Raw genomic sequence first — 57,671 nt, 5'->3', positions numbered from 1 at the left:
GCCGGCCTGAGTTGAAAGATTATAGCGCTTGCGTCCGGAAAGCGACCTGGCCGCAACAGATGAAGGTCCGTTGCCGTTGCTAATTTCAGCTGTTTTGTCACGAGATAAGTAGTATTGCTGCGTCAGTCCGAATTCAGGAATCAACGACCATGACAGTGTCTTCGCCCCTTGTTCAAACAGGTTTGATCGCCCATCGCGGCGCGTCGAAATACTGGCCGGAAAATTCTCTTGAATCCGTGAAAGCGGCTGCAGAGATGGGGGTGTTCTGGATCGAAACCGATGTGCAGGCCACCGCCGACAACCATCTGGTGATGTTCCATGATATGGAGCTGGACCGGACGAGCAACGGCAGCGGTTTTGTGGCGCTCAATGACCTGGCCACCATCCGCAAGCTCGACTACGGCTCCTGGATGGCGCCGGAATTTTCCGGGCTGCAGGTGCCGACACTGCGGGAATTCATCGGCACGATTTGCGACCTTGGGCTCAATCTTCAGCTGGAGCTGAAAGAAACCAAAGGCCATGAGCACGAGTTGGTGGATCTGGTCTGTGATGAACTGGAAGCCCATTGGCCGGCAGACACGGCCTCCAAAATTTTTATCTCCGGCTTTTCTGAACGCTGTCTGCGCCGGGTGCGGGAAAGAATGCCCAAAATGCCGCTGGCGCTGGCGCTGGCCTGTGTGCCGCGCAATCCCGATCAACTGGCCGCAGAAGCCGGGGTACAGATTATTCATGTGAATGACGCCTTCGTTGATGCAGAGGCGTTGGAGACCATCGCGACCTCCTCGGTAGAATTCGGGGTGGCGACGGTGAATGATCCGCTGCGGGCGCGTCAGTTGCTGGAGGCGGGGGTGCAGCAGGTGCTGACCGATGACCCGCTTCTGTTTGCCAACAGCCCGACAATGGCCACGGCCGGCAGGCCACGCCCTGGTTGACTTTACATCTGGGCAGGCATGGCTTCCGCCGCGCCTTTTTTAGCGTTGGTCTTGTTCTTCACCAGACGGGGCGGCAGAAGGGCCGTGCGACAACAGGGCGGGCAGGGTAAACGGGGCGGGCTGCACAATGGCACCCGGGCCGTCACATATAAGCGCCGCTGTCGCGCCGGATCCGTTCTCTCTGTTTGATCCGGTCCAGCGTATCTGACGCCGCTACCGCAGCGGACAGTAATATTTCAATCATCAGGGTCACCGAGACCACCGACGGAAAATAATGCGGGCTGTCTGTGGGGGCAATGAAGACCTTCTCGGCATGTTCCGCCAGCGGTGAGCTGGCTTTGTCCGTGATGGCAAACACCTTTGCCCCACGTGATTTGGCATAGGATGCAGAATGCACCGTTTCTTTGGCGTAGGGCGCGAAGGCCAGCACCAGGATGGTGTCGTTTTCCGTAATTGAGGAAATGGTTTCAACCAGGGTGGCACTGCCGGAATGATCCGTGCGCAGGCCGCGGATGGCCATCTGGCCGGTTGATTCCATCAAAGCCGCCATCCAGTGCATCGAACCTGAGCCGAGAATGAAAGTGCGCTCGGCATTTTTGACGCTCTGGGCAAAATACTCCACCGCCGTCGCGTCAAGACTTTGCATGGTCAGGGCGATATTATCCTCAGCGGCCTGGGCAATGCGTTCAGAAACCGTGCTTTTTCCCTTGGTGCTGGAGACATCCCGCAAGGCGGCGGCGCGGTCGGCAAAGCCCCGGGAGGCGACGCTTTGCTGAAATTCACCCCGAAAATCCTCGTAGCTTTCAAAGTCCAGAGCCCGAGCCAGCCGCAGCATGGTAGGCGAGGCCACACCACAGGCGGTCGCGACCGTGCGCATGGAATCAAAGGCAATGCATTGTGGATTATCAAGCGCATAGCGCGCGGCATGCGCCAGCTTTTTGGGCAAGTCCGGCAGTGCCATAGTCAGCCGTTGTTTGATGTCCGACATTCAATTCCCCATCTCAATGGCGTGAGTGATAACAAACCGGGTGATAAATTCCAGCTCGGAATAAAGTAGCACATGAAATATCTTTTGACAAAAAATAGCATATGATACATTTTGCCTCGAAAGAATCTCTTGGAGGACGTCCAGTCAGATGTCACATTATTCGGCCTTATCGGTTTTTCTGAATGCACTGAAAGGCAATCAGAACTGGCAGCGCGCCTGGCGCGATCCGGCGCCAAAACCGAAATACGACGTGGTTATAGTTGGCGGCGGCGGGCACGGGTTGGCGACGGCCTATTACCTCGCCAAAGAACACGGCATCCGCAATATCGCGGTGATCGAAAAAGGCTGGCTCGGTGGCGGCAACACCGGGCGCAATACCACTATCGTGCGCTCAAACTACATGATGCCCGGCAATACGATGTTCTATGAGCGCTCGATGAAGCTGTGGGAAAATCTCAGCCAGGATCTCAACTACAATGTGATGATTTCCCAGCGCGGCCAGTATAACCTGTGCCATTCCCCGGCCCAGATGGATGCGGCGCGGCGCCGTGGCAACATCATGCGCGCCAATGGCATTGACGCGGATTTGTTTGACCGTGCCGAAGTCAAACGCCGTTTGCCCTATCTGGACTATTCGGCAACTGCGCGCTTCCCGATCCATGGCGCCATTTTTCAGTCCCGTGCCGGCACCGCCCGCCATGACGCGGTGGCCTGGGGTTATGCGCGGGGCGCTGACCGGCTTGGCGTCGATATCATCCAACAATGCGAAGTCACTGGCTACATCTGGGACAAGGGTAAAATCACCGGTGTCCAGACCACCAAAGGCGAGATCCGGGCTGGCAAAGTGGGCCTCGCGGTGGCGGGGCACACCGGCCATCTGGCCGATATGGCCGGGCTGCGGCTGCCAATCGAAACCCACGCGCTGCAGGCCTATGTTACCGAGCCGCTGAAACCGATGGTCGATCCGGTGATCTCCTTTGGCGCGGCGCATTTCTATATCAGCCAGTCAGACAAGGGCGGCCTCGTGCTGGGCGGCGATCTGGACGGCTATAATTCCTATGCGCAGCGCGGTGGCCTGCCGATCGTCGAACATACGCTGGCCAGCGCCAAGGCGCTGATGCCGTCGCTGTCCCGCCTTAAGCTGCTGCGCCACTGGGCGGGCGTTATGGACATGTCTATGGACGGCTCGCCCTTCATCACCAAGACCTCGGTCGACGGGCTCTATCTCAACGGCGGCTGGTGTTACGGCGGCTTCAAAGCCACTCCAGCGGCGGGCTGGTGTTTCGCCTGGACCATCGCCAAAGATGAGCCCCATCCGGACAATGCCGAATTCACGCTGAACCGCTTTGAGCGGGGTTATCAGATTGACGAAAAGGGTGTCGGCCCGAAACCGAACGCGCATTGAGGAAATGACATGCTGAGGATCAACTGTCCCGTCTGCGGGACCCGCGATGAAACCGAATTCACCTATGGCGGCGACGCCACCGTGGTGCGCCCAGCGATGGATGAGACCCGGGCGCAGCTCTGGCTTGATTATGTGTTCAACCGGGACAATCCGCGCGGCCCGCACACCGAATACTGGCACCACGTGCAGGGGTGCCGCCAATGGCTGGTGATGGAACGCAATACGCTGACCCATGAGGTCGGCGAGTGCCATCTGGCAAAGGAGGCCTGCTGATGGCTGGTCAACGGTTGAAACAGGGGGGGCGGATCGACCGCCGCAAGACCCTGAATGTGCGTTTTGACGGGCGCAAACTGCAGGCGCATCCGGGCGATACACTTGCCTCGGCGCTGATTGCGTCTGGCGAAATGATCGTGGCACGTGGTTTCAAATATCATCGCGCCCGCGGCGTTTATGCGGCAGGCTCTGAGGATCCCAATGCGCTGGTGCATCTGCGCACCGGCGCCCGGCATGAACCCAATGCCCGCGCCACCACCACCCAGGTGTTTGACGGGCTGGAATCGTTCGCCCAGAATTCCTGGCCGGACGTGCGTTTTGATGCCAGCGCCGGCATTGGTTTGCTGTCACCGTTCCTGAGCGCAGGATTCTACTACAAAACCTTCATCGGCCCGTTCAAAGGCACCCGTTACTGGATGTTCTGCGAAAGCTTCATCCGCAAAGCTGCTGGCATGGGGCGTGCGGTGAAAATCAACGACCCCGATAATTACGACAAGCTCAACGCGTTTTGCGATCTGCTGGTGGTCGGGGGTGGCGCCTCCGGGCTGAGCGCGGCGCTGACCGCAGGACGGGCCGGGGCCGACGTAATACTGGTAGATCAGGATTTTGAACCGGGTGGTTCGCTGCTGTCCCAGCCGGTGGGCGAAGCCTCTGATGACTGGCTCGAAGACGTGCTCCTGGAGTTGAAAAGCCTGACCAATGTCCGCATTCTGACCCGCACAACGGCCTTTGGCGCCTATGACGAAGATGTCTACGGTCTGATTGAGAATGTCAGCGATCACCTTCTGGCGCCTGAAAACGATCAGCCGCGCCAGCGCTACTGGCTGGTGCGCAGCAAACAAGCGGTGCTGGCCACCGGTGCCATTGAGCGCCCGCTGGTCTTTGCTAACAACGACTTGCCAGGCGTGATGTTGGCCGGGGCGGTGCAGACATATGTGAACCGCTTTGGCGTCTTGCCCGGGCAGCGCATCGTGCTGAGCAGCAACAACAACAGCGCGGCCCAGGTGGCGCTTCATCTGGCGCGCGCCGGCGCGGATGTCACGCTTTGTGATGCAAGGCCAACACTGCCCGCCGAACTTTCAGACCCACTGCTTGCGGCCGGGGTCACGCTGTTGACGGGCAAACTGGTGATCAAAGCCATTGGCCGGCGCAAAGTGAACGCGGCGCTGATCGTGCCCGTGGATGCAGCTGGACGGGCAACTGGCGCTGCGCAGAAGGTGACTTGTGATGTCATCGGCCTGTCCGGTGGCTGGTCGCCGGTGGTGCATCTCTGGAGCCAGCGCTTCAAAAAGCCGGTCTTTGACGATAATTCGGGTTCATTCATCCCTGCGGAGCTCGGGCGCGAAACAGTGAAATGTGCCGGTCGCATGGTGGCGGCGCAAACTCTGGCGGACCGCATCGCGTCGGGTGTCACCGCCGCGCAGGCGGCACTGGCGGACCTGTCGCTGGACGCCGTGGACACATCGGTTCCTGCCGCGCCGGCACTGCCGTTTGATACCGGCTGGGCGGACGACATTCTGCCGGTCTGGTCCGTTACAGACGCCAAAGGCAAGACGCTTGGCAAAGCCTTTGTCGATATCCAGCATGACGTGAAACTGACCGACATCGATCAGGCCCATCGCGAAGGCTATGTCTCGGTCGAGCATCTGAAACGCTATACCACCTCCGGCATGGCGACCGACCAGGGCAAGACCTCCAACATTATCGCCTTGGCGCGTATGGCGGAACTTAGCGGCAAAACCATTCCCCAGACCGGGACCACCACCTTCAGACCACCCTATACTCCGGTAGCAATCGGTGCCCTGGTGGGCCACGAACACGGCCTTCATTTCACCGCAACACGCTATTCGCCAATCCATGACTGGCACCTGGCGCAGGGTGCCAAAATGACCGAGGCCGGCGCCTGGATGCGGCCCTGGTATTACCCGGACGGCAGCGAAACCCTGTCAGAGGCTTACCGGCGCGAAGCGGCGCATGTGCGCCAGCATGTTGGCATCGTTGACGTTTCCACGCTGGGAAAAATCGCAGTGCAGGGACCGGACGCGGCTGAATTCCTGAACCGTGTCTATATCAACGGCTGGAAGAGCCTGAAAAGCGGGCGGTTGCGCTATGGCGTGATGCTGCGCGAAGACGGCTATGTGATGGATGACGGCGCCACCGCCTGTCTTGGTGAAAACGACTATTTCATGTCCACCACCACCGCCAATGCCGCCCGGGTTCTGGCCTTTGCCGAACATCTGCTGCAGACGGCGTGGAAAGACATGAAAGTGCATGTCACCACCGTCACTGACCAATGGGCCGCTTTTGCCGTCGCCGGTCCCAAAGCGCGCGATCTGCTACAATCGGTTGTCAGCGGCGCCGATCTCAGCCGCGAAGCGATGCCCAACAACCACTTTGTGAACGCGGTGATCAACGGCATCCCTGTGCGCATCCACCGGATGAGCTATTCCGGCGAACTTGCCTATGAGGTCTATGTGGCCTCGGGTTATGCCCAGCAGGTCTGGAACGCGCTGCATGCCGCCGGCACCCCGTTCAATCTGAAACCCTATGGCACCGAGGCGATGGGCGCATTGCGCATCGAAAAAGGCCACGTGGCCGGGCCGGAAATCGAAGGACGCACCACCTTGAATGACCTCGGTCTGAACGGGTTTGCCTCCTCCAAAAAACCGTTTGTCGGATCGGTCCTGCGCGGGCGTGAAGTGCTGACAGAAGCGTCGCGCCCCACCCTGGTCGGGCTGGAACTTGGCAGTGCCCAGGGCGCCAAATCGGGATCTCTGATCTATGCCAAAGGCGTGGCTGCCAAAGGCCACGGCGAAGGCTGGGTGTCTTCCACCACCTGGTCACCGGCGCTGGGCAAGTATATCGCGCTGGCTCTGGTTCAGAGTGGCAAATCCCGCACCGGCGAGGAGGTCCAGGTGGTCAATCATCTGGAAAACCAGACCCTGAGCGCAAAAATCGTGTCGTCCCATTTCTATGACCCTGCCGGGGAGCGCCAAAATGCCTGATATCCAATCCCCCCTTGCTGCCGTGCGTACTCCTGGCCGCTTTGGCGCGTCTTTTGATGCCGGGCCTGGCATCACCCTTTCAGACGCGCCGCTGTCAGGCCTGGTTCAGATTGCCGGCTGGGACGGGTTTGAAACTGCCGTTAAGCCGGCGCTGAAAACGCTCGGTTTCAGTGATGCCGGTGATTTCTGCTGCAGCCGTCAGAGCGGCGACGCAACCCTGTTCCGCACTGCACCGGACCGGGTGCTGATCACCGGGGCCTCCGCTGGTGACGTCTTGGAAATTGCGGGCGCCAATGCGGAACTCGCGGTGCTGGACCTGAGCCATGCACGCTTGCAGATCAATGTGGAAGGTCGCAACGCTGAAGGGCTGATGGCGCAGCTCGCCCCGATCGATTTCCGCCTCAACGCCATGCCAATCGGATCATTCGTGCAAACCGGTATCCATCACATCGGCGTTCTGATCCACCGCACATCCGCAACGCGGTTTGAACTCATGGTGCCGGTCACTTTTGCCCGGGGACTCTGGCAGTTTATCGGTCTGAATGCGGCGCCGTTTGGCTATGACGTGCTGGAGGCCGCGTGATGGACCCGCGCGGTATCGCCTTCCATTTTGCCCGCTGGGCCTGCGGGCTCCGTAGCGCCGACATACCGGCGCCGGTCCAGGCCACCGCGCGCCGGGCGATGCTGGACACGCTGGCGGTCACTGTCGCCGGTGGCGCTCATGGCGACATTCGCAAACTGGCGGCCGGCTGGCCACTGGGCACGGGCGTCTGCAGCCTGGTGACGGGCGGCACATCCACAGCAGAAACCGCAGCGCTGATCAACGGCAGCGCCGCGCATGTCTGGGATTTTGATGATACCAGCTACACCGGTATCATGCATGGATCGGCGGTGGTTTTCCCGGCGGTCGCCGCCATGGCGCAAGAGCTTGGCTCCAGCGACGAGGACGTGCGCACCGCGTTTATCATCGGCTCGGAAATTGCCTATGTGCTGGCCGATATCTGTACCCATCAACATTATTTCGAAGGCTGGTGGAGCACCTCTACCTTTGGTCTGATCGGCGCCACCGCGGCGACCGCCTTTCTGCAAGGCTGCGATGAGGACGAGACCGCCCAGGCGATCGGTCTGGCCGCAAGCGCGGCAGGTGGCGCCAAATCGGTTTTTGGCACCTGCGCGAAACCGTTTCTCTGCGGGGAGACGGCGCAGCGCGCAATCACATTTGCCCGTTTTGCCAAAAGCGGCCTGTCGGCCCCGACCAACAGTTTCCACGGCGCCACCGGCTTTCTTAAACTGTTGAACAACGGCGTGGAACAGATCAGCGAAATCGAAACATTGGGGCAGCGCTGGCGGCTGGTGGATCCCGGCCTGCTGGTCAAACGTTATCCGGTCTGCTCCGCTGCACAAGCGGCGATTGACCTGATTGCGGAGCTGACATTTGAGGCGGGCATCAAACCGGAAGACATCAATGCCATCCGGTTTGAAATCCCGGAGCTTGTGCGTATCAGCCTGGTGCATGACAATCCTCAGACACCCTCAGAAGCCCAGTTCAGCCTGCCATTTGCCGCTGCCTGCGCAGTCAGATATGGCGCCGTACGCCTGGCGGATCTGACGGCAGAGACATTAAATTCCGCACTGCATCAATCTGTGGTACAAAAAATACAGATTTCTGTGGCTGACGATCTGTCTGCCGAGGATATGCGCGCGCGCTTTCCTGAGAGCGCCCGGGCGATAATTATTCTTCAAGACGGCTCCCGGCGAAGCGGATTTTGTGGCGAAGCTTATGGTATGCCCCATCGAAAATTGACTGATGTGGACTTCTCAGCGAAGTTTCGGAACTGTCTGAAATTTGCGGAAATTCATGGTCAAGCCTTTGATTTAGACCAGGATAACATTTTACAACTGGCAGGCAATTTGTTTGCAATCAACGGGGAGGGTAAATAAAACTTACCAATGCTCTACTCGGTTTGTAACAGGCTTGTGACACTCGAACAAACTGCTTAATGAACCCAAAAAAAATTTCCGCCATCAACCCAACAACAGGCGGTTTCAACAAGGAGAAACTAAATGATCAACAAATTTCTGAAAGGTCTGACGACCGCTGTCGCCCTGGGTGCATTTGCATTCGCCGCGGTTCCGGCCCAGGCCGATGTTCTTGACGACATCAAAGAGCGCGGCGTGCTGCGGGTTGGCGTTAAAGCCGATTATAAACCTTACGGTTTCCGCGATACCTCCGGTGCGATCATTGGTATCGAGCCCGATCTGGCGCAGGACGTGGCTGACAAGCTTGGTGTTGCGGTCGAATTCATCCCCGTGGTCAGCTCCAACCGGATGCAGTTCCTTGAGCAGGGCAAAGTTGACCTGATGATCGCAACCATGACCGACAAACCTGACCGTCGCAAAGTGGTTTCGATTGTGGACCCTAACTACTATTCCTCTGGCACCAATATCCTGGCGGCGAAATCGTTCGGCTTTACAGCCTGGGAAGACCTGCGCGGCAAGCCTGTTTGTGGCATCCAGGGCGCGTTCTACAACAAGAAAACCGGCCGGGATTTTGGCGCGAATATCGTAGCATTCAAAGGCACCGCCGAAGCGTATGCGGCTTTGCAGGCCGGCAACTGTGTGGGGTTTGTGTATGATGACTCCTCCATCATCGCCAGCCTCGCTCAGCCACAGTGGTCAGACTACGAAATGCCGCTGCCGACCATTGATGACGCACCATGGGGTCTGGCTGTGAAACTTGGGGAAGAAGGTTTCAACACGCTGATGTCTGAAATGATCGTTGAGTGGCACAAATCTGGCCGCATTCTGGAGCTGGAAACCAAATGGGGTGTCGAGAACACACCGTTTGCGACCGCAATGAATGCCAAATACCAGTAACCTGAAGTAACTTTGGAGCGGCGGGAACATATACTGTGCCCGCCGCTTTATAGTCCGACTGACCAAAAACGATCGCAAGGGGAAGCAAAATGGAAGCAATCTACGAGTGGTTTCGTCTGCTCTACGACAATACCGGGATTAATCTTCCATTTATTTACGACAGTTACGACCGGGGCCGGATGATTTCCGGCTTTTTCATGACAGTGAAATTGTCGGTTCTGTGTCTGGTCCTCTCGGTGATCATCGGTATGGCTGGGGCCTGGCTGCAAAACTCGCCGCTGAAATGGACCCGCCGCATCGTCAACGGCTACATCCAGCTGTTTCGCAATACGCCACCCCTGGTGCAGCTGTATTTCTTCTATTTTGCCATTGGCACCATGCTGCCAAAGGTCACCAATGACTGGGGCGGGCAGGAACCCATCCTCGGCGGCTTTGCCTGGGCGGTGATTTCACTGTCATTCTTTGCCGGTGCTTACAATGTGGAGATTTTCCGCTCCGGTCTGGAAGCGGTTCCCGATTCCACTGTAGAGGCCGCCGAAGCGCTCGGCTTTTCCCGGTTTCACATTTACAAGGACATCACCCTGCCTCTGGCAATCCGGGTGGCGTTGCCTGCGCTCAACAACAACCTTGTGAATCTCGTGAAAACCACCACCCTGGCCTACGCAATTGCGGTGCCGGAAATGCTTTATGAGGCCAATCAGATCTGGTCCGACAACGTGAATGTGACCGAGATGATGGTGTTCATGCTGCTGGTCTATTTTGTTCTTGTCGGTGTGCTCGTCTGGGGCATGAACCGTTGGGAGCGGGCTTTGAAAATTCCTGGTTTCGGGGCTTGAGGGGATATGAATATGAACAAAACCAATCCTAAAATCATGCCGGTGATGATGGCGCCACGTGCGCGCGCCACTGACCCGATCCGACTCAAAGCCTGGCACGGGGCTGCGCTGGCGGCCTTTGTTGTCCTGGTTTCAATCCCGGCCTTCGCTCAGGCGGACGGTGCCAGAGATTCGGTATTTACCGCGCTGGCACGATGGATGCCGCTGCTGCTGAAAGGCTTCATCTTTAATGTGGTCATTTCGATCAGCGCCATGGCGATCGGAACCCTGGCCGGGGCGGCGCTTGGTCTCGGGCAGATCTCGCTGAGCAGCTGGGTGCGCAAGACCTCCTGGTTTGTGACCCAGTTTTTCCGCAACGCCCCCTGGCTGGTGCTGTTGTTCTTTGCCATGTTCCTGCTGCCGTTTGAGCTGCGCATCGGCGGCATAATCATCCCGCTGCCCGACTATCTGAAAGCGATTATCGGCCTGTCTTTGCCGGTGATGGCCAATGTGTCTGAGATCGTGCGCGGCGCGGTTGTATCGCTGCCCAGCGGCCAGTGGGAAGCGGCGGAAAGCCTTGCGTTTACACGCACTCAGGTGCTGTGGCGCATCATCCTGCCGCAATGTGTGAAACGCATGCTGCCGCCATGGATGAACCTGTATTCCATCCTGACCATGGCAACTGTTCTGGCCTCGATCGTGGGGGTCTCCGAAGTGATGACCCTGACCGGTCAGGTGCTGGCGGCCGAAGGCGGGCGCACCGATCTGCTGCTGCCGATCTACTCGACCGTGCTGCTTATGTTCTTCATCTATTGTTACCCCATTGCGCGACTGACTCTCCGTCTGGAGAAGAAGTTTGCAGTTAAAACCTAAAGGATACCCGCTATGACCTGGACTGATGATCAACCGATGGTTTCGGTGAAGGACGTGCGTAAGTCCTTCGGTGCCCTGGAAGTATTGAAAGGCGTTTCACTGGATGTGATGAAGGGCGAGGTGATCTGTATCATCGGCCCGTCAGGCTCTGGAAAATCGACGCTGATCCGCTGTATCAATGCGCTGAACGACATTCAGGGCGGCTCTATCCTGGTCGAAGGCCAGGAGGTGAACGACCCGGATCTGGACAAGCTGGAGCTGCGCAAAAAAGTGGGCATGGTGTTCCAGCAGTACAACCTGTTCCCGCATAAAACTGCGCTTGAAAACATCATGATGGCCCCGCTTCTGGTGTTGAAGGATGACAAGGCCGCTGTTGAAAAACTGGCCCGCCGGCTGATTAAGAAAGTGCGTCTGGAAGGCAAAGAAGACAGCTATCCCGGTGAATTGTCCGGGGGGCAGCAACAACGTGTTGCTATCGCCCGCTCATTGGCAATGAACCCGGATGTGATGCTGTTTGACGAGGTGACCGCGGCGCTGGATCCGGAAACCGTCAACGAGGTTCTGACCACGATCAAGGATCTGGCCAAGGACGGTATGACCTGCATTCTGGTGACCCACGAGATGGGGTTTGCCCGTGAAGTGGCCGACCATATCTACTTTACCGACCGGGGCGTGATCGTCGAACATGGCGCGCCGGACGTCTTCTTTGACGCCGCCAAAGACCCGAGAACCGTCGAGTTCCTCGGTCAAATTCTGTAAATTAATCCGTTGGCGATCTGACCGGCTGAGGTAACACAATGCGTAAAGACAAAGACAGCCTTGGCACGGTCAGCATCCCCGATGGAGCACTTTACAGCTCAAACACGGTTCGGGGGGCGGAGAATTTCCGTCTGATCGGGCGCGCCACCAGCGCCTACCCGAACTTCGTGATCGCGATGGCCAAAGTGAAGAAAGCAGCGGCGCAGGCAAATAAACGTGCCGGCGCGCTGCCGCCTGATCTGGCCGACGCGATCAACTCCGCCTGCGACGAGATCATCGCAGGCCAGCACCACGACAACTTTATCGTGGCACTGGCCGAGGGCTCCGGCGGCACCTCAATCAACATGAATTTTAACGAGGTGATCGCCAACCGGGCCGGTCAGATCCTCGGCGATCCTCTAGGCTCGTTCAAACGGATCAATCCCAACGATCATATCAACCTGAGCCAGTCCACCAATGATGTGATTCCAACGGCGGTCAAACTGGCCTGCGTCACCGGCGCGGTGCCTCTGATTGATGCGGCCGGCGATCTGGTGCAGGCCTTCCGCGCCAAGGCAGATGAATACCGCGATGTCCTGCGCCTGGGACGGACCTGTATGCAGGCGGCGCAACCGATGAGCTATGGTCAGCTGTTTAACGGTTATGCCGCCACGCTGGAGCGCGCCATCTCCCATCTGAACGAAGCGAGATGCGGGCTGCAGGCCGTGCCCATGGGCGGCACTGCCATTGGCACCGGGCTGGGGGCCGCCGCCGGGTATCACGACCATATCGCCGCCACTCTGTCGGAAGAATTCGCCACCGGGATCACCCTGCCGGATGATTATTTCGACGCGATGCAGGCGGCCGACGGGTTTTCGCGCTTCTCTGGTGAATTGAAAATCCTCTCCGAAACCATCGGCAAGATCGCCGCTGATCTGGTCATCCTTGGCAGCGGCGGCAATTCCGGCATTGGCGAGATTATCCTGCCCTCGGTTCAGCCCGGCTCTTCCATCATGGCCGGCAAGGTCAACCCGGTGATCTGCATGATGGTGCAGCAGGTGGCGTTTATGGTGCAGGGCCATGACGCAACGGTTTCGATCGCGGCGCTGAGCGGCCAGATGGAGATCAACCACTTCGAGCCGGTCATGGCGCATTCTCTGTTCAACGCGATGGATCTGCTGATCAACGGCTGCACGATTTTCCGATCCAAATGCATCGAAGGCCTGCGGGTTGACGAAAACCGCTCCTATGCCAACCTTGCCTCCTCTTTCGCGATTTCAACGGTTCTGTTGCACAAGCTTGGCTATGTGCGGGTTTCTGAACTGGCAAAATCTTCCGTGGTCAAAGGCATTTCGCTGGCCGATAATATCGTGCTGGAAGGTCTGATGACCGAAGACGACGTGCGCCAGGCGCTGGCGGATGCAACCACGGGCGCGGCGTCTTAGACCAGTCCCGGATGGCAATGACGCTGTGGCCACCCCCGGCCGCTGACGCGGTTTCAGCAGCGTTGTCGCCAAAGGCGCCCTGATCGCGGCCACCACAGATTTTCTCAAGCTGTCGCAGCTCTACTCCGGCATGCGCAGCTCAAATTCCGCGCGGCCAAAATCCGTGCCATTGATCCGCAGCGACACCGCCTGTTGCCCGGCATAATACTTCCGCGTGGTGATCGCCCGGATCGGATGTTTGCGCGACAGCTTCAGCGATTGTCCGGCCTCAAGCGTCAGCTTTTTCCATTTGAACACTTTGCCTGCCTGCGTGCCGTTCGCCTTTTTGAAATGCACGATATAGTCGATGATCAGCGCCTGAGGCAGTGCAACTGTCGAGGCAATGGACGCGCTGAATTCCACCGCGCCACCAAATTCCACCACCGGGCTCAGCACCGTCAGCGGCCCGAATTCCAGCTGCGGCGGCGCAATGCCAAACGCCGCAAGCGCATGGCTGTGCCCCTGTTTGATCAGGGTGCGACAGGCGTGACGCAACAGGCGTTCACGCGGCTTAGAGGCGTCTTTCATCCAGTCATGCGTCAGGTCTGCCACAAGGTCGGGATGGTCTTTGGCGATATCGTTCAGACTATTGGCAACTGAACGGCGCACATATTCTTCCGGGTCGTCCCGCAGGGCGCGCAACAGCGGCAACAGCGGCGCGGGATCCGCCACCAGACCGCTTAATTGCATGCCCCATGGCAGTCTTGGCCTGGTGCCTTCCGAGGCGCAGCGACGCACATGCTGGTTCGCGTCAACCGTCCAGTCTGTGATGATCGCCAGGGCGCGCGCCTGATCCGCCATCAGAAAGGGGCGCACGTCAAATTCAGAGGTGCCGCGTTTGGTCATCTCTTTGAGCAGCTCCAGCGAGGCGTCAAAATCCGCCAGCCCATGTTGTCCCACCACTATGGTGAGCGGATAAATACCCCAGCCGCGCAGCCCGGCGCCATCACTGCCGCCTTCAAAGCCGTTTTCCGCGTCCGGGTGCAGCATCGCCCGCAGGATCTTGTTGCGGCTGGCAAAATCAGCCGGAAGCGCCGCGTGGATATGATCGGCGATACATTGCGCTCGCTGTTTCAGTTCTAGCGCCGGCAGCGCCGCCAGCACCGGTTGCTCGAACGACGGCCGGTCAAACTCGTCGACATGCGTTTGCAGATGATCGGCAATACAAACCACCAATTCCGGTGAAAGCCAGTTCTTAAAAGGTTCCATAACTGTATGCGCTCCGCTCATCTGGCCGTCTGACTATGGGCCTTGCCGGAAAGCCGGTCAGGCCCGTAACAGATAGGGGCAGGGCGGGGCGGAGTTAAAGCAGTTTTTTCTGCCGCCGGGGCCGGGGCCGCCTGCTTGCCAGCCGCTGTTGCCGGCAAACAGGGGGGGCTTGGAGATCGCCGGAGATCAGCCTGGAGGCCGCCGGTGGCCGCCGGTGGCCGCGCGGAATTGTGCTGGCTGCGACCATCACGCGGCTCCGGATCGGCGCCCCTTTTGAGGCGTGTGTTCAGGCCTCCGTTCAGGCGTCAACAGTGCCGACGATGTCCGCGAATTTTTTGAAAAACTTCGCCGCCAGCCGTTTGGCGGTGCCTGCAATCAGCCGGCTGCCCAGCTGCGCCAGCTTGCCGCCGATTTCCGCCTTGGCGGTGTATCTGAGCACGGTGACATCGCCCTTGTTTTCCAGCGTGACATCGGCGCCGCCTTTGGCATGGCCCGCTTTGCCGCCATTGCCCTGGCCGCTAAGGGAAAACCCATCCGGTGCACCGGCGGTATCGAGCGTGACATTGCCGCTGAACCGGGCTTTCACCGGACCGATTTTGAGCACCACGATGGCTTCCAGTTCGGTATCTGAATGTTTGATCAGTTCTTCGCAGCCGGGAATGCACTGGCGCAGGATCTCCGGGTCATTCAGGGCCTGATATACCAGTTCCTGTGGTGCGTTGATTTCGATTTCGTCGCTCAGTTCCATGTCTGTAGCCTTTCAGATGCAGGGTGTTTGATGTGGCCGGCCAGGCAAAAGCTCTGGCGGCGGCAATGATGTGGGGCAGGGGGGCGGGAGCGCGGATTCAGCCCTCAGAATGCGGGTTTTGTTGCGTATCCGGACGGTGGCCCTGCCGGTGCCCCTGGCGGTGGCGCTGCACCACCTGGGCCAGAATGGACAAAGCAATTTCTTTCGGGGTGACCGCCTGGATATCGAGCCCGGCGGGCGCCACAATCTGTTGCAGAGGCTCCCGGTCGGCCCCCTGGCCCACCAACTTGTCCACCAGGGTGGAAAATTTGCGTTTGCTGCCCACAAAAGCAATGTAGTCAGCACGCAGGTCCAGCGCCCGTTTCAGATGGGCCTGGTCGCCCTTGCCTTGGGAGGCGACAACAATAAAACGCCGCGGTAAACCCGGTGTGTCGGGAGAGCCAGCCGTGTCCGGCGTCTCTGCACCGTCCTCAGGCGTGCCCGGATCCGCCTCCACTGTGACCTGAAACTCAAACGCCGCCGCCAGCTCCGCCAGCGCCAGCGCCACCGGGCTGTTGCCGAGCACCATCAGCACGGGTTTTGGCAGGACCGGCTCAATGAAAATATCCATCGAGCCTTTACTGGGGCAGCCGTTGCGGGCGTATTCAACCCCGTCCACCCGGTCGCCCGCGCGCAGCCCCTCGCGTTCCAATACCTCCTCCGGGCGCAGCGAAATCAGCCGCGGCGTGCCCTCGCGCAGCGCTTCAACTGCCGCGCGTGCAATCGCACCGCGCACACAGCCGCCACCGATCCAGCCTTCTAAAACCTCGCCGTCCTGCAGCAACAGCGCTTTCGCACCGGGCTTCACCGAGGTCGCATCCACGGTGCGCACCACTGTCGCAATGGCAAAAGCAGTGCCTTTTTTACGCAGATCATGGGCGCAGCCAGTGATCTCGTCTTCCAGCATGTCGGATGTATTCATAGCCGTGCCACCTTTGTCTCCAGTGCTGACAGATCCGCCAGCGTATTGGCCGCCGCAAACAGGTCCAGAAACGGCAGCGCCGCCGCCATGCCAGCCGCAACCGGGGCATAGTCTTTCCAGCCTTTCAGCGGGTTCAGCCAGATCACTTTGCAGCCGCGTTTTTTGATCCGCTGCAAGGCGCTGGCCATCAGCGCTGGCGGATCGGTGTCGTATCCATCGGACAGGATGACCACCACCGTGCGCCCGTTTACGTATTTTTTGGCGGCGGATTTTGAGAACTGATCCAGCGCCGCACCGATTTTTGAACCACCGCCAAACCCGTCCGCCAGCAGCGTCAGCCGGTTCAGCGCCCGCAGCGGATCGGGATCACGCAGCGCATCGCTGATCCGCACCAGCCGGGTGTGAAACAGCCAGGCGTCAGAGGTCGTATCGGCGCGCAGTAACCCAGCGAGAAACGACAGAAACACCCGCGCATAGACCGTCATAGATCCGGACACATCACAGAGCGTCACCAGGCGCACCGGACGCGCCGGACGGCGACGGCGCGGCAGGCTTAATGGCTCGCCACCGGTGGCCAGGCTCTTGCGCACGACCCGGCGGAAATCGATCTGATCGCCCTTGCTTGCGGCTTTGCGCCGCCGCGATCTGTGGTCGCGAAACGCCAGCCCCAGACGCCGTGCCACCAGTTCGGCGGCAGCAATGTCTTGTGGTGATACCAGCTCGCGCAGGTCTTTTTTCATCAGGTTCTGCACTTGCGAGGCCACCAGCTTGCCGTCGCCATCGTTATTGGCTTCGCCACGCTCATTGCCGCTGTCCGGGCTGTCAATCTCGCCACGCCCGTCGACAGATGACCCGCTCTGCTCGCGGGAGGTCCTTGTATGTTTGGGCGCGGCTTTCGGTGCGCTGGCGACGACTTTCTGCCGCACACGCCCCCCGTTGCGCCAATAGCTGTCAAACAGCTGATCAAAGCGCTCCGCATCCTCAGAACAACCGGCGCAGACCGCTTTTAGCGCCAGCCGGGTTTGCTCCGCGTCACAGGCGTCGATCACCAGGAGGGCCCGCAGCGCAGTCTCGGTTTCCGCCACGCCCAGACGCAGACCATGGGCGCGCAGATGGGCGAGAAAACCGGCAACCCGCGCGGCAGGTCCGCTGTCACGGGCGCTGAAACGGGTGACCTGGCTCATGCCGCGACCCCGGCCAGCCGCTGGGCCACCTCGGTGGTAATGGAGGCACGATCCAGCTGCGTTTTCAGCAAAGTGGCCAGTGTTGCCTGCAGGATCACCGGGTCCCGGGTCAGATCATTCAGCCCCAACCCCGCCAGCGCCGCTGCAAAATCCAACATTTCCGCCACGCCAGGTGGCTTTTCCAGCTCTTCTTTGCGCAAAGATTGCACAAATGCGATAATCTGCCGCGCCAGCGCTGTTTCGACCCCGGGGCAGCGCGCCTGCAGAATTGCCAGCTCGGCCTGCGGGTCCGGATAGTCCACATGGGCGTAGATACAACGTCTGCGCAGAGCGTCTGACAGGTCGCGTGTGCCATTGGCGGTCAGGATGACCACCGGACGGCTGATCGCTTTAAGGGTCCCCAGTTCCGGCACGGTGATTTGAAACTCCGACAGGATCTCCAGCAGATAGGCTTCAAATTCCTCATCCGCCCGGTCAATCTCATCAATCAGCAATACCGGCGGCGTGTTCTGCCGGATCGCCCGCAACAAGGGCCGCTGCAGCAGAAATTCTTCCGAGAAAATGCGCGACTCTACTGCCCGCCCGGTCTCGCCGTCCTCGGCGGCGGCGCGGATCGCCAGCAATTGCCGCTGATAATTCCATTCATAAATCGCATGGGACGCGTCCAGCCCCTCATAACATTGCAGCCGGATCAGCTCGCAATTGCGCAGGTCAGACAGCACTTTTGCAATCTCGGTTTTGCCTACGCCTGCGGCGCCCTCCACCAGCAGGGGCCTCTCCAGCGTCAGCGCAATATGGATCGCCATCGCCAGGTCATCAGAGGCGATATAGCCTTTGGCGGCCATGTCCGTTTTAAGTGTGGTCCAGGTCATGTCATGTCCGTCGTGTTGGGTCAGCTGCCCCGGGGGCGGGGCAGCTGCGTCTCAGTTCGGCTTAACCCTGCGTGTGCAGGCCCAGATCATTGGCAATTTTCCAGACCCGCCAGTGGTCGTGGGGCATATGCGCCTGTTTCAGCCCAAAGGGGCGGAAGGCGTCATGCACCGCGTTGGAAAAGGCGGGCACACCACCAACATTGGGGCTTTCGCCGACACCTTTGGCCCCGATCGGGTGATGCGGGCTTGGGGTTTCGGTAAAGTCCGTGGTGTAGGTCGGCGTTTCCCAGGCGGTGGGCAGGAAGAAGTCCATCAGCGTGCCGGTTTTGACATTGCCGATGTCATCATAGGCAATCTCCTGACCCATCGCGATCGCCAGCGCTTCGGTCAGCCCGCCATGAATCTGCCCTTCAATGATCATCGGGTTGATCCGGGTGCCACAATCGTCCAGCGCATAGAACTGACGGATCTCATGGGTGCCGGTGTCGACATCGATCTCCATCACACAGATATAAGCGCCAAACGGGTAGGTCATGTTCGGCGGATCATAATAGCTGACCGCTTCAAGACCAGGTTCCAGCCCGGGGATCGCCTGGTTGTAAGAGGCATAGGCGATCTCGGTCATGGTTTTGAACTGCTCCGGCGCGCCTTTCACCACAAAGCGGTCGACGTCCCATTCCAGGTCGCCGTCATGCACCTCCAGCAGATAGGCGGCGATCATCTGGGCCTTGGCCCTGATCTTGCGCCCGGCCATCGCGGCGGCAGCGCCTGCAACCGGTGTGGTGCGTGACCCGTAGGTGCCCAGACCGTACGGCGCGGTGTCGGTATCGCCTTCTTCCACGGTGATACTGTCAGCCGCAATGCCAATCTCGCTGGCAAGGATCTGGGCAAAAGTGGTGGCATGACCCTGACCCTGGCTGATAGTGCCAAACCGCGCTACAGCCGATCCAGTCGGGTGGATGCGGATTTCGCAGCTGTCAAACATGCCCATACCGAGAATGTCGCAGTTTTTCACCGGACCCGCGCCAACGATTTCGGTGAAATGGCTGAGGCCAATGCCCAGCAGCTTGCGGGTCTCGCCGCGTTTAAACGCCTCAATCCGTTCGGCCTGCTCCGCACGCAGATCATCGTAGCCAACCGCCTTCAGCGCTTTGGTCCAGGCAGTGTGGTAATCGCCGGAATCATATTCCCAGCCCAGCGCGGATTCATAAGGGAACTGGTCTTTTGCGATAAAGTTTTTGGCCCGCAATTCCGCCGCATCCATGCCCAGCTCAATCGCCAGCACTTCAATCATACGCTCAATGAAATAGGCCGCTTCCGTCACCCGGAACGAGCAGCGGTAGGAAACACCACCCGGTGCTTTGTTGGTATAGACCCCGTCCACACCCAGCCACGCAGTGGGAATATCATAGGAGCCGGTGCAGATGCTCATGAAACCGGCGGGGAATTTGGTCGGATCGGCGCAGGCATCAAAGGCGCCGTGATCGGCCACCACATGACAATGCAAGCCGGTGATTTTGCCCTCTTTGGTGGCGCTGATCTTGCCCTTCATCCAATAGTCGCGCGCAAAGGCTGTGGCCATCAGATTGTCCATCCGGTCCTCAACCCATTTCACTGGCCGGCCAGTGACAATAGAGGCCACGATGGAACAAACATAGCCCGGGTAAACCCCGACCTTGTTGCCAAACCCACCGCCGATATCGGGTGAAATCACCCGGATATTATGCTCTTCAATGCCGGAAATCAGCGAGGCCACTGTGCGCACCACATGTGGCGCCTGGAAGGTGCCCCACAGCGTCAGCTTGCCGGTGGTCTTGTCCATTGAGGCGACAGAGCCACAGGTTTCAAGCGGGCAGGGATGGGTGCGGTGGTAATAGACGGTTTCTTCGACCACGACGTCGGCCGCTTCCAGCACCTCATTGGTGGCGGCCTCGTCGCCGGCTTCCCAGCGGAAAATATGGTTGTGATGGCGGCGTTCGCCATGCGCGCCGCTGGTCTGACCCGCAAGGTCTTCGCGCAGCACAACCGCATCCGCATCCATCGCCTTGTTGGCGTCTGTGAGCACCGGCAGTTCTTCGTATTCTACCTCAACCAGCTCAATCGCATCCGCGTTGATATAGCGGTCCTCAGCGATGACAAAAGCGACCTCCTGGCCCTGGAACAGTACTTTTCCATCTGCCAGAACCATTTGTTTGTCGCCGGCAAGTGTCGGCATCCAGTGCAGGCCTAAAGGCTCCAGATCCTTGGCGGTCAGCACCGCAATCACACCCGGCAGCGCCATCGCCGCGTCAATGTTGATCGATTTAATACGGGCATGGGCATAGGGCGAACGCACAAAGTCACCAAACAGCATGTCCGGCAATTTGATGTCATCGACATAATTGCCTTTGCCCTGGGTGAAACGCACGTCTTCCACGCGTTTGCGCGAACAGCCAAGACCTTTGAGTTTTGCAGCGCGTGCGGCGCTGTCAGGGGTCAGATCGTTCATTCTGCAGCCTCCTTGGCGGCGTTGAGCTCAGTCGCTGCGGCCAGAATTGATTTCACGATATTTTGGTACCCGGTGCAGCGGCACAGATTGCCGGCCATGCCAAAGCGGACCTCTTCTTCGCTCGGATCCGGGTTTTCCTGCAGCAGGCGATGGGCGCGGGTGATCATACCCGGAGTGCAGAAGCCACATTGCAGCCCGTGATGTTCGCGAAAGGCGCTTTGCAGCACATTCAGGCTGCCGGGCTCCGCCAGCCCCTCAATGGTGGTGACCTCAGCGCCATTGGCCTGGGCGGCAAAAACGGTGCAGGATTTCACTGACTTGCCGTCCATCTCCACGGTGCAGGCACCGCAGTGCGAGGTGTCGCAGCCAATATGGGGCCCGGTGAGGTTCAGCTCTTCGCGCAGTAGGTGGATGAGCAACTCACGCGGCTCAGCCAGCAGTTCACGTTCGCGGCCGTTCACGGTCAGTTTTATTTGCATCTTTGACATTGTATTCCCCCCTATGCCCGCTGCCATGCGGTTCTGATCGCGCGCTCAATAATGATACCGGCAACATGAAGCTTGAATGCGACCGGGCCGCGGTTGTCCTCAGTGGGATCCGCTTCCGCCAGCGCCGCTTTGACCGCCGCTTTGATCGCCGCGTCATTGCAGTCTGTGCCCTCAAGCGCGGCGCCCGCAGCCTGAGACCAGACCGGCACATCGCTGAGATTTGTCAGCGCCACAGAGGCCCCGGTGCACATGCCGTTTTCGCGCGTCAGCAGGACCGCCGCCGCAGCGGTGGCATAATCACCGATTTTGCGTTTTTGCTTTTCATAGGCATAGCCGGCGCCGCTGACGTCAAAGCGGATCGCGGTGAGAATTTCATCATCCTCGCGTCCGGTCATATAAGCCGCCTCATAGAATTCGCGTGCTTTGATTGCCCGGCTTCCGTTGGGGCCAACCAGAGTGAATTCCGCGTCGAGGCACTGCATCAGCGCCGGCATGTCATTGCCCGGATCGCCATTGGCCACATTGCCGCCGATGGTGCCGCAATAGCGCACCTGCGGGTCGGCGATCTGCAGCGCGGTCTCACGCAGCACCGGCGCGGCCTCGCGCAGTTCAGCGCTGTTGATCAGCTCGTGCTGGGTCACCATTGCCCCGAGCGTCACCTGGCCGGCTGACACGGTAATCCCTTTCAGCGATGCGATGTCCTGCAGGTCGATCAGATGCGGAACATCTGCCATCCGCAGTTTCATCATCGGGATCAGGCTGTGGCCGCCGGCCATCACCCTTGCATCGTCCCCGTGCTGCTGAAGAATGGCGATCGCATCTTCCACGCCGCGCGGACGATAATATTCAAATGCACCCGGTATCATTCTGGTTCCTCCCAAATCCGTCACAAATACTATTGAGGGAACCTAGGCATCAATCTGGAGAGGAGCCGTGCTTACGGAACAAAACGCTCCGATAAAGTCATGAAATGCGCCATTGCCGCATGAGTTGCGAATGAGTTGCGAATGAGTGGGGCGGCGGCGTGGAGGCAAGGCAGGCGCGGCGCGCGCCGCCAGGGCGGGCGCAGGCAGACAGCAGATCGGGACACAGAAGGAATGCGGCTGTTGGGGAAAGACGGCGGCAGAGGGAGGGCGGCGGCAGAGGTAAGGCGGCCGGTGACGCAGGAGAAAAGGCGCGGGCGCGCAGGACGGAAACGGACCGGGGGTGCGGAGGCGAAGGGCCGGCTACAGCCCGAGGGACTCGCGCACGGCCACCAGACAGGACCGGCTGACCGGAACCTTACTCAGGGTTTCGATCTCGTCAAAGTGACACACGCCGTTGTCCTTGAGCCGCTCAAAACCGCTGACATGGGCCGGGTTGATCAGATAGGAGCGGTGGGCTTTTACAAACTGGCTGCCCGAGAGCCGCGACTCTGCTTCTGAGATTGGCCAGATGCAGAACAGCTTGTCCTTGCGGGTATAGAGCACGGTATAGCGCCCCTCGGCACGCACCGCTGCCACTTCAGAGCGGTCAATGAACAAAGTGCGCCCCGAGTGTTCATAGGGGATGTGGGGCTGCACTTCTGTTGCAGGAACAACGGCTGTTTTTCCGGGCGCGTCCTCGGCACCGTCCGGCGCAGGGGCGGGGCGCGGCTCTAAAGTGCCATCTGTGGGCAGGAACGTCGCGCTCATCATCAGAAATCCGGCACATATGACAAAACTGGCAAGCACAACCCCAATGGCCAGCACTTCGTTGCTGATCAGCGCGCCACTGGTGACACCGTCTTCGGCCACCGCAAACCCGGTGCCGGAAATGGCGATGAAATGGACCAGAAAGACCGCGAGGCCAAAACAGAGGGTGCCCAGCACAATATTGCGCCGGGTGCGATGACCATAGGCCACCCAAAAGGCGCCGATGCTCAGGGCGACAGAGGCCACAATCGTTATTGCGATACCAGGCGCGGTATAGACCGCGCGGTAGGGCTCCAGCCCTGACATGCCGATAAAATGCATTGCCAGGATGCCCGCGCCGACGATCCCGCCCGCCAGGATGATCGAGGCCGGGGTGCGCTGGCGAAAATGCAGAAGCAGCAGCGCACAGCCCATCATCAGGATGGCCACCAGCGCCGAGACCAGCGTGGTCAGCAGGTCATAATAGAACAACACCGGCAGTTGCAGCCCCAGCATGGCGACAAAATGCATCGCCCAGATGCCGCCGCCCAAAGCGATGGAGGCGAAAGAAATGCTGATCTTGCGCTGGGCAAAACTTTGTTCTGACAGCCCTTTTGTCAGCGACAAGCCGGTAAACCCAGCCATCAGCGCGATGCAAAGAGAGGCCAGAACCAGCCATGGATTGTGCGAATGTTCCAGAAAGGCCATTTTCTCCCCAAGCCGGTTCTATGTGAGCGATCAAATATCTATTTAGTTGTTCGGGCGGAAAAACGCACGTCGTTAAAACGCCGTCAAAATAGAGTGAGAGCGTGCTCAGAGTCAAATCCGGCCAGACCTGGCGGAAATGCAGATCTCCGGTGGCATTGGTGCCGGCACAGGGGCGGCGCCCGGGCCGGCGGCAGTCTGTGCTGCAAACGTGCGTACCGGGCGTGGCGCGGGCGGTGTCACGGTGCTGCGGCCGGTGGGTGGGTGAGGCTTGCTATCCGCCTGTCTGCCGTGTCTCAGACGTATTCAACCGGAAGCCCGGCCGCGCGCCATTCCGGCATGCCTTCTTCCAGCCGCCGGGCCTTGATACCTTTGGCGCGCAATGTGGCCACCGCTTCAAAAGACAACACGCAGTAGCGACCGCGGCAATAGGCAATCACTTCGCAACCGTCCGGCAGCTCCGCCAAACGGGCTTCCAGCTCCTCCAGCGGTATATTGACTGCACCGGGCAGATGGCCGGCGGCAAATTCGTCTTCCGGGCGCAGGTCCAGAACCGTGACCTGGCCACTGCGGCTGCGCTCCAGCAGCGCCTCCCGGGTGATCGGCTCCATATTGTCGCGGTCCTCAAAATAGCCGCGCAGGACGTAATCCACGCCGGTCAGATTGCGCTCGCCGAGCTCAAACAATGTGCGTAGCAGCCCGGTCACAGAATCGTCGCTCAGCCGGTACAGAATAAACTTGCCGTCGCGCCGGGACGTGACCAGACCGGCGCGCCGCAGGTGTTGCAGATGTTGCGAGGTGTTGGCGACCGACAGGCCGACCCGCTGCGCCAGCGCGTCCACCCCGCGTTCGCCCTGGGCCAGATGTTCCAGCATTTCAATCCGGTGCGCATTGCCCAGGGCTCGGCCGATGGTGGCGAACTCGGCAAATAAAGCCTGTTTGGGTCCGGTTGACATTCAGCATTTCCTCACAATATAACATTCAAGCGACTTATTGATTGTAGCGGGCGGGCCGCTGAATAGCAAGGATCAGGACCATGAAGGACCAGTATTATGAGTGAGCTTCTGCTTGGCAATGAACCGGTGATCCGTTTGTCGTTTTTTCTTGGCATCCTTGCCGCCATGGCGCTCTGGGAACTGGCCGCACCGCGGCGCCGCAACGAAATCCCCCGGCTCTTGCGCTGGAGCAACAATCTGGCTCTGGTTGTGGTGGACACGATCTTTGTGCGGCTGACCTTTCCGGTGGCGGCGGTCGGGCTGGCACTGAGTGCGCAGCAGCAGGGCTGGGGCCTGTTCAATCTGTTTGACCTGCCGGGCTGGGCCGCTTTTTTGCTCTCCATGCTGGTGCTTGATCTGGCGATTTATCTGCAGCACGTGATGTTCCACGCGGTGCCCGCCCTTTGGCGGCTGCACCGGATGCACCATACCGATCTGGATTTCGACGTCACCACCGGGCTGCGGTTCCACCCCATTGAGATTCTGCTTTCTATGGGGATCAAATTCATGGTCATCATTGCGCTGGGCCCGCCGGCGGTTGCGGTGCTGGTGTTTGAAGTGGTGCTCAACGCCACCGCGCTGTTCAACCATTCCAACATCCGCATCCCGTTTGGAGTTGACCGGGTGCTGCGCCTGCTGGTGGTGACGCCGGACATGCACCGGGTGCACCACTCGATCCACCCGAAAGAGACCAACAGTAATTTTGGCTTTAATGTGCCCTGGTGGGACCGGCTGCTGGGCACCTATCTGGCGCAGCCACGTGACGGGCATGAAGACATGGCCATTGGCATCAAGCAATTCCGCACCCGCCGGGATCTCTGGCTGGACCGGATGCTGGTCCAGCCGCTGCGCGGTGCCGCCAGCAACTATTCCATCAACCGCAAAAGGTCCGACGACAGCTGAGTGCGCGCCTGCGCCTGCCAACTCTGATCAGAAGGGCATGTCACCGACATGCCCTTTAACGGTCACCAGGTCACTCAGTCGCGTGCGTAAACATCCTCGTAGCGCACGATGTCGTCTTCGCCGACATAGGCGCCGGTCTGCACTTCAATCAGCACCATCGGCAGCTTGCCAGGGTTTTCCAGCCGGTGCTGCGCCCCGAGCGGGATATAGACCGACTGGTTTTCGGTCACCAGCTTCACCTCGTCACTGATCGTCACACGGGCGGTGCCCTCAACCACAATCCAGTGCTCGGAGCGGTGGAAATGGCTTTGCAGCGACAGCGCCGCGCCCGGGTGTACGTGAATGCGTTTCACCTGAAAACGCTCGCCCGCAACAAGGCTTTCAAACCAGCCCCAGGGCCGGTGATCTTTGGGAAAGGACTGGGCCTGGACTGCGCCTTTGTCCTTCAGCGCCTGCACCGCCAGTTTCACATCCTGGGCCCGGCTCATATCGGCGACCAGAACCGCGTCCGGCAGTGCCACCGCTACGATGTTCTCCAGGCCAATGCCGACGATCTGCTGGCCTTCGCTTTCTGAGCGCAGCAGGCTGCCGGAGCAGTCGATCGCCGTTGCCGGCCCGCTCAGCACCACGCCGTTTTTGTCAGCGTCCCCCTCGCGCCAGACCGCGTCCCAGCCCCCAAGGTCAGACCAGCCACTGCTGAACGGCACCACCGACAGGTTGTCGGCCTTTTCCATCACCGCATAGTCGATGGAAATATCGACCGCCCGGTCCCAGTCTTCTGGCGCCAGCCGCAGAAAACCAAGATCAGCGCGGGCATTGTCCACCGCCGCTTTCACCGGTTCAAACAAAGTACGGGCATGGCGCTGATAGGCGGCAACGATGTCACGGACCGAGAACAGGAATATCCCGGCGTTCCACAGGTAATTTCCCGCCGCGAGCATTTCTTCGGCGCGGTCACTGTCAGGTTTTTCGACAAACGAGTTCAGCGGCACGGCCTCCGGTCCTGCGGGTTCCGCCGCCAGTTCCAGATACCCGTATCCGGTCTCGGCACGGTCCGGGGTGATGCCGAATGTCACCAGCTGCCCGCGGGCGACCTCCTTCAGCCCCTCCGCAATCGCTGCGTGAAAGGCTTCAGTATCGGGGATGATATGATCGGAAGGCGCCACCAGCATGATGGCCTCCGGGTCCGTCGCCGCCAGATGCAGCGCCGCTGCCAGCACCGCAGGGGCCGTGTTGCGGCCCTGAGGCTCGATCAGAACAGCGCCGGGATCGATGCCAACGCCAGCCAGCTGTTCGGTGACAATGAAACGGAAGTCCGAATTGGTCAGCACCAACGGCGGCGCAAAGGACACCGACGCGCCGCTGGTCAGCCGTTTGACCGAGCCCTGAAACAGGGTCTCGTCGCCAATCAGGGTGGAAAACTGTTTGGGATAGCTTTTGCGTGACAATGGCCACAAACGGGTACCGGATCCACCGGCGAGAAGAATGGGGGTAATGGTCATAACGTCTCTTATCTATGGTCCGAATCAAAACAGTTCCGCTGCCAACCTATAGTTGCAACGCACCAGATAATATCCTGTTGTGACAAATTCCGGCCCCACCCGGCAATCAGAGCGCCGCTGACGGGCTGCGGCGCGGAGGAAGCCCGCGCTCAATTCAGGGAATACTGCCCCAGTATGTCGTGCACCGCTCCACCAGGGCCAAGCGTCGAGCGGAACATGGAAAAGCTGTGCACCAGAACCGGGCGGGCGCGGTAATCCAGCCATTCGCCCAAAAAACCCTGCAACCTGTGCAATTCTGCCTCTGAAAGGCTGCGGCCAAAGCGGGCCAGGGTCACATGCGGCCGGAACCGCTCGCGGCGTGGCTGCAGCCCGGAGGCATTAAGCGCGCTATGGATCTGGTGGTGCAACTGCGCAATCGCACGGTTCTTATCCGCCATGATCGCCAGCCCCCTGGGATTGCGGCCGCCAAAGCAATCCAGCCCGCTGAGCGTCAGCTCAAACGGCGCCGCCTGCAGCCGCTGCAGGCGGAAATGCAGATCCTCCAGCGCCTCGCCGGATTGATCGCCAAGAAAGGCCAGCGTCAGATGCAGGTTTTCTTCCGGCATTTTGCGCCCGACCGGCAGCCGTGCCTGAAGTTCTGTCAGCTCGGAAACGAGCGATTCCGGAAGCTCTATGGCGAGAAAACTCCGCATTTCCACTCCGTGTTTTGCGCCGCGCCGCCTTTTGGGAGCGCGCCGTCAGGGAAGGGGGCAGGGCGCCCCGGTCCGGAGTGCCGCAGAACAGGCCGTCTTCAGGAGCGCAGCAGAACCTTGTTTGAGCCGAGCGCCTCAGCGATGCGCTGATACTGGATCTGGCGCGCTTGCGAACTTTCCGCCGAGCGCAGAAGCAGGGTTTGCGCTTCGTTCAGAATGGCCAGCGCCTCAGTATTCACAGCGGCAAGTGAGGCACTTTCAACCGGGGTCAGGGCGCGGGACGTAGTCGGCGGTCCTTCTCCACCAACCCGGGCCCGGCCGCGCGGCAGATCAAAGTCGCGGTGCGCCCGTGCCAGCCGGTTCAGCTTCGCGGCGGTGTCTTTGATCGTGGCGCGCGCTTCAGCGAATTCACCGCTGTCCGGCATCGCCGCCGCCACTTGCTCCAGCCGTTCAGACAGACAATCAACCACATAGGCGTTTTCGCTCAGTCGGCTACAGAAGGCACTCGCCTGTTCCAGGCTGGCGACGATACTGTCGGTGATTTCATCAAAGGTTGCCGTTGGCGCGCCCGGGGTGCCGGGGGGCGGTGCCGGCGGCACAAAGGGCGGCACAAACACCGGCTCAACCGGGCTGACAGGGATCACTGGTGGGGGCGAAGTGTCTCCCTCTCCGCCTTCCTGCGCCACCAATTCTGAACCCGTCAGCGACACCGCGCCGGTCAGGCAAATTACCGCCATTTTTTTTCTGAAAGTTTTCATCACGCTACCCGCCAAACATATTGTTGAAGAACCAGCTGAAAGACAGCGTCAGCCGCTGATTGTCGTCGCTGTCAAACGCATCGGTGACCACCGCGCTTATGCGCATATTGTCAATGTTTGCGGGCCGGAAAGACGCGCCAATATCGAAGCTGTCGCCGCTCCAGGCCGCGCTGACGCCAATGCTTTCACTCAGCCCGATGCCCGCGCCCAGAAACAGGCCCGGATCCGTGTCGCCGTTGCGCACATGGGTGCCGCCGCCAAGGGTCACCATCATCGGGTAACGATTGCCACTGTTTGCCGCTGTGAGTACCGGGAAGGCAGTCAGCATCGCTGTTAAACCTACGTCGCGGTCAGGCGTATCGCCCCAGATGCCGATGTGGTCGGCTCCAATACCCAGGTAGACCGGTGTGGCACCCTGGCCAATACGGGCCGAACCACGCAGGCTGAAATAACCGGAACTGTCGAGCCCGTTGGCCGGGGCGCTCACCACGCTGGTAAGTTGCAGCCCGATGCCATCTGTGGCATCGCCAAAACCGACCCCGATTGCGGCAGACGCGTTGTCTCCATTGGTCGGCGCGGAAAGGGAGGTAAACACCAGTCCGGACGGGGCCACCGTCGCCGAAGGGATCGCCAGTAAAGTTACGTTTTTCTGCCATGGGTCATCGTTGCTGCCGGCGAGTGCTGTCCCCGCGGCCAACGCCGCCATCAGAACAGAAAACGAAGGTACTAAACATCGCATTATAAATCCAATCTGTTTCACCCGAAGGTGCCGGTGAAATATTCCGGCGCCGAATTTACCAAGGTTAACACAACAGCCCGGCGTTCGCGCCTCTGGCGTGCCCGTCCCGGCGCTGCCCGGGCTCAGTGTCACCGGGCCGCATCAGAAATGAAGGTTCCACCGGTTTCAGACCGCAGTGCCGGGGGATGTGCTGGCGCCTGACACCGGTGCTGAAGTGTCTGATCAGCGGGCTTGTTGCGCCTCAGGTCCTGCCGCAACTGGAACTCAAACCTTTTCCGCAATGCTCAGATTTAGATCTGTTTATCAGCACCTTGGTGTCTTGCCTTATCGCCGGATACGATGCCCGGGGCGGGCGCTGGCCTGTTTAACAGTCCGTCGGACCAGCGCGAAAACGCCGAGCTGCGCGGTGGTTTAGCGTGGAATTTATTAGCTCAGCTAAATTGTACTGAGTCGCGATCCGGCGAAGAATCTCACCGTGTCAGGTATGATTTGTTTGAAATATGAGAAAATCGATTGTAATAAAGGCGAGTTTGCATTCTTGGACTCGCCTGTAGTTAAAGTGGCTTCCCTAAATTTGATAGAGCGGCTAACCTTTATTACGTTAACATATTTATTCCGTGTAATTTTTTGGGGTATGAGATGTCTGAATTTGGCGTTGAAGGGCCTGAACTTAAAAAAATGATCAAGCTGGCGCGCAAGGGGCCGATGCCTTTTGCTTTTAATCCCGGCAGCAACAATGACGAACATCTGTTCGCGATGCACCGGATCAAACAGCCCAAGACCATCGCCAAAGCGACCAAAGCAGACGGTGTTGGTAATAAGGTCGCCTTTGGCACCTGCCAGCTGACGGGCAAAATCCTGTCGTTGACCTGCGAACGCGAAGTGCCGGCGATGGCACGCAAACTCAAAAAATATCTCAAGTCCGAAAAGGTGGCGGTAAACATCCAGATCCTCGATGCCAATGGCAATCTTCTGGAAGAGGATATTGAAGAGCTGCCCTATGATCCCGAGCTGGACGAAGAGGACGAAGCCGCGGAAGCACCGCCTCCGCCACCACCTGCCGGATCAGCGCCCGAGGCGCCCCCTCCGCCACCACCGGCCGGATCGGCGCCCGAGGTGCCCCCTCCGCCACCGCCACCACCCGAGGCCGCGGCCGCGCCAGCTGCGGCACCTGCCGCCGCTGAACCGGAAGCTGCCGCTGCAGAACCCGACGTTAATGCGATCGCGGCGCAGCTGAAAGCGCTGGCACCCCGGATCAAAGCCGCGCCACCTGCCGCGGTTGAAAAACTCGCGCCCGCATTCAAAGCCGCCGTGGAGCTGGTCAAGGCGCAAGACCTCGACAAGGCCGCCGCGCTGATACAAAAGCTCGAAGCCGCACTGGACGGGCTTGAGGCACGGGCGGCGCCCGCCGCCGCGCCGGACACAGAGGACACGCCCAAAGAACCTGCCGCCGCGGCAGTGCCGGATGCCCGTGAACTCGCCACCCGGCTGAAAGCAATCCAGGCGCAGCTCGGCGGGCTGCCGGACGCGGTTGCGCAACAGTTGATGAAAGCGATCAAATCCGTCGTCGATGTGATCAAAGCCGGCGACACAGCCAGGGCCGCCCAGGCGGTGGATAAGATCGAAGCCAAACTCACTGAACTGCGGGCGGCGCCGGCCCCGGAATCCGCGCCCGCCGCAGAAGCCGCACCTGAAGCTGCGCCCGCCGCAGAAACCGCAGCCGAAACCGGCGCAGAAACCGCGCCAGCGCCACCACCGGCAGATCCGGCAGGAGAAGAGGGTGGCGACCGTGCGGCCTTGCAGAGAGAGATCGATCGCCTGTCGCCGCTGGCGGCCAGGGCAAGCTCCACGGGCATGATCGAAAATGCCGTCAGCTTTAAATTTTTCATGGACCAGCTGACCGAGATCCCCAGCCCCCTTGCGCTGGACAAGGCCTGGGAGCTCGTCGCCAAGATAAAAGAGATGATCCGGGCTGGCGAGGCGATGGGGAAATCCACCCATGGCGAGGACATTTCCCCCGAGGTGCAACCAATCGCCACCTCCCGGCTGAACTGGGTCGGTGCGCGTGGCAAAATGAACGCGGAAATGGACAAGCTGAAAGCCGCAATTCTTTCCGTCTGTTCCGGCGATGAGGAACTCCAGGAGGTCGCCGACAACGTCAATTCGCTGTTTGACTATATCAAGGCGCTGGATGTGCGTCTGGAAGACAAGTTGGATGAGGTGGTGAACACTGAGGCCGGCAGTGCGCGTGACAAGCTGAAGGACGAGGCGCGCAAATTGCTTACTGAATATCAGTCCGAGTTGCAGGCGCCCTTCTTTGCCGATGTCGATGCAGGCAACGGCTTTGCAAATGTTGCGATCACTTCAACCGCAACCGATGCACTGAAGAGGATCGAAAGCGTTCTGGCGGCCTGATATTTTGAGAGGGACTACGCACAATGCCTTGGGAAGACCTGAATAATAACCAGCAGAAATTTATCTACAGTTACTTTGAAAAACGCGGCATGTTCAGCGGTAAGAGGCGGAAATCAAAAGCCAATATGGCGCTGATTGAGGGCTATGAAGCCTATCTGAACCTCAGCAAAGACGTGGAAAATGCCCTGGCCACGCTCAAAGGCGGCCAGGGCCACTACCTTTATGATATCCGCGCGCAGGGAATTCAGTCCGAGACCTCAACCAAAGGTGATTTTATTCAGAGCGCCAAAGTGCTCGCAACCCTGCTTGAAGACATCAATGCCCAACTGCGCGACAATAAGCTGAGCGAAAGCGAGAAAGGGCTTAAAACCAAAGCCCGCGAACGGCTCCACGGCAAGCTTGAGAACCGCGCGCTTGAAGCGTCGGGCGAATTTGAACGCACCCTGGGTGAGCTGATGAAGCTGGCCTCAGACCAGGATATCGCTGCGGCAAAAGGCCTTGGCAAGGACGCCAAAGACGCCGTCGAGGGCAAGTATAATACGGCTCTGAATCAGGCAGTCGAGGATATCAGCACGCTGGAAATCAATGGCGTTGGCAATGCCGATGCGGTGATCGCGCAAATGCAGAAAGTTTATGACGATTTCACCGCCGCCGCCGAGACGCTGTTGATTGAATCGCGCGGTGTGAAAAACTCCGCCGTTGATCTGTTCGCCAGCCTGGAGAAGAAACCCGAATTCCTGCGCCTGAGTGAAGACTGTCGGCTGCGCCTCGCTGAACTGGAGCGCTGGGGCTATCCCGAGGCAGACGCCAGGCAGAAGGAGTTGTTCAAAATCTCCACCACAGCGTTTGCTGCGGTAGATTACACCACCGGCATCACCGCGCTGGAGGACTGGCGCAAGCAGGTCGATGCGGAGCACAAATCGATCGCTGATGCCTTTGATCTGGAGGCGACCAAACACCAGAACACCCTGCTCAAAATCGAAAACAGCCTGGCAGGCATCGACAAATCGGTGCCGCCGCAACAGCGCGAACAATTGCAGGACCTGATTGATATCGCCAAACAAACCCTGCTTGGCGGTAAAAACATCGGCGCGCTTGCCCCGATGGAGGGCTTTCTGGCGCGGGCCAATACGCTTTTGGACGAACTGGCGCATTTTGAGGTCATAAATACCACCACGAGCAGATGTATCGATGCCATATCAGAGGTGCTAGGCAAGCCCGGCGGCGCCAACAATAAACTGAATTCGCAAACCCGCCCGGCCGAGTTTACCGAGCTGAAGAATGAATTCAATTCCCTGCATGACAGCTGGTTAAGCCTGTCGCCAGACAAGGCCGCCAGCGCCTTTGAGGGTCTGAAAAAACGCTGTGACACCTTCGCCAAAACGGTCACAGACCAGGTGGCCTGGCGCAAAATCGCCGCTAAACGCGCCGACGAACTGGAGAAGAAGGTCAACGACCTGTCCAAAGCGCTCTTTGATTTTGGCAAGGATGATCACGGCAGTTTCGCCACATTCATGCGGGAAAAATTCGGCATGGGCGGCGATAAATATGAGGGCTCCATGCGCGAAGATCTCACCACCATACGCGGCTGGATCAGCACTGAAGACATCAGTTATCAAAGCCCGGCGGACAAAAAACTGGACCAGCTGCAGGCCAAGATTATCAACTGGCTGGGCTCAGCCGACAAGCTGCGTGCCGCGGCCGATGCAGGCCAGGCGCCGACGTCCGGGGACATGAGTGCGGTGATGGGCATGCTCAACGATCACAAGGCCGGGGTGGAAGCGCGTGAAGCCACCGAACGTCAGCTGGAACACTATACCCAGGCCAGCAAACTGGCCGACAAGATGCTGGAAAAGCTGATTTCCGACAGCAAGGACAAGGCGAAGACCCAGGAATATCAAAGCATCCTGGACTACAACAAAGCTGGCATCCCCCAGGCCAAAGCTGGTGAATTTGAAGCCGCAGAGGCGATCCTGTCGCGGGTGAAGTTCCGCCTGGATGAAGAACTGAAGATTAAGGAACGCGCCAAGGACAGTTTTGAAAATCTTGGCAATATTCCGGGCAACTGGGTGCGCCAGATCGACAATTTCACCGCCAAATTTCAGGAGTTGCAGACAAAGGTCAGCAGTGACGCCAGCGAATTGCCTGCGGGCGAACTGACGAAACTGAACAAGGGTCTTGCGGCGATGGTCCTGATCAGTGGCAAGCTGGAAAAAACCGCCTTTGATGCGTCGATGGAGGTGCTCAAAGTGTCTGGCAACGATGCTGCTCTGCGCAAACGCAACCGCGAACAGGCCTTAAAAACGGTGCGCCTCTACCGCGATTTTCTCAAAAATAACGACGGCGTTAAACGCGCCGCGACCAATCCATTTTCGGTGAACGGCATCGCCACACCGGTCGTGCAGGCACTGAATTCCATCGAATATGACGTTCTTACCAGTATTTAGGCGGTGACATGGCTTTAACAGACAAACAAGTGACCTGGGTCAATGCGGTTGGCAATATCGAGGCCAGCCTGGCGCAGGCGGACACGGACTTCGCCAGTCGCGAGGAAGGCATGGCGCTGATTGAGCAACAGCTCGACCCGGCGGCTCTGCTGGAGATGCAAAACGCATTCCGGGCGATCACAGTGGAATATACCGACGGCAGCAAGCCGATGCCGCTGCTGGATTTTGCCAAGGGCGATCCGCTGCGCGAAGTGGACAGCTGGGCTGATCTGCAAGACGCCAAATCTATTGATCCGGCCAAGCTGAAGTTGCTGACAGCTCAAGTGCAGAAAATCATGGATATTCAACGCGAAATGGAGGCGCTGGACTTTTATAAAAAGCCCGGAATGGAGGACCCTGACTTCCCCAGCTATGAGGAAGAACAGGCGATGAAAGAGTACAAAGACCGCATCGCCCGTGACCTCTGGCAGCCCCTGATGCGCGAAGGCATCATCCCGGAAAACTTCATCCCCGACGATTATTCCGAAGTGGTGCAGACTTTTAACGCCGCCTCTGACGAATATGACAAACGGCTGCAGGAATATTCCGCCGGGCTGGATGGCACTGACAAACTGTTGGCCAAATTCGGTATCGTGGCGGACATCGGCGGTAAGGTGATCAATCTGGCGGCGTCATCAGCCGGCTTTGCCGGCAGCATCGCTGAGGTCACTAAAAACGCCCAGGTTCTGACCAACGCCAAAGAGGCTGGCGAGGTGCTGGAGCTGGTCAATGTGGTGTTTACCTCGACCTGCGCCCTGGTGCCAACGGTGGTCAAAGAACGCGACGCGATTAAAGCTGTCGACATCTGCAACACCATGCTGGGCGCGGCGCTGAAGGCCGGTGGTGTGGATCAGAATGTCGCCGACATGGTCACCGGTATCGTCACCGCCAGTGCCCGCAGCGCCGGCATGGGCAAAGCGCTCGCCGATGGCGATCTGGAGGGCGCGTTCACCAACCTTGGCGACGCCATCGAATCTGCGCTGGGCAGCACCGGCGACAAGGCGCTGGCCGACAGCGGTAAAGAGATCAATTCGATCTTTGGCAAGATCATCACCGGCAAAGCAGTGCTGGATGCGCTGCGGGCCGATCCGCCGCAGCCGGGCAAAGCGCTGGAAATCGCCATCGGTGAAATCGCTGGGGTAATCAACTCGCCTGAGGTGAACAAAACCATCGAAATCCTCAGCTTCGCCAAAGAAGTCGCTGAAGAGGGCAATGAAATCCGCGAGGGCGACAAGGACCGCCGTGCCCCGATCACCGCGGAAAGCCTGCAAAAGCTGAAGGATCTGCAGGCGGCGGAGGACTTCAAAGCCGCCCGCGCCCAGGAAGAGACTTTGCGGGTGATGATGGAACGCGATGACGCGATGTTTGCCGAGGTGCTCTCCACCGGATTTCCGCCCCCGACCAGCGAAGCCGAAGCCATTGCCGAGGCCGAACAACGGCGTATGGAGTCGATTGAAAACCTGATTGCGATCATGGCGCGGGACAAAAAGATCTTCGCTCTGGCGGAAAAAATCGCCACCAAAGGCCCCGGGCTGATCGCCGATCTGGTGCCCGGTATGGGCCTGGTCCAGGCCTGCGCCGAACTGGCCTTTTCTATCGCCGAAGCGGTGAAACGCGCCCAGCAAATGTTAAAATGGATGGGCATTGTTGAAGCCACCGGCAAAGCCGCCACAGTGCAGCTGGACGCGATGATGAGCCGCTATAATCTGGAAGGAAAACAAAACATTATCGCCGATATCAAAGTCGGGGTGAAAGCGGTGAAAGTCGCGGGGCAGGCCACCGCCCTGTCACCCGCCGCGCCGATCGGTCTGGCGATTTCCGCCGGCGCCGATGTCGCCGAGGCGGCCATCGATCTTGGCGTCGCCATCGCCGACAATGTGCAGGCGCGTGAGGCCTGGAAAATCTACAAAGACGCTCTGGCCAACCCGCAAAACCGCAAACTGGCGCGTCAGGCGCTGCGCAAAAACCCGACCCTGTCCAAGTACGCCATGGCCTACGGAGCGGTGGTCGAAGGTAACGCCATGGCGAAAATGGCGATGAACCGCTGCGGGCTGAACGACCGCACCCTCGCCCAGGCCGACACCAATGTCAGCAAGGTGGTCGATTATCTGGAGCAGATGTACGACCAGGACCCGGTGATCATGCATGCGGTCGGCATCGACAATGACTGGCACCCCGGTGACATCGAGCTCACCTATGCCAGTTTCTGCCTGTTCTACCTGAAAGCCACCAGCAAAGCCGACCCGCTTGTTGCCGCCTCGGACGTTGGCCGCATCAAGGCGGATCTCGCCAGTTGGGACAGCAACAAATCGACCTGGGATGCGGCGGTCGCGGCGGCCGGCAAGGACAAGACCCTGCCGGATCCGGCGGTGCTCAAGAGCGCCGAGGACGCGATCACCGGGCTGATCAAAGCGCTCAAGCCCTACAAAGCAAAGGACGAGGAAAACAAGGCACATGCTGAAATGGACAGCTATATCAAAACCCTGGTGGCGCGGGCGACATTGCAGCGCCGCGAAGTGCTGCGGGTGAATGCTGAGACACTGCAACCTCTGATCAAAGCAGAAAGCGAAAAGGTATGATGGATCTGTATCCCGGGAAAACCCTGTCTTTTTTGCGTAAATTCACCCTGGGCGCCGCGCTGACCCTGGCCGCCGCCCTGGCGACTGTGGCGCCGCTGCGCGCGCAGGAAAACCCTTTTGCCGGTGGCTGGGTCTTGCAGCCAGGCAGTTCGGCGCTGCGCTTTCAGTCGGTGAAAAACCAGACAAAAGTGGAATCCAGCTCCTTTGCCAGTTTTTCCGGCAGTATCGACAGTCTGGGCCGCGCCGAACTGAAAGTGCTGCTCGATTCCGTCGATACCAAAATTGACCTGCGCAACGTGCGCATGCGGTTTTTGTTTTTTGAAACCTTTCTCTATCCCGAAGCCACGCTGAAGTTGCAGCTGACGCGCGAAATGGTGGAGGACCTGCCGCAGGTGCGGCGCAAGATCCTGACCTTGCCCTTCACGCTCGAATTGCACGGCGTCAAACGCGAACTGAGCACCGAAGTGGCGCTGACCCTGATCACCGACGATCTGGTGGCGGTGTCCTCCTCGGCGCCGGTGACCATTGCCGCAGCGGATTTTGCCCTGATGGAAGGGGTGGCGAAACTGGAAGCGGCTGCCAATGTGAAACTGGTGCCGTCGGGCGCGGTGACCTTTGATCTGCTGTTTGGCAAAAACACCGACGCCGGGACCACAACCGCGCCCACCACCGCGCCGCCGGTCGCCGCTGAGCCCGTCAAACCGGCGCTGGCCGCACTGGAAACGACCGGTAACTTCAGCCTTGAAGCCTGTATCGGTCGTTTTGAAATCTTGTCGCGCACCGGCAACATCAATTTTGGCCCCGCCAGCGCCCGGCTGAATGCAAATTCAACGCCGCTGCTGGAAACCCTGTTTGACATCGTTTCGCGCTGCCCTGGTCTGCGCATTGAAATTGCCGGCCATACTGACAGTGACGGCTCTGACGCCACCAATCAGCGCCTGTCCGTGCGCCGCGCCGCATCGGTCGCCGAATTCCTCACCCACAAAGGCATGTCACCGGACGCTTTTGTGGTCGCCGGGTATGGAGAGACCCGCCCGGTGGCGCCCAATGACAGCCGTGCCAACAAGGCCCGCAACCGCCGCATTGAATTCTCGGTGCTGAACAACTGAGTTCCGATCCACGACCCGGACCGCGCCTTATACCACCCGGCCCTGTGCAAAATGGAGTGGCGGTCCGGAACGCATATCGAAACCACAGAGCGGGCGGGACGCCTCGTTTTGCAATAACCGGGGGCGCAGAACGCCCCGACTACAGGAGCTGCCGTGCCAATTTTCAAAATCGTGACTTTTTTGCTGAGCCTGTGGCTGGCCGCAGCTGCCGTCAGCGCTGCCAGCGCCCAGGTCCGGATCGCCCTCGTCGTCGGCAACGGCGCCTATGCCAGCGTGCCGCAGCTGGACAATCCGGTCTCGGATGCCACGCTGATCGCTGCCAGCCTCGAACAGTCCGGCTTTGAAGTGACGCTGAGGACGGATACCAGCCAGGTCATGCTGAAACGCGCGATTGCTCAATTTGGCCGCGACTTGCGCGCCGCAGGCCCTGAGGCCACCGGCCTGTTTTATTACGCCGGCCACGGCGTGCAGTCGTTTGGCACCAATTATATGATCCCGGTCGATGTTGAACTTACCGACGCGGCAGATCTCGATCTGGTGGCAATCGAGGCGCAGTCAGTGCTGCGCCAGATGAATTCCGCCCGCAACCGCACCAATATTGTGATCCTGGACGCCTGCCGCAACAACCCGTTTGAAAACGTGCAGGACATGGATGACAACGGGCTGGCCGAGATGAAGTCCCCGACCGGCACCTTCCTGTCCTATTCCACCGCACCCGGTGCCGTGGCCCTTGACGGGCTAGACGGCAACAGCCCGTTCAGCGCCGCACTGGCGTCGGCGATCTCCAGCCCTGGCGTGCCGATTGAGCAAATGTTCAAACAGGTCCGCAACGCAGTGCTGAAAACCACCAACGGTATGCAGACGCCCTGGGATGCCTCCTCGCTGACAGCGGATTTCTATTTTGTCCAGGCCGAAGTGCAGTCCGGGGCAGAAATCGCCGACGCGCAGCTGTGGCAGTCGCTGAACCAGACCCGCGACCCGGTGCAGATCATGCTGTTCCTGCGCGCCTATCCCGACAGCGCTTTCGTCGATGAAGCCCGCGCACTTCTGGCGCAGATCATGCAGAAAGAACTCAGTGGCGGGGCTGGCAGTGGGACCGCAGCCGCCCCGGTTGTTGCCGTTCCGGCGCCGCCACCAATTCTCGCGCCCGCAGACCGTGAACGCGAGCTGATCGGCCTGGCGCAGGCCTCTGGTGAAATCGTGGACTACCAGGCCTACCTCGCCGCTTTTCCCGACGGGGCATATGCCGAACTTGCCAGGTTTGAAATCTCCGTGATCGAGCAAAAAGCCGCCAGCCAGGCCGCCGCTGTTGCCGCCACCCCGTCGACCGTCGCGACAGAGCCGGACAGCACGCAGACCGCCACCGCGCCCGCCGCTCCTGCCGGGCCGGGTGCGGGGCAGGTGATCAACTTTGATACCGTTCTGACATTTGGCGCTCCGGAAATCGTTGGCAAAACCATTGCGGACGTTGTGAAGCTGACGCCGCTGTTCGCACCGGTCGAAGGTTTGCCGGAAGCCTTCTGGAAAACCAAAACCTGCGCCAATTGCCATGCCTGGACCCGCGAAGCGCTCTGTGACCAGGGCAAGTTTTATCTCGGCATGAACAATCAACGCGCCCTGAGCAAAGAACACCCGCTGGGTGGCACCTTTAAGCAAAGCCTGAAACGCTGGGCCGATGGCGGCTGCAGTTAGCGGGGGCGCGGCGCGATACTGAGTTCGCCTGCTGCTTGTCAGACCCGTTCTGCGGTTCAGTTTGCTGGCTCTGCTACCTGGTTCAGTTCTGCGACCAGGCCCCGCGCTGCGGCTCTGCGACGAGGTGCTGCGCTTCGTTCCTGCGGCATGGTTCTGCACGTCGCTCCTGTGGCTCTGTTCACGTGCTCACCTGCTCAGCGGATCAGTTCAGCGGCGCCGGCGCCGTGGTGATGAAAAAATAGACCCATTCCCCCTTAAATTCACTGTCCAGTGCCCGCGCCCGCGCCACCCGGTCTTTCAGGAAGGTCAAATAGGGTTCTGCCGGCTCGCGGATCGGCCGCAGCCCGTCGTAAAGCGGCGTGGAGGCGGCAAAGGCCACCGCGATTTCCTGGCCAAAGGGCGGCCCCACCGTGATCGACAGCGACGGAAATCCGACACGTTCCTTACCAATGCCGATGGTGGTTTTGGCGTCCAGCTTTTCCAGCCCGACAATCTCGTTGGGCACCAGATGCAGCACCTGACCCTCGGCGTCAAAATAATCGACATAGAGATAAGCGTCATAATCCGGCGCCGACAGATCGAAACTCAGCCGTTGGCCTTCGCTGTAATCATAGGCGCGGGCATGGGCATCCGGCCCGACCAGGCGTTCGTCGCTGTCCTGGTCAGTGGATTGCGGCAGCCCGACACCGGCGATGCCGCTGAGCGCGCCGCACTGTGGTCGCGGCAAGATCAACAGATTGTCGGTCACCGGGATCGCATCTCCGATCTGCTCTTGGAGTGCGCTCAGAACCGGGCCGCGCAGCCCGTTCTCAGGGATATGGCCGCGCAGCTCCAGAGACCCTGTTTCCGGAATAAACGCCGCCTGAATGCGGGCGCAGGGCACCGATTGCAGAAACGCCGCGATACCGTCCCGCACTGAACCGGCATTGCTCTCGGATCCGGCCAGATCGCCGGGGCGCATAAAGGACTGGATCGCCGCAAGCGACACCGGGTCGACCGTGCCGTCCTCACCACTCCAGGCCAGGGTGGCACGGCCGCGCTCAGACGGCGGTGGCAGATCGCTCAGCCGCGCAGTCACGGCGGCGGCGCTGTTGGTAGCAGCCACGCCGCTGGCATCCTGACGGCGCGCCGGCTCTGCAGCGGGCGCACGGCTGTCCAGCCGGCTGCCGCTTTGCGTCGCCGCAGGCAGTGCCGAAGCGTTCAAAGCTGCCGGCGCGGCGGTGCGACGGGGCACTGCCGCCGCTGCCAGGCGTTCCGCGCGGGCGGCTGCGGCCATCAGCGCCTCGGGTGCGACCTGTTCCGCCATCAGAGCATCCGCGCGACTGGCCTGGCTTGCCAACCGCTCGGGCTGCGCGGCGCTCTCCATCAACCGTTCGGTCTGCACGGTACTGTCCATCAACATTTCGGGCTGAACTGCGCTGTCCGCCAGCCGCTCTGGCTGTACGGTACTGTCCATCAGCCGTTCGGGCTGCACGGCGCTGTCCGCCAGCCGCTCGGGCTGCACTGCGCTGTCATTCAATCGCTCGGGCAGCATGGCGCCTTCGCTCAGTCGCTCAGACTGCATCGCGCTGTCACGCAGTTGGGCGCCGCCGGGCAGGGGGCTGGCCAGTGCCTCCTCCGCCTCCAGTGACAGCGCCGCCTGGCCGTCCGCCCCGGTCGCTGCCGTGGCTGTCAGCACCTGTGGGCGCGCGCGGGATGCAGTCAGGTTTTCAAGCGGGGCGGCACTTGCTGTCAGCGCCTCTGCCGCGGCCGGCCTGTTGCTCAAACGTGTGCCCGACGGAGGTGTCACTGATGTCTGTTCCGCCGGCGCGGCACTGGCGTTCAGCGTCTCCGCATCGGGGCTCAGCGCCTCAGAGCGGGATTGCGGCACGCCGTACTGTGCCGCTGTTGCCGGGCGCAACTCTCCCGGCTGGCTGCTTTCAACCTCGGGCTCTGCCACCTGGGCCTGGCTTTGCTCCACCGGATAAGCGCTGATGTCGAGGCGGGACTCCGGCATCTCCTGATCCGGCACCGGCTCTGGCGTCACGGACAGTGGCAGCAGGAAAAACCCGGCCACATGTACCGCGACAGAGACGCCGGCAGCGCTCAGCCATATGCGCGGTGCCAGCGTCATGGCAGCGGCGCCGGGGTGACCACCAGGGCGACGTTTTGTGCCCCCAGCGCTTCGATCGCGCTGATCAGTGGCATCACCCGCCTCAGAGCGGTGTCTTTATGGGCGTTGATCCGGATCAGCAGCTGTGGGCTGACGTCAAGCCGGGCGCTTATCCCGGCCAGCACCGCGGCACGGTCTGTCGCAAACCCGTCGAGCGCCAGGGCACCGTCCTGGCCAATCGACACGGTGACACCGCCGGCAGGCATATCGGCACCGCTGAGCGCCAGCGGCGGCGCCACTTCAAACGGCGATGAGGCGTCCATCCGCCCGATCAGCATGAAAAACACCAGCAGGAAAAACACCACGTCGATCAGCGCCACAATGGTTTCGGGCACGACCCTTTGCCGGTTGCGGCGCAGCTTCATGGCGCGACCTCAAGGCGAATCACCCGCAGGCGCTGCACGCCGGCCCGGGTCAGCGCATCCACCACCGAAACCAGTGCCTGCAGCGTCGCCTGACCCGAGGGCAGTACCAGAACCTGCAGTCCTGCCTGTTGCGTCTGAGCCTCCTCAACGCGCGCGATCAGCCCGGCGACGGACAGGCTCTGGCCCCGGATCACCGGATCGCCGGCAGGAGATATCCGCACCAGCAACGTGTTCACGGCCGCTTGCGCCCCTGCAGTCGGCGGCGCCGGATCCTCTGGTGCGCGCTCCTCTGATTGTTCAACCGTGGGGATGATGTCCAGATCCAGGTATGTGGAGGTCACCATGAAAAACACCAGCAATATCAACATGACGTCGATCATCGGCACCAGCGAAATCAGCGTCTTTTGCGGCCGGGATCGTCTGAGTTCCATAGCGGAATCTGCTCCTCTGCTTGCGGACTGGCGCCGTTGCGCGACGTGGCCACGCGGGGCGCGCGGGACTTAGCGGCTTTTGCTCATCAGCATCCGCCCCGCCGCGCTTTCAATCATTTGTCCGGCGCCCTCAATTCGCGCAGACAGCAACGTGGCGCCGATGGCGGCGGGGATCGCCACGACCAGGCCGGCGGCGGTGGTCAGCAGCGCCTGCCATATACCGCCCGCCAGAAGCGAGGCATTGGCCGCGCCCTGGGCCAGTTCCAGCTCCTGAAACGACTGAATCATCCCCAGAACCGTGCCGAGGAGGCCTAAAAGCGGGCTGATCATCGCCACCAGCTCCAGCAGGCGGATATGCCGGTTCATTTCATCAAGCTCCTCATTGCCGCGCCTGGTCAGCTCGCCTTCGAGATCCTGGCGCTCAATGCCGTCCACCAGCCCCTGTGCCGCAAAGGCGGCCACCCGGTCGGCCGGCGATTTTCCCGCCCGAAGCGTCGCCACCGCCGCGGCGTGCTCGCCATCGCGCCACTGGTCCAGCGCCAACTCGCGCAGCTCCTTTCCAGAGCGGCAGGACCAGAGCTGCATGGTCTTGGCCACGATCAGCCCCAGGGACAGAAGCGATAAGAGCAGCAGGATAAGGATGATCGGACCGGCGGTGCCAAGGCTCTCTGCATAACTGCGCAACATGATCTATTTCACCAATGCGGCGCTGGTTTTGCTGTCCAGATCAATCAGCGCAAAACAATCGGTCTCGGCCTCATTCTGCGGTCTGCAACTGGGAATATCATGCAGTAGAATTTCAGAAATGTCACCGCAGGCAGTTTCTGGAATTTCAAACAATTTCAACGTGGTCCGCGCTGCCGGCAGTGGCGCGGCATCAATGGATAACAACCGGTCAATCACCCCCTGAGTGTTTAGCACTGCCAAGGACATTTCAAATCCTTCCAGCGTCAGGCCAGTCTGATTGCGGAACAGGAAAAATGCCCGGCAGCCGCCGCCTTCATCCTGCTCAAACTTGTTCAGCTCCACCGTCAGCCGGCCCTCTGCCGAAAGTACCGGGGCGGCGCTGAACAGCGCCAAAATCAGCGCCACCGCGCCTCTGCTCATCTGCCGCATAGGTGTCTCCTTATCTGCTTGTTTTGCGGTCCGGAACAGTAAAACCAGGGCTGTGCGCGATTCAGAACTTACGAAAGCGGACAGTCAGGGGCTGTTCTTCAGGCCGGCATCTCAACGGGTCTAACAGGGGCGCATCAGGTGCGGCCCGGGCAATATTGCCAGAAAACGAGAAGTTCCGCATTGGGTCAAGCCCTCAATTTTCCGGGAAATCAAACCATTAAAAAAAGATTTATAGATTTGCGCAACGTATATGCTACCGTTGGTTTAATTACTGATATCCAATTAGATTGCCTGAATTTGTTAGGGGGCCAAATGGAAATTCTGTCGCTGCTGAAAAGCCACAGTGACGATGCTCCAAGCGGTGAAAACCTTGAGTACGATCCGGTTTTTACCGAGCTTGAAATCGTGGCCCAGCCTGGCGAAGAACGTCAGGCGGGGGAGGAGATCCTTGCGGCCGAAGACCCTGATTTCCGCGAGATTTCCGCCAAGGCCGTTGAGGTGCTGGAGCGTAGCAATGATCTGCGCGCGGCAGTCTACCTGGCCGGCGCCACTCTGCGGCTTGAGGGGCTCACCGGGTTTGCCGGCGTGCTGGAGTATATTCAGGGCTGTCTCGATCAGTATTGGGACAGTTGCCATCCACAGCTGGATGAAGATGACGGTGACCCGACGATGCGCGTCAACGCGGTGCAGGCGCTGGCGGACCGCGATACCATCCTGCGGGCGCTGCGGCTGGCGCCGCTCACCGACAGCCGCACCTTTGGCAAGCTGTCCCTGCGCGATATCAACATTGCCGAAGGCGAAATCGCCGCGCCGGCGAAAATGGACAACGTGCCTGATACCGCCAGTGTTTCGGCGGCGTTTCAGGACACTGATGATGAGTATCTGAGCCAGGGGCTGGCTGCTGCAGTTGCGGCGCAGGCCAGCGCGGCGGCGATTTCGGCAAAGTTTGACGAGGAGCTGCCCGGCCAGGGGCCGGATCTGGACGAACTGGTCAAGACCCTGAAACAGATCACCGGAAAATTGCAGCAACACAGCGGGCTTGAGGTCGAAGTTGAGGAGGGCACCGCAGAAGACGGGAGCCCGGCAGGGGCGGCACCAGCCGTTGCAATGGCTGCGGCATCGGTCCCGGGGGCGATCAATTCGACCAATGACGTCTCCAACGCCATTGACCGCATCGTCGCCTATTATGAGCGCGAAGAACCGGCGAGTCCGGTTCCGGTGCTGCTGCTGCGCGCCAAACGCCTGGTTGGCGCCGATTTCATGGCGATCATCAAAGATATGGCGCCAGAGGCGCTGGACAGTGTCCGGCGCATCGGAGGCATTCGGGAAGAGTTCTAGCAACCGCTCTCCGGCGGCTTGCGATTTGTAAATCTATGTTCAGACGAGGAGTTCTAAATGGCCGGTAGTTCACAAAAATTCATAGCGCGCAATCGCGCGCCCCGTGTTCAGATCGAATATGATGTTGAACTTTATGGCGCCGAGAAAAAGGTTCAGCTGCCGTTCGTGATGGGGGTGATCTCCGATCTTTCCGGCAAATCCGAAGAACCTCAGCCCGCCGTCGCGGATCGCAAATTTCTGGAAATCGACGTCGATAATTTCGACGACCGGATGAAATCGATGAAGCCGCGTGCCGCTTTCACCGTGCCCAACACCCTGACCGGGGAGGGCAATATGGCGGTGGATATCACCTTTGAAAGCATGGATGATTTCTCACCCGCGGCGATCGCCAAAAACGTTGAGCCGCTGCGCAAACTGCTGGAGGCGCGCACCGAACTGTCCAACCTGATGACCTATATGGACGGCAAAACCGGGGCGGAAGACCTGATCGGCAAGATCATCCAGGATCCCACCCTGTTGAAAACCCTGGCGGCACAACCGGCCCCGGGCGCAGATCAGGACACTGAAAAGGACGGTGAATAAGCATGGCAGATAGCGACACAGACGACCTGCAAACCGCTGCCGAAGGTGCAACCGCCTTTGGTTCTTCTGAATTTGAAAGCCTGCTGCAAAAAGAATTCCGCCCCAAGTCTGACCAGGCCAAAACCGCCGTTGAACAAGCGGTGAAAACGCTTGCCGAACAGGCGCTGGTCAACACCGACCTGATCTCGGATGACGCGCTGCGCTCGATTGAAAGCATTGTGGCTCAGATCGACCAGAAACTGACCGAACAGGTCAATCTGATCCTGCACAATGCGGAGTTCCAGCAGCTCGAAAGCGCCTGGCGCGGGCTGCATTACCTGGTGAACAACACCGAGACCGACGAGATGCTGAAGATCCGGGTGCTGAACATCTCCAAAAAGGATATGCACAAAACCCTGCGCAAATTCAAAGGCACCGCCTGGGACCAGTCGCCGATCTTCAAGAAAGTCTATGAAGAGGAATTCGGCCAGTTCGGTGGTGAACCCTATGGCACCCTGGTGGCGGATTACCATTTTGACCACTCTCCGCCCGACCTGGAGCTGCTGGGCGAAATGTCCAAAATCGCCGCCGCCGCCCATGCGCCGCTGATTACCGGTGCCAAGCCCGAATTGTTCCAGATGGACAGCTGGTCAGAACTGGCCAATCCGCGCGATTTGACCAAGATCTTCCAGACCCCGGAATATGCCGCCTGGCGCAGCCTGCGCGAAAGCGAAGATTCCAAATACGTCGGCCTGGCGATGCCGCGTTTCCTTGGCCGTCTGCCTTACGGTGCCAAAACCGATCCGGTGGAGGCGTTTGCCTTTGAAGAGGACACCGACGGGACTGATGCCACCAAGTACGGCTGGGTCAATGCTGCGTACGGCATGGCAGTGAACATCAACAAGTCGTTCAAGGAATATGGCTGGTGCTCCCGCATCCGCGGGGTGGAATCCGGCGGTGCGGTGGAAAATCTGCCCTCGCATACTTTCCCGACCGATGATGGCGGTGTCGATATGAAATGCCCCACCGAAATTGCCATTTCAGACCGGCGCGAAGCCGAGCTGGCCAAGAACGGCATGATGCCTCTGATCCACCGCAAAAACTCGGATGTTGCGGCGTTTATCGGGGCGCAGTCGCTGCATAAACCGGCGGAATATAATGATCCGGACGCCACCTCCAACGCCAATCTGGCGGCGCGGCTGCCCTATCTTTTCGCCACCTGCCGTTTTGCCCATTACCTGAAATGTATCGTGCGCGACAAAGTCGGCTCCTACAAATCGCGCGATGATATGCAGAACTGGCTGCAGGAATGGATCAACGAATATGTTGATTTCACCGCCGATACCTCGCCGGAATCGGAAAAAGCGCGCAAACCGCTCGCGGCCGCAGAAGTGGTCGTGGAAGAGGTCGAAGGAAACCCGGGCTATTACACCTCTAAGTTTTTCCTCAAACCTCATTACCAGCTCGAAGGCCTCTCGGTGTCCCTCCGTCTGGTGTCCAAATTGCCCACCGAAAAAGGGTGATCAGGCAGGCGCGCTGTCTCGGCGCGTCTATTGTTGCAACCGCGGCCTATAGGGCCGGTTTTTACAAGTACTGGAGATCTGAACCATGTCATTCGATGCATTCTGTTACTCCCCAAGCCAGGGCGATCTGATACCCGGCGAAACCCAGGACACGACTTACAAAGATAAAAAAGCGTTCGAAATCCTGTCGTTTGAGCTGGGCGCTGAAAACAACATCAATATCGGGTCCATCTCGGCCGGGGGCGGCGCCGGCAAAGCGACGTTCAAAGAATTTACCGTGACCAAAAAAACCGACACCGCCTCGCCGGGATTGTTCCACAACCTGGTGACAGGCAAACATTTCACTGACCTGGAAATTCACCTGCGCCGCTCCAGCGGTGAAGCCAGCGCCTCGGGCAAACCCTTCCTGATCTTCAAGTTTGCCTTTGTCATGGTGCAGGACATTTCCTGGTCCGGGTCTGACGGCGACGATATTTGCGAAGAAACCGTAATCTTTCAATACGGTGCCATCCGGGTGGAATATTCCCAGCAAAAAGCCACCGGTGAAATGGCTGCGCCCAAAGTGGCCCAGTGGAGCCGCGTCACCAACCAGGCAACGATGGACGTCTGAGCGATCAGACCAGCCCGCGCAGGGCGGTATGCCTGCGCGGGATTTATGAGTGAACCGGACCCGGTGGGGGGTATGTATGACTGCAGAAGAGCATCTGAAATCCGGCGATCTGGCCGCAACGCTGGACGCGTTGCAGACCCAGGTCCGGGCGCGGGCTTCGGACCCGAAACTGCGTATCTTCCTGTTTCAGCTGCTTTGTGTTCTCGGCGACTGGAAACGCGCTATCACCCAGTTGAAACTCTGCGGCGAACTGGATGCGATGGCGGTGCCGATGGCGCAGACCTACCGCGAAGGCATCATCTGCGAAGTCTATCGCGAGAAAGTCTTTTCTGGCGAAAAAGAGCCGCTGATCTTTGGGGAACCCCAGGCGTGGACGGCGCTGCTGGTGGAGGCGCTCAAGCTCCAGGCCGGCGGCAATACCGCCGCGGCCGCGGCATTGCGCACCCAGGCGTTTGAAGCCGCGCCGGCGCTGGGCGGTGAATTGAACGGCACCCGCTTTGACTGGATTGCAGATGCGGATATGCGGCTCGGGCCGATGCTTGAGGTGGTGGTCAACGGCAAATATTTCTGGATGCCCTTCTCGGTGATTTCCTTACTTGAAGCCGAGCCGCCCGAAGACCTGCGCGACACGGTGTGGACGCCGGTGACGATCACGCTTCAGAACGGCGGCAACATCGTGGCGCTGATCCCGACGCGGTATGCCGGTACCGCCAGTCAGGACAAGGATGGGCTGAAACTGGCACGTGCCACCGACTGGCGCGATCTGGGCGAGGACACGTTTGCCGGTCTCGGGCAACGTCTGCTGGCCACGGATGCGGGCGACACCGCGCTTATGGACCTGCGCAGCCTGAAAATGGATCCGTTGACCGGGGCGGATGCTTCGGGCGGGGATAGCGTTGGCAATGGCTGACATTACTCTGACAGACCGGCTGCAGCCCTCTCTGCTGGATCGTCTCACCGATCAGGATCCGGACAGTCTCAAGGAAACCCGCGACTCCCGGGTGATCGACATCCGGCGTCTGCGCGACATTATTCAGCGCGACCTGTCCTGGCTTCTGAACACCAACAACAATGAAAGCGGGCTCGACCCGGTGCGCTATCCCAATGTGGCACATTCGGTGCTGAACTATGGCGTGCGCGAAGTCGCAGGCGAATTCAGTTCGGTTGAAAAAGCCGAACAGATCCGCCTGTCGGTGCTGCGCGCCATTGAACGCTTTGAACCGCGGCTTGAAAAAGGCTCGTGTGAGGTCGAATTCCGCGCCAGTGAAGGCAATGGAGAATCGGTGGTGACCTTTGATATCCGCGCCTTTATGTGGGCGCAGCCGCTGCCGATGGAACTGTATCTGCGCTCTCAGACCGACATTACCACCGGCGAATTCAAACTTGAGCGGAAGATGTAACGCGGATGGATACAAGGCTGCTCAGACATTACGAAGGCGAACTGGCTTTCCTGCGCGATATGGGCGCGGAATTCGCTGCGTCGTACCCCAAGATCGCCGCTCGTCTCGGCATGGAAGGCGTTGAAGTCCTTGATCCTTATGTGGAACGCATTCTGGAGGGCACAGCCTTTCTTTCGGCCCGGGTGCAGTTGGAACTTGAACTGCAGTTCCCCGAACTGACCAGCAACCTGCTGGAAATCGTCTATCCGCATTACCTGGCGCCAACGCCTTCAATGATGATCGCGGAATTTGTACCGGATCGTGAAAATTCTGCGGTGCGCGATGGCCATGTGCTGCCGCGCCACAGCCAGCTGCGCAGCACCCCGGGCGAAGGCGAGCAAACCGCCTGTATCTTTGAAACTGCGCGCGATGTGACACTGTGGCCGCTGGAAATAACAGAGGCGGAATATATCGACGGGCGCGGCCCACTGGTCGCCGCCGGAGTGGCCGGCAGCCATGAGGCGCGTGCCGCCATCCGTCTGCGGCTGCACCGCACCGATGGGGCACCGATCGCAAAACTGCCGCTGCAGGATCTGACGCTCTATCTCAACAACCAGTCAGCCCAAAGCTGGCAGTTGCACGAATTGCTCAGCACCGCCGTCACAGGCCTGTGCGGCCGCTCCACTGACCGGCGCGCCGACTGGGCCGAACCTTTGCGCGATGGCGCGGTGACGCCGGTTGGCTTTGCGTCTGATGAATCCCTGCTGCCGACGCCGCGCCAGTCCTTTGACGGCTACCGGCTGTTGCAAGAATATTTCGCGATGCCCGAACGGTTTCATTTTGTGGAACTGTCCGGCCTTGCCCCGGCCTTAGCGCGCGCCACGGATGCGGATGTGGATATCTATATCCTGCTGCGCGACGGGCGCGCCAGCCTGGCCGATACCATCACACCGGCGGCCTTTACCCTGTTTGCCACCCCGGCAGTGAACCTGTTTGAAAAACGCTGTGACCGGGTGCACGTCAGCAGCAAAGACGTGGAACAGCATGTGGTGCCCGACCGCACCGCGCCGCTGGATTACGAGATCTACGCTCTGCGCTCGGTGGTGGGGATTTCGGGCGAAGGCGCCGATGATGTCGCCTTCCGGCCGTTTTATTCCACGGATGATTTCACGCCGGCGGGCGACAGTTACAGCTGTTATTACACCCAGCGCCGCCGCATGCGCCAACGCAGTGAAAATGAACGCCTGCACGGGGTGCGCACCTCGTATCTGGGCTCAGAGCTTTACCTGTCGCTGGTGGATCAGAAACAGGCGCCCTACAGCGCCGAACTGGGCCAGCTGGCGGTGCGCGCGCTCTGTTCCAACCGCGATCTGCCGATGCTGATGAACACGGGCGGGGACGGGGTGTTTCATCTGCCCGACGGCGGCCCTGTGCTGGCGATCCGCACTCCGGTGACGCCGACAAGACCGCGTCCGACGCTGGCCCAGGGCGACAGCGCCTGGCGGCTGATTTCCCATCTCAGCCTGAATTACCTGTCGCTTGTGGACACCGAACAGGGCGGCGGCGCCTCGGCGCTGCGCGAGCTGATCGGCATCTATGCGCCCGACGGCGACCGGGTGATTGCAAAGCAGATGGAGGGTCTGACCGCCGTGGCCAGCCGCCCGATCGTGCGCCGGATGAGCGACGAGCTGATGTCCACCGCCGTGCGCGGGCTGGAGATAAAACTGACCTTTGATGAAAGCTTTTTTGAAGGCACCAGCGTCTATCTGCTCGGTGCCGTTTTAGAGCGGTTTTTTCGGAAATATGTGACGATCAACAGTTTCACTGAAACCGTACTTTTTACTGAACAACGCGGAGAGATTGCCAGATGGAGACCAGAGAACGGGCTCGCACGGACGATCTGACGCATTTTAAGCGACTGATCGACGCGCCGGAAAAACACCACTTCTTTCATGCCTTACGGGTGATTGAAGCACAGTATCAGGACGCGCCGCGTCTGGGTCTGTCGCGCCGCCCGTCTCAGGACCCGGTGCGCTTTGGCCAGGAGGCGGAACTGCAGTTCCCGCCGTCTTCGATTGCCGCGTTCCACCCGCCACAGGCGGCGGTGGCTGCCACCGGCGATGCGCCCGCTCGCCCCGGCGCGCCCGGCGTGCTGACCAACCGGTTTTTTGGCTTTTTTGGCCCCCAGGGCCCGTTGCCGCTGCACCTGACCGAATATGCCCGCGACCGCAAACGCAACTTTCGTGATTCCACCTTTATCGCCTTTGCCGACATGCTGACGCACCGCTTTACCAGCCTGTTTTACCGGGCCTGGCGGGCCGGGCAGCCGGCGCCCTCGTTTGACCGGCCCGGCCAGGACGAGGTGCAGGACCATATCGCCGCTTTTGCCGGGCTGCACGGGCGGGACCTGCGCGAACGGGACGCGATGCCGGAGCTGGCCAAGCGCCATTTCACCGCGCATCTGGCGTCGGGCAGCAAACACCCTGAGGGGTTGATTTCCATTCTGTCGGGGTTTTTCAACGCGCCCGTTCGCCTGCAGCAATTTGTCGGCAGCTGGCTTGAACTTGAACCCGGCGACCGCTGGCAGCTTGGCGCGCCCGCCGGCCTGGGCCAGACCACCAGCATTGGCGACCGGGTCTGGTCGCGCTCTGCCAAATTCCGTCTTCGTGTCGGGCCGCTGTCGCTTGAGGCCTATAAACGGCTCCTGCCGTCGGCGGCATCGCTGGAACGGCTCAGCGCCATCGTGCGCAATTATGTGGGCGATACGCTGGACTGGGATCTGAACCTTGTTCTGCTGGCGCGCGACGTGCCGCCGGCGGTGCTGGGCCAGGACACCCGTCTCGGTCACACCAGCTGGATTGGCGATCCGGCAGCAGACGGGCGGGACGCGGTGGATCTCTATCTTGCACCGGTGCACCGCCCCGCCGCCGCGCCCCCAGCCACAGTCAGCACCAGAAGTGCCGGCCCGGACATACATATTCCCCAGGTTACATCAGTGAGAGGTCAGTCAGATGAGTGAGATCAGCCGCGTCGCCCTGTTTGGAAAACTGAACAAGCCCGGATATCAGGCGGTCGAAAGCGCCACCGTCTTTTGCAAGATGCGTGGCAATCCTTATGTGGAACTGGTGCACTGGCTGCATCAGATCGTCCAGGGCCAGGACAGCGATATCCACCGCATCATTGGCCATTTCGAGCTGGAACCGGCGCGGCTAGCCGCCGACATGACCCGGGCGCTGGACCAGTTGCCGCGCGGTGCCAGCACCATCACCGATCTCTCGGAACATATCTCTGACGCGATGGAGCGGGCCTGGGTCTATGGATCCCTGCTCTACAGCTCGCCCCAGGTGCGCACCGGCCATCTGATGCTGGGCATGCTGAAAACAACGCCGCTGCGCAACATCCTTTATAATATTTCCGGCGAATTCAAAAAGGTCAGCGCTGACACTCTGGCAGATGAGTTTGCCAGCATCACCTCAGGTTCGCCCGAAGATGGGCTGCGGCCCCAGGACGGCTCCTCCACCGGCGGCGGCGCGCAGCCCGGCGAGGCTTCCGACGCCATTGCCCCGGCGCAGATGGGCAAAGAAGAGGCTTTGGCGCAGTTCTGCACCGATATGACCGAACAGGCGCGCAAGGGCGAGATTGACCGCATCGTCGGCCGCGACGAGGAGATCCGTCAGATCGTCGACGTGCTGATGCGGCGGCGCCAGAACAACCCGATCCTCACCGGCGAAGCGGGTGTCGGCAAGACCGCGGTGGTGGAAGGCTTTGCCTCCCGCATTGCGCGCGGTGACGTGCCACCGGCCTTGAAAGATGCGCGGCTGCTGTCGCTGGACATTGGACTGCTCCAGGCCGGCGCCTCGATGAAGGGGGAATTTGAAAACCGCCTGCGCTCGGTGATTGACGAGGTGCAGGCCAGCCCGGTGCCGATCATCATGTTCATTGACGAGACCCACACGCTGGTCGGGGCCGGGGGTGCGGCAGGCACCGGCGACGCCGCCAACCTGCTGAAACCTGCTCTGGCGCGCGGCACTCTGCGCACCATCGGCGCCACCACCTGGGCGGAATATAAAAAACACATCGAAAAAGACCCGGCGCTGAGCCGGCGCTTTCAGGTGGTTCAGATTGACGAACCTGACGTAACCAAGGCTGTGCTGATGATGCGCGGCATCGCCTCAATGCTGGAAAGCCACCATAAGGTTCAGGTGCTGGATGAGGGCATTGAAGCGGCGGTGAAACTGTCGGCGCGCTATATTCCCGCCCGCCAGCTGCCGGACAAATCGGTCAGTGTGCTGGACACCGCCTGCGCCCGTGTCGGTGTCAGCCAGCACGCGGTGCCCGCCGAGGTGGACGACAGCCGCAAACGCATCAGCGCTTTTGAGACCGAGTTGGAGATTATCGGTCGCGATGAAACCGCCGGCTATGACATTGGCACCCGACGTGACGAGGTTTTAACCGCTAAAACCACCGAAGAAGCCCGGCTGGAGGAGCTGAACAGCCGCTGGGAAGCGGAAAAAGTGGTGGTGGTGGAGATCCTCGATATCCGGGCGCAGTTGCGTGAGGGCGGTCTTCCAGTGGATACGCCCACCGACGAACCCATGGATGAGGTCGCGGGCGCCGCCGGTGACGCTCCGGGCGAGGCGCAGGAAACCGCAGGTGCTGAGCCCATCGATCCGACCGGGGCAGGGGCCTCCCCCCTGAGCGCCAAAGAACGCGCCGATCTGCTGGACACGCTGCGGGCGAAAAACGCCGAATTGCTGACACTGCAGGGCGAAGACCCGCTGATCCTGCCCATCGTTGACGCCCAGGCCGTGGCCAGCGTCATTGGCGACTGGACCGGCATCCCGGTGGGGCGCATGTTGCGCGACGAGTTGAAAACCGTGCTGGAGCTGGAAAAACGGCTGGCCAAACGGGTCATCGGCCAGGACCACGCGATGGAAATGATCGCCAAACGCATCCAGACCAGCCGCGCCGGCCTTGACAACCCGTCCAAACCGATCGGGGTCTTTATGCTGGCGGGCACCTCAGGCGTCGGCAAAACCGAAACCGCGCTGGCGCTGGCCGAAGTGCTGTATGGCGGCGAGCACAATGTCATCACCATCAACATGTCGGAATATCAGGAAGCCCACACCGTCAGCAGCCTGAAAGGTGCGCCTCCCGGCTATGTCGGTTATGGCGAAGGCGGGGTGCTTACCGAAGCAGTGCGGCGCAAACCCTACTCCGTTGTGCTGCTGGATGAGGTGGAAAAAGCCCACCCGGATGTGCATGAGATCTTCTTCCAGGTGTTTGACAAGGGCGTGATGGAGGATGGCGAAGGCCGGGTGATCGACTTTAAAAACACCCTGATCCTTCTGACGTCCAACGCGGGCTCAGAGCTGATCATGGACATGTGTTCCGACCCGGAATTGCTGCCCGAACCGGAAGGCCTGGCCACCGCCCTGCGGGAGCCATTGCTGAAAATCTTCCCCGCCGCGCTGCTGGGCCGGCTGGTGACGATCCCGTTTTATCCCCTGTCGCCTTATATGATCGCTGAAATCACCAAACTGCAGCTCAAGCGCATCCAGAAACGCATTCAGGACTCCCACGGGGTCGGGTTCAGCTACAGCGATGCGGTGGTGGATACGATTGTCGAGCGCTGCCAGGAGCTGGAAAGCGGCGGCCGCATGATCGACGCCATCGTCACCAACACCATGCTGCCCGATATTTCTGCTGAGTTTCTCAAACGTATGATGGAGGGGATCGATATTGCCAGTGTTTCGATCGACGCCAAAGACGGGGAATTCACCTACGCGTTTGGCTAAACCCCGGCGCGGGCGCCCGCGATGTGTTAATAATTGCTTGGAGTTTAAAAATGGCCGTTGTCAGCAAAAAGAAAATGAAAGCTCAGCTGGTACTTGAACTGACATCTGAAATGGACGCCGCCGTTAAAAAATGGGTGGTGGCGGACAAGGACCGCGCCAAATTGTTTGGCAAATTCACCTGGCGCGAGAACCCTGATCCGGAACTCGATACCCGCAAATGGAGCGAAAAAAAGCTCAGCAAGGCGCTGCTGGGGCTGGTGCGCTATGAGTTGAAGCTGATGGCGACCGGCGTCGCCCAGGTGCATAAAAAAGTTCAGAAAAACTCCGAAACCGACGATGGTGCCTATAAAGCCCTGGTGAAAATCCACGCGCGGGCCAGCAAGGACATGGCTGATAAATGTTCGCTGGCGGTGGAAGAGGTCGCCGGGGACAAGGGCGACAATACCAAGGCGCTGAAAGAGGGCAAAGCGACGCTCTCGGATCTGAAAGACATCAGCGCTGCCACGCTGTTTGTGAAACCGTTTCAGGACAGTTGCGCGGTGCTCAAAGACCTGGTGCAGGAGCTGACCGGCATCGAAAAAACCATGGCCATCGCCGACGACGCGCTGGAACGGGCGGAGAAAAAAGGTGACAAAGAGGCCGAAGCCGAAGCCGAACGTATACTCAGCCGCGCTGAAAAATCCGCCGACAAGGTCTTTGCCGCGGCCGCCAATCGCATGGACCTGGTCAAGGCGACTTTCGACAAAGCGAAAAAAGACGCCGATGGCGCGCTCACCGCGCTGGCCAAGATGCTCAGCGGCATCAAAAAGAACGATGACGTCAATGATCTTCTGAAAGTGCTCGCCGCCGACATGGAGAAAAACCGCTCCCTGATCGTGAAACTGGAAAGCGATCTGGCCGCCTTTGGCACCGATGTGAGCGGCATCTGCGCTTTTATCAAATCCAAACGCGAAGAAAGCCAGGGCAATGGCGCCGCCGCGTTTAAAAAGAAACTGCAACAGTTCGGCACCGCCAATAAGGGGCGCAAAAGCTCGGCCGCGGCAGTGGAAAAACTGGTCAAACAATTCGCCAAGTCATTCGCGACTGTTGACCGTGATCTGAAAAAATGACTGCAGAGCCGGGGGGCCGAAACATGGGTGAAAATTCAACATATGAAAGCCGCAAACCCGGCAGATTCAGCCGGGAAAACCTGCGCAAGTTTGTGGTCCGTGACGCGGTAAAAAATACCGTTCTTGCCGTGATCATCTTCAACGCAATCACCCTTGGCATGTCGACATCAGACGCTGTTATGGCCAATTTTGGTCCGTTGATGACATTGATTGACCGGGCGGTGCTGGGGATCTTTGTGCTGGAACTCAGCCTGAAGCTCTACGCGTTTGGCTGGTCCTTCTGGCGCGACCCGTGGAACATCTTTGATTTCTTCGTCGTCAGCATCGGCCTGATGCCGCAAACCAGCGGTCTGTCGGCGCTGCGCGGGCTGCGGGTGATCCGGGCGCTGAGGCTGCTCTCGGTGGTGCCGCAAATGCGCGCCGTGGTCCAGGCGCTGCTGGACGCGCTGCCTGGTATGGGGGCGGTGATCATCATGCTCAGCATCGTCTATTATGTCTTCGCAGTGATGGCGACGATCATGTATGGCGACGCCTTTCCCGACTGGTTCGGCACGCTCGGGCGTTCGCTCTATTCCCTGTTTCAGATCATGACGCTGGAAAGCTGGTCGATGGGCATCGTGCGCCCGGTGATGCTGGAATTTCCCTATGCCTGGGCGTTTTTTGTGCCTTTCATCATCATCACTGCCTTTTCGGTGCTGAACCTGTTCATCGGCTTGCTGGTCAACACGATGCAGTCTGCGGTGGAAGACGAAACCGAAAAGGAGCTGGAAGAGCTGCGCAATCTGGTGCGCACCGAAACCGATATTGTGGACAGCCATGTGGCTGAAATGCATGCGGAAATCAAATTGATGCGCAGTGAGCTTACTGCGCTCAGAAAGGCCCTGTGATGGCCGGGAATTCGCAAAAATTCATCGCCCGCAACCGCGCGCCACGGGTGCAGATCGAATATGACGTCGAGCTGTATGGCGCGGAGAAAAAGGTGCAACTGCCGTTTGTAATGGGAGTGCTGTCTGATCTGGCGGGCAAGTCTGCGGTGCCACAGCCGCCGGTGCAGGACCGCGCTTTTCTGGAAATTGACGTGGATAACTTTGATGCGCGGATGAAAGCGATGCAGCCGCGCGCCGCCTTTTCTGTGCCCAATACGCTGAGCGGCGAAGGCAATCTTCCGGTCGATCTGACGTTTGAACAAATCAGCGATTTTGAACCCGCCGCCATTGCAAACAAGGTGGAGCCGCTGCGCCGGTTGCTGCAGGCCCGCACAGAACTGGCGGATCTGATGACCTATATGGATGGCAAAACGGGGGCGGAGAGCCTGATCGAAACGGTGCTGCAGAACCCGGACCTGCTGCGCAGTCTCAGCGCCGCCACACGGCCCGACACTGTTACCGCGACCACTGAAGATGTTCCCGCGGATGTCGCTCTGGACGCATTGCGCGCCGCCGCGCCGGCGGATGCCGCGGCAGCGGCAGAGGAGACGTCGGACGCCACTCTTGGGGCGCTGCGCGCAGCAGCTCCACCTGAGCCTACCACAGAAGACAGCCCGGACGCCACGCTGGACGCTTTGCGCGAGAGCGCGACGGAGGACGTTACGGTCTCAGATGATCAGGCGGCAGCGCTGGATGCGCTGGCCGCGCGCGCACCGGAGGAGGCACCTGCAGGGGATGCTGGCAAGGCAGCGCTGGATGCGCTGCGGAGCGCCGCGCCCACGGGAGCGCCTGAAGC

At 60.0% G+C, this 57,671-nt stretch carries 48 protein-coding genes and 1 pseudogene; 29 read left to right on the top strand and 20 right to left on the bottom strand.

What is annotated here, in order from left to right:
* Positions 1-149: 149 nt before the first annotated feature.
* Positions 150-932 carry a glycerophosphodiester phosphodiesterase family protein gene (locus DWA01_RS19105; RefSeq protein WP_114287403.1) on the top strand — a complete coding sequence of 261 codons (783 nt, stop codon included), beginning with the start codon at positions 150-152 and terminating at the stop codon, positions 930-932.
* 142 nt (positions 933-1,074) lie between these two features.
* On the opposite strand, the gene DWA01_RS19100 is transcribed toward DWA01_RS19105, so the two are convergent.
* The gene (locus DWA01_RS19100) at positions 1,075-1,920 is read right to left on the bottom strand and encodes a MurR/RpiR family transcriptional regulator (RefSeq protein ID WP_114287402.1); all 846 of its coding nucleotides are present in this window, start codon (positions 1,918-1,920) and stop codon (positions 1,075-1,077) included.
* 148 nt (positions 1,921-2,068) lie between these two features.
* Here DWA01_RS19100 and DWA01_RS19095 point away from each other — a divergent pair, with 148 nt between their 5' ends.
* The 10 genes from DWA01_RS19095 (at position 2,069) to DWA01_RS19050 (ending at position 13,351) form a co-directional block, all read left to right on the top strand.
* Positions 2,069-3,325, top strand: coding sequence for a sarcosine oxidase subunit beta family protein (locus DWA01_RS19095; RefSeq protein WP_114287401.1), 1,257 nt, complete (start codon positions 2,069-2,071; stop codon positions 3,323-3,325).
* A gap of 9 nt (positions 3,326-3,334) precedes the next feature.
* On the top strand, positions 3,335-3,598 hold the full coding sequence (locus DWA01_RS19090) for a sarcosine oxidase subunit delta (RefSeq protein WP_114287400.1): 264 nt from the start codon (positions 3,335-3,337) through the stop codon (positions 3,596-3,598).
* Complete coding sequence (locus DWA01_RS19085; RefSeq protein ID WP_114287399.1) at positions 3,598-6,603, top strand: sarcosine oxidase subunit alpha family protein; 3,006 nt, start codon at positions 3,598-3,600, stop codon at positions 6,601-6,603. The genes DWA01_RS19090 and DWA01_RS19085 overlap by 1 nt, the downstream gene beginning before the upstream one ends.
* Positions 6,596-7,186, top strand: a complete 591-nt coding sequence (locus tag DWA01_RS19080) for a sarcosine oxidase subunit gamma (protein WP_160116080.1) — start codon at positions 6,596-6,598, stop codon at positions 7,184-7,186. Before DWA01_RS19085 ends, DWA01_RS19080 begins: the two co-directional genes overlap by 8 nt.
* Positions 7,186-8,544 (top strand): MmgE/PrpD family protein, encoded by a 1,359-nt coding sequence (locus tag DWA01_RS19075; protein ID WP_114287397.1) that lies wholly within the window; start codon positions 7,186-7,188, stop codon positions 8,542-8,544. The genes DWA01_RS19080 and DWA01_RS19075 overlap by 1 nt, the downstream gene beginning before the upstream one ends.
* Positions 8,545-8,667: 123 nt before the next feature.
* Entirely contained in the window at positions 8,668-9,480 is an 813-nt protein-coding gene (locus DWA01_RS19070; protein ID WP_235008621.1) for a transporter substrate-binding domain-containing protein, read from the top strand.
* A gap of 89 nt (positions 9,481-9,569) precedes the next feature.
* A complete protein-coding gene (locus tag DWA01_RS19065; RefSeq protein WP_114287396.1) occupies positions 9,570-10,316 on the top strand; it encodes an amino acid ABC transporter permease in 747 nt (248 codons plus the stop codon).
* 12 nt (positions 10,317-10,328) lie between these two features.
* Positions 10,329-11,168: an amino acid ABC transporter permease gene (locus tag DWA01_RS19060; RefSeq protein ID WP_200832618.1), complete on the top strand. Its 840-nt coding sequence runs from the start codon at positions 10,329-10,331 to the stop codon at positions 11,166-11,168.
* Positions 11,169-11,180: 12 nt separating this feature from the next.
* The gene (locus tag DWA01_RS19055) at positions 11,181-11,927 is read left to right on the top strand and encodes an amino acid ABC transporter ATP-binding protein (RefSeq protein ID WP_114287394.1); all 747 of its coding nucleotides are present in this window, start codon (positions 11,181-11,183) and stop codon (positions 11,925-11,927) included.
* Between the two features lie 38 nt (positions 11,928-11,965).
* The gene (locus tag DWA01_RS19050) at positions 11,966-13,351 is read left to right on the top strand and encodes a lyase family protein (protein ID WP_114287393.1); all 1,386 of its coding nucleotides are present in this window, start codon (positions 11,966-11,968) and stop codon (positions 13,349-13,351) included.
* 120 nt (positions 13,352-13,471) lie between these two features.
* On the opposite strand, the gene DWA01_RS19045 is transcribed toward DWA01_RS19050, so the two are convergent.
* The 10 genes from DWA01_RS19045 to DWA01_RS19000 form a co-directional block, all read right to left on the bottom strand.
* Positions 13,472-14,599, bottom strand: coding sequence for a DNA alkylation repair protein (locus DWA01_RS19045; protein WP_114287392.1), 1,128 nt, complete (start codon positions 14,597-14,599; stop codon positions 13,472-13,474).
* A gap of 298 nt (positions 14,600-14,897) precedes the next feature.
* Entirely contained in the window at positions 14,898-15,347 is a 450-nt protein-coding gene (locus DWA01_RS19040; RefSeq protein WP_114287391.1) for an SRPBCC family protein, read from the bottom strand.
* Between the two features lie 97 nt (positions 15,348-15,444).
* On the bottom strand, positions 15,445-16,308 hold the full coding sequence (locus DWA01_RS19035; protein WP_114287390.1) for an XdhC family protein: 864 nt from the start codon (positions 16,306-16,308) through the stop codon (positions 15,445-15,447).
* Positions 16,305-17,492, bottom strand: coding sequence for a vWA domain-containing protein (locus DWA01_RS19030; RefSeq protein WP_114287389.1), 1,188 nt, complete (start codon positions 17,490-17,492; stop codon positions 16,305-16,307). The genes DWA01_RS19035 and DWA01_RS19030 overlap by 4 nt, the downstream gene beginning before the upstream one ends.
* Entirely contained in the window at positions 17,489-18,364 is an 876-nt protein-coding gene (locus DWA01_RS19025) for an AAA family ATPase (protein WP_114287388.1), read from the bottom strand. The genes DWA01_RS19030 and DWA01_RS19025 overlap by 4 nt, the downstream gene beginning before the upstream one ends.
* Before the next feature lie 61 nt (positions 18,365-18,425).
* On the bottom strand, positions 18,426-20,852 hold the full coding sequence (locus DWA01_RS19020; RefSeq protein WP_114287387.1) for an aerobic carbon-monoxide dehydrogenase large subunit: 2,427 nt from the start codon (positions 20,850-20,852) through the stop codon (positions 18,426-18,428).
* Complete coding sequence (locus DWA01_RS19015; RefSeq protein WP_114287386.1) at positions 20,849-21,340, bottom strand: (2Fe-2S)-binding protein; 492 nt, start codon at positions 21,338-21,340, stop codon at positions 20,849-20,851. The genes DWA01_RS19020 and DWA01_RS19015 overlap by 4 nt, the downstream gene beginning before the upstream one ends.
* 11 nt (positions 21,341-21,351) lie before the next feature.
* Positions 21,352-22,206, bottom strand: a complete 855-nt coding sequence (locus DWA01_RS19010; protein WP_114287385.1) for an FAD binding domain-containing protein — start codon at positions 22,204-22,206, stop codon at positions 21,352-21,354.
* A 360-nt stretch (positions 22,207-22,566) separates the two neighbouring features.
* Positions 22,567-23,700 (bottom strand): MHYT domain-containing protein, encoded by a 1,134-nt coding sequence (locus DWA01_RS19005; RefSeq protein WP_114287384.1) that lies wholly within the window; start codon positions 23,698-23,700, stop codon positions 22,567-22,569.
* 293 nt (positions 23,701-23,993) lie between these two features.
* Positions 23,994-24,653: an ArsR/SmtB family transcription factor gene (locus DWA01_RS19000; RefSeq protein ID WP_114287383.1), complete on the bottom strand. Its 660-nt coding sequence runs from the start codon at positions 24,651-24,653 to the stop codon at positions 23,994-23,996.
* A 96-nt stretch (positions 24,654-24,749) separates the two neighbouring features.
* Between DWA01_RS19000 and DWA01_RS18995 the strand changes: the two genes are divergently transcribed.
* Positions 24,750-25,595 (top strand): sterol desaturase family protein, encoded by an 846-nt coding sequence (locus DWA01_RS18995; RefSeq protein WP_114287382.1) that lies wholly within the window; start codon positions 24,750-24,752, stop codon positions 25,593-25,595.
* Between the two features lie 74 nt (positions 25,596-25,669).
* On the opposite strand, the gene DWA01_RS18990 is transcribed toward DWA01_RS18995, so the two are convergent.
* The 4 genes from DWA01_RS18990 to DWA01_RS18975 all read right to left on the bottom strand — a co-directional run bounded on the left by DWA01_RS18990 (position 25,670) and on the right by DWA01_RS18975 (position 29,286).
* Positions 25,670-27,097 carry a mannose-1-phosphate guanylyltransferase/mannose-6-phosphate isomerase gene (locus DWA01_RS18990; RefSeq protein WP_114287381.1) on the bottom strand — a complete coding sequence of 476 codons (1,428 nt, stop codon included), beginning with the start codon at positions 27,095-27,097 and terminating at the stop codon, positions 25,670-25,672.
* 149 nt (positions 27,098-27,246) lie between these two features.
* The gene (gene thpR / locus DWA01_RS18985) at positions 27,247-27,789 is read right to left on the bottom strand and encodes an RNA 2',3'-cyclic phosphodiesterase (protein ID WP_136057782.1); all 543 of its coding nucleotides are present in this window, start codon (positions 27,787-27,789) and stop codon (positions 27,247-27,249) included.
* Between the two features lie 98 nt (positions 27,790-27,887).
* Complete coding sequence (locus DWA01_RS18980; RefSeq protein ID WP_114287379.1) at positions 27,888-28,547, bottom strand: hypothetical protein; 660 nt, start codon at positions 28,545-28,547, stop codon at positions 27,888-27,890.
* A gap of 4 nt (positions 28,548-28,551) precedes the next feature.
* Positions 28,552-29,286, bottom strand: a complete 735-nt coding sequence (locus DWA01_RS18975) for a hypothetical protein (RefSeq protein ID WP_136057781.1) — start codon at positions 29,284-29,286, stop codon at positions 28,552-28,554.
* Positions 29,287-29,925: 639 nt separating this feature from the next.
* On the opposite strand from DWA01_RS18975, the gene DWA01_RS18965 reads away from it, so the two are divergent.
* The 5 genes from DWA01_RS18965 to DWA01_RS18945 all read left to right on the top strand — a co-directional run bounded on the left by DWA01_RS18965 (position 29,926) and on the right by DWA01_RS18945 (position 39,567).
* Entirely contained in the window at positions 29,926-31,701 is a 1,776-nt protein-coding gene (locus DWA01_RS18965; RefSeq protein ID WP_114287376.1) for a hypothetical protein, read from the top strand.
* A 23-nt stretch (positions 31,702-31,724) separates the two neighbouring features.
* On the top strand, positions 31,725-34,148 hold the full coding sequence (locus tag DWA01_RS18960) for a hypothetical protein (RefSeq protein WP_114287375.1): 2,424 nt from the start codon (positions 31,725-31,727) through the stop codon (positions 34,146-34,148).
* Positions 34,149-34,156: 8 nt separating this feature from the next.
* Positions 34,157-36,766, top strand: coding sequence for a hypothetical protein (locus DWA01_RS18955; protein ID WP_114287374.1), 2,610 nt, complete (start codon positions 34,157-34,159; stop codon positions 36,764-36,766).
* A complete protein-coding gene (locus DWA01_RS18950; RefSeq protein ID WP_235008620.1) occupies positions 36,763-37,875 on the top strand; it encodes an OmpA family protein in 1,113 nt (370 codons plus the stop codon). The genes DWA01_RS18955 and DWA01_RS18950 overlap by 4 nt, the downstream gene beginning before the upstream one ends.
* 153 nt (positions 37,876-38,028) lie before the next feature.
* Positions 38,029-39,567, top strand: coding sequence for a caspase family protein (locus tag DWA01_RS18945; protein WP_235008619.1), 1,539 nt, complete (start codon positions 38,029-38,031; stop codon positions 39,565-39,567).
* Between the two features lie 202 nt (positions 39,568-39,769).
* Here DWA01_RS18945 and DWA01_RS18940 read toward each other — a convergent pair whose 3' ends face one another.
* The 5 genes from DWA01_RS18940 to DWA01_RS18920 form a co-directional block, all read right to left on the bottom strand.
* Positions 39,770-41,680 (bottom strand): DUF4384 domain-containing protein, encoded by a 1,911-nt coding sequence (locus DWA01_RS18940; RefSeq protein ID WP_114287373.1) that lies wholly within the window; start codon positions 41,678-41,680, stop codon positions 39,770-39,772.
* Positions 41,677-42,084 (bottom strand): ExbD/TolR family protein, encoded by a 408-nt coding sequence (locus DWA01_RS18935; protein WP_114287372.1) that lies wholly within the window; start codon positions 42,082-42,084, stop codon positions 41,677-41,679. The genes DWA01_RS18940 and DWA01_RS18935 overlap by 4 nt, the downstream gene beginning before the upstream one ends.
* Entirely contained in the window at positions 42,081-42,515 is a 435-nt protein-coding gene (locus tag DWA01_RS18930) for an ExbD/TolR family protein (protein WP_114287371.1), read from the bottom strand. Before DWA01_RS18930 ends, DWA01_RS18935 begins: the two co-directional genes overlap by 4 nt.
* A gap of 69 nt (positions 42,516-42,584) precedes the next feature.
* Positions 42,585-43,202 (bottom strand): MotA/TolQ/ExbB proton channel family protein, encoded by a 618-nt coding sequence (locus DWA01_RS18925; protein ID WP_114287370.1) that lies wholly within the window; start codon positions 43,200-43,202, stop codon positions 42,585-42,587.
* A 3-nt stretch (positions 43,203-43,205) separates the two neighbouring features.
* Entirely contained in the window at positions 43,206-43,631 is a 426-nt protein-coding gene (locus DWA01_RS18920; RefSeq protein ID WP_336470018.1) for a hypothetical protein, read from the bottom strand.
* Between the two features lie 312 nt (positions 43,632-43,943).
* On the opposite strand from DWA01_RS18920, the gene tssA reads away from it, so the two are divergent.
* From tssA to tssB (DWA01_RS23725), 12 genes and pseudogenes are all read left to right on the top strand, one after another.
* Entirely contained in the window at positions 43,944-44,969 is a 1,026-nt protein-coding gene (gene tssA, locus DWA01_RS18915) for a type VI secretion system protein TssA (RefSeq protein WP_114287369.1), read from the top strand.
* A gap of 57 nt (positions 44,970-45,026) precedes the next feature.
* The gene (gene tssB / locus DWA01_RS18910; protein ID WP_114287368.1) at positions 45,027-45,551 is read left to right on the top strand and encodes a type VI secretion system contractile sheath small subunit; all 525 of its coding nucleotides are present in this window, start codon (positions 45,027-45,029) and stop codon (positions 45,549-45,551) included.
* A 2-nt stretch (positions 45,552-45,553) separates the two neighbouring features.
* A complete protein-coding gene (tssC, locus tag DWA01_RS18905) occupies positions 45,554-47,053 on the top strand; it encodes a type VI secretion system contractile sheath large subunit (RefSeq protein ID WP_114287367.1) in 1,500 nt (499 codons plus the stop codon).
* An 85-nt stretch (positions 47,054-47,138) separates the two neighbouring features.
* On the top strand, positions 47,139-47,663 hold the full coding sequence (locus DWA01_RS18900; RefSeq protein WP_114287366.1) for an Hcp family type VI secretion system effector: 525 nt from the start codon (positions 47,139-47,141) through the stop codon (positions 47,661-47,663).
* 76 nt (positions 47,664-47,739) lie between these two features.
* Positions 47,740-48,573 (top strand): type VI secretion system accessory protein TagJ, encoded by an 834-nt coding sequence (locus DWA01_RS18895; protein ID WP_114287365.1) that lies wholly within the window; start codon positions 47,740-47,742, stop codon positions 48,571-48,573.
* Entirely contained in the window at positions 48,566-49,063 is a 498-nt protein-coding gene (gene tssE / locus DWA01_RS18890; protein ID WP_114287364.1) for a type VI secretion system baseplate subunit TssE, read from the top strand. The genes DWA01_RS18895 and tssE overlap by 8 nt, the downstream gene beginning before the upstream one ends.
* A 5-nt stretch (positions 49,064-49,068) precedes the next feature.
* Positions 49,069-50,946, top strand: a complete 1,878-nt coding sequence (tssF, locus tag DWA01_RS18885; protein ID WP_114287363.1) for a type VI secretion system baseplate subunit TssF — start codon at positions 49,069-49,071, stop codon at positions 50,944-50,946.
* Positions 50,910-52,061 (top strand): type VI secretion system baseplate subunit TssG, encoded by a 1,152-nt coding sequence (gene tssG / locus DWA01_RS18880; RefSeq protein ID WP_114287362.1) that lies wholly within the window; start codon positions 50,910-50,912, stop codon positions 52,059-52,061. The genes tssF and tssG overlap by 37 nt, the downstream gene beginning before the upstream one ends.
* Positions 52,054-54,840 carry a type VI secretion system ATPase TssH gene (tssH, locus tag DWA01_RS18875; RefSeq protein WP_114287361.1) on the top strand — a complete coding sequence of 929 codons (2,787 nt, stop codon included), beginning with the start codon at positions 52,054-52,056 and terminating at the stop codon, positions 54,838-54,840. Before tssG ends, tssH begins: the two co-directional genes overlap by 8 nt.
* A gap of 50 nt (positions 54,841-54,890) precedes the next feature.
* Positions 54,891-55,949, top strand: a complete 1,059-nt coding sequence (locus tag DWA01_RS18870; RefSeq protein WP_114287360.1) for a hypothetical protein — start codon at positions 54,891-54,893, stop codon at positions 55,947-55,949.
* 23 nt (positions 55,950-55,972) lie between these two features.
* Positions 55,973-56,836 (top strand): ion transporter, encoded by an 864-nt coding sequence (locus DWA01_RS18865; protein ID WP_114287359.1) that lies wholly within the window; start codon positions 55,973-55,975, stop codon positions 56,834-56,836.
* Positions 56,836-57,324: pseudogene (gene tssB / locus DWA01_RS23725) on the top strand (type VI secretion system contractile sheath small subunit); the annotation flags it as partial. The gene DWA01_RS18865 and the pseudogene tssB (DWA01_RS23725), both read left to right, overlap by 1 nt.
* Between the last annotated feature and the right edge of the window lie 347 nt (positions 57,325-57,671).

The sequence above is a fragment of the Candidatus Halocynthiibacter alkanivorans genome, from assembly GCF_003333265.1.
GTDB lineage: Bacteria > Pseudomonadota > Alphaproteobacteria > Rhodobacterales > Rhodobacteraceae > Halocyntiibacter_A > Halocyntiibacter_A alkanivorans.
This window is presented reverse-complemented; position numbering and strand designations above follow the sequence as displayed.

What these genes read in the sequence shown, in the direction of transcription:
- DWA01_RS18865 (WP_114287359.1), top strand. Translation starts at nt 55,973, where the DNA reads ATGGGTGAAAATTCAACATATGAAAGCCGCAAACCCGGCAGATTCAGC.
- DWA01_RS18940 (WP_114287373.1), bottom strand. Translation starts at nt 41,680, where the DNA reads ATGACGCTGGCACCGCGCATATGGCTGAGCGCTGCCGGCGTCTCTGTC.
- DWA01_RS19005 (WP_114287384.1), bottom strand. Translation starts at nt 23,700, where the DNA reads ATGGCCTTTCTGGAACATTCGCACAATCCATGGCTGGTTCTGGCCTCT.
- DWA01_RS19025 (WP_114287388.1), bottom strand. Translation starts at nt 18,364, where the DNA reads ATGACCTGGACCACACTTAAAACGGACATGGCCGCCAAAGGCTATATC.
- tssC (WP_114287367.1), top strand. Translation starts at nt 45,554, where the DNA reads ATGGCAGATAGCGACACAGACGACCTGCAAACCGCTGCCGAAGGTGCA.
- DWA01_RS19045 (WP_114287392.1), bottom strand. Translation starts at nt 14,599, where the DNA reads ATGGAACCTTTTAAGAACTGGCTTTCACCGGAATTGGTGGTTTGTATT.
- DWA01_RS19100 (WP_114287402.1), bottom strand. Translation starts at nt 1,920, where the DNA reads ATGTCGGACATCAAACAACGGCTGACTATGGCACTGCCGGACTTGCCC.
- DWA01_RS19010 (WP_114287385.1), bottom strand. Translation starts at nt 22,206, where the DNA reads ATGATACCGGGTGCATTTGAATATTATCGTCCGCGCGGCGTGGAAGAT.
- DWA01_RS18950 (WP_235008620.1), top strand. Translation starts at nt 36,763, where the DNA reads ATGATGGATCTGTATCCCGGGAAAACCCTGTCTTTTTTGCGTAAATTC.
- DWA01_RS18965 (WP_114287376.1), top strand. Translation starts at nt 29,926, where the DNA reads ATGTCTGAATTTGGCGTTGAAGGGCCTGAACTTAAAAAAATGATCAAG.
- DWA01_RS19030 (WP_114287389.1), bottom strand. Translation starts at nt 17,492, where the DNA reads ATGAGCCAGGTCACCCGTTTCAGCGCCCGTGACAGCGGACCTGCCGCG.
- tssE (WP_114287364.1), top strand. Translation starts at nt 48,566, where the DNA reads ATGGCTGACATTACTCTGACAGACCGGCTGCAGCCCTCTCTGCTGGAT.
- tssB (WP_114287368.1), top strand. Translation starts at nt 45,027, where the DNA reads ATGGCCGGTAGTTCACAAAAATTCATAGCGCGCAATCGCGCGCCCCGT.
- DWA01_RS18990 (WP_114287381.1), bottom strand. Translation starts at nt 27,097, where the DNA reads ATGACCATTACCCCCATTCTTCTCGCCGGTGGATCCGGTACCCGTTTG.
- DWA01_RS18955 (WP_114287374.1), top strand. Translation starts at nt 34,157, where the DNA reads ATGGCTTTAACAGACAAACAAGTGACCTGGGTCAATGCGGTTGGCAAT.
- DWA01_RS19085 (WP_114287399.1), top strand. Translation starts at nt 3,598, where the DNA reads ATGGCTGGTCAACGGTTGAAACAGGGGGGGCGGATCGACCGCCGCAAG.
- DWA01_RS18995 (WP_114287382.1), top strand. Translation starts at nt 24,750, where the DNA reads ATGAGTGAGCTTCTGCTTGGCAATGAACCGGTGATCCGTTTGTCGTTT.
- DWA01_RS18930 (WP_114287371.1), bottom strand. Translation starts at nt 42,515, where the DNA reads ATGGAACTCAGACGATCCCGGCCGCAAAAGACGCTGATTTCGCTGGTG.
- DWA01_RS18870 (WP_114287360.1), top strand. Translation starts at nt 54,891, where the DNA reads ATGGCCGTTGTCAGCAAAAAGAAAATGAAAGCTCAGCTGGTACTTGAA.
- DWA01_RS18925 (WP_114287370.1), bottom strand. Translation starts at nt 43,202, where the DNA reads ATGTTGCGCAGTTATGCAGAGAGCCTTGGCACCGCCGGTCCGATCATC.
- DWA01_RS19075 (WP_114287397.1), top strand. Translation starts at nt 7,186, where the DNA reads ATGGACCCGCGCGGTATCGCCTTCCATTTTGCCCGCTGGGCCTGCGGG.
- DWA01_RS18975 (WP_136057781.1), bottom strand. Translation starts at nt 29,286, where the DNA reads ATGCGATGTTTAGTACCTTCGTTTTCTGTTCTGATGGCGGCGTTGGCC.
- DWA01_RS19105 (WP_114287403.1), top strand. Translation starts at nt 150, where the DNA reads ATGACAGTGTCTTCGCCCCTTGTTCAAACAGGTTTGATCGCCCATCGC.
- tssA (WP_114287369.1), top strand. Translation starts at nt 43,944, where the DNA reads ATGGAAATTCTGTCGCTGCTGAAAAGCCACAGTGACGATGCTCCAAGC.
- DWA01_RS18935 (WP_114287372.1), bottom strand. Translation starts at nt 42,084, where the DNA reads ATGAAGCTGCGCCGCAACCGGCAAAGGGTCGTGCCCGAAACCATTGTG.
- tssH (WP_114287361.1), top strand. Translation starts at nt 52,054, where the DNA reads ATGAGTGAGATCAGCCGCGTCGCCCTGTTTGGAAAACTGAACAAGCCC.
- DWA01_RS19090 (WP_114287400.1), top strand. Translation starts at nt 3,335, where the DNA reads ATGCTGAGGATCAACTGTCCCGTCTGCGGGACCCGCGATGAAACCGAA.
- DWA01_RS19040 (WP_114287391.1), bottom strand. Translation starts at nt 15,347, where the DNA reads ATGGAACTGAGCGACGAAATCGAAATCAACGCACCACAGGAACTGGTA.
- DWA01_RS18920 (WP_336470018.1), bottom strand. Translation starts at nt 43,631, where the DNA reads ATGCGGCAGATGAGCAGAGGCGCGGTGGCGCTGATTTTGGCGCTGTTC.
- DWA01_RS19055 (WP_114287394.1), top strand. Translation starts at nt 11,181, where the DNA reads ATGACCTGGACTGATGATCAACCGATGGTTTCGGTGAAGGACGTGCGT.
- DWA01_RS19015 (WP_114287386.1), bottom strand. Translation starts at nt 21,340, where the DNA reads ATGTCAAAGATGCAAATAAAACTGACCGTGAACGGCCGCGAACGTGAA.
- DWA01_RS19095 (WP_114287401.1), top strand. Translation starts at nt 2,069, where the DNA reads ATGTCACATTATTCGGCCTTATCGGTTTTTCTGAATGCACTGAAAGGC.
- DWA01_RS18960 (WP_114287375.1), top strand. Translation starts at nt 31,725, where the DNA reads ATGCCTTGGGAAGACCTGAATAATAACCAGCAGAAATTTATCTACAGT.
- tssG (WP_114287362.1), top strand. Translation starts at nt 50,910, where the DNA reads ATGGAGACCAGAGAACGGGCTCGCACGGACGATCTGACGCATTTTAAG.
- DWA01_RS19080 (WP_160116080.1), top strand. Translation starts at nt 6,596, where the DNA reads ATGCCTGATATCCAATCCCCCCTTGCTGCCGTGCGTACTCCTGGCCGC.
- DWA01_RS18895 (WP_114287365.1), top strand. Translation starts at nt 47,740, where the DNA reads ATGACTGCAGAAGAGCATCTGAAATCCGGCGATCTGGCCGCAACGCTG.
- DWA01_RS19060 (WP_200832618.1), top strand. Translation starts at nt 10,329, where the DNA reads ATGAACAAAACCAATCCTAAAATCATGCCGGTGATGATGGCGCCACGT.
- DWA01_RS18900 (WP_114287366.1), top strand. Translation starts at nt 47,139, where the DNA reads ATGTCATTCGATGCATTCTGTTACTCCCCAAGCCAGGGCGATCTGATA.
- thpR (WP_136057782.1), bottom strand. Translation starts at nt 27,789, where the DNA reads ATGCGGAGTTTTCTCGCCATAGAGCTTCCGGAATCGCTCGTTTCCGAG.
- DWA01_RS18980 (WP_114287379.1), bottom strand. Translation starts at nt 28,547, where the DNA reads ATGAAAACTTTCAGAAAAAAAATGGCGGTAATTTGCCTGACCGGCGCG.
- DWA01_RS19070 (WP_235008621.1), top strand. Translation starts at nt 8,668, where the DNA reads ATGATCAACAAATTTCTGAAAGGTCTGACGACCGCTGTCGCCCTGGGT.
- DWA01_RS19020 (WP_114287387.1), bottom strand. Translation starts at nt 20,852, where the DNA reads ATGAACGATCTGACCCCTGACAGCGCCGCACGCGCTGCAAAACTCAAA.
- DWA01_RS19035 (WP_114287390.1), bottom strand. Translation starts at nt 16,308, where the DNA reads ATGAATACATCCGACATGCTGGAAGACGAGATCACTGGCTGCGCCCAT.
- DWA01_RS19065 (WP_114287396.1), top strand. Translation starts at nt 9,570, where the DNA reads ATGGAAGCAATCTACGAGTGGTTTCGTCTGCTCTACGACAATACCGGG.
- DWA01_RS19000 (WP_114287383.1), bottom strand. Translation starts at nt 24,653, where the DNA reads ATGTCAACCGGACCCAAACAGGCTTTATTTGCCGAGTTCGCCACCATC.
- tssF (WP_114287363.1), top strand. Translation starts at nt 49,069, where the DNA reads ATGGATACAAGGCTGCTCAGACATTACGAAGGCGAACTGGCTTTCCTG.
- DWA01_RS19050 (WP_114287393.1), top strand. Translation starts at nt 11,966, where the DNA reads ATGCGTAAAGACAAAGACAGCCTTGGCACGGTCAGCATCCCCGATGGA.